Origin of the sequence: Burkholderia sp. SRS-W-2-2016 (assembly GCF_001931485.1) — a bacterium.
Lineage (GTDB): Bacteria > Pseudomonadota > Gammaproteobacteria > Burkholderiales > Burkholderiaceae > Paraburkholderia.
This window is the reverse complement of record NZ_MSDV01000031.1, coordinates 1-55,844: the sequence shown is the minus strand read 5'-3', so window position 1 is coordinate 55,844 and position 55,844 is coordinate 1. Positions and strand designations below refer to the sequence as shown.

Here is a 55,844-nt window from a genome sequence, read left to right as displayed (position 1 = left end):
AGGTCGCGCAAGCTCTCGGCCTGTTCCATCTTCGCGCCGCCGCGCAAATGAATCTGCACCGCGCGGCCGGCGATCCCATCGACCGGTTGCGCGAGCCACAGTTCGATCGCGAGCCCGAGTCCTTCCGGCTGGTTAGCGACGACGGGTTCGATCACGCGCGGCCTGAAACACGCACTGTCTGACATGGCGGCTTACCTCTGGGGCGATGACGGTTCAGCTCATCGTAACCAGTGGCGCGCCCGCGCCCAAGTAAGTATTCCGCGTTTGCTAAGCACGCAATGCGTCAGAAGCAATCCGCGGCCTCTTCGCCGGCTGCCGGCCGCGCTCGCAGCGCGGCGCGCGCGAGCAGCGCCAGATGGTAGTAAAGCCGCGCGCTGAATCCATAGTTGTACGCATAGAGATGCGCGAGCGCGATGCGCAGCCCCGCGCGCGGCCGGCCGTTGCGCGCGTGAATCGACACGACGAGCGGCGCGAGCCGGCGCAGCGCGAGCCGTCGCGAGGGCGCAAGCGGCGCGGGCAAGTCGAGCGATTTGACGAAGCGGTACGCGCTCAGCGGCGCGGCCGCGACCGTGCCGCGCGTGCTGTGCGAGATCGAGGTCGCCGTCTTGCGATACACCGATACGTAGTCGTGCAGATAAAACACCTCGCGCGCGGCAAGGCACAGCAAAGTGCCGAACACGAAATCGCAGCACATGCCGTGCTGGTCCGGATAGCCGATCCGTTTGACGAGTCGCGCATCGGCCATCCAGCCGTTGTTCGGAAACATCTGAATCAGCCCGGTGCGGCCCGCGAGCAGCTGCAGACCCTCGGCTTCGCGAGTCCGCCGGAACGCCGCGTTCAGCCGCGCGCTTGCGGCGTAATCGATCGCGCCCGCATGATTGGCTTCGTACTGGTCGCCGAACGCCGCGTCGAGGTTCGGATGGCGCTGCCATAGCGCGAGCAGTTTTTCGACCGCATCGGTTGTCAGCAGATCGTCGTCGTGGATCAGCAGGATCTTGTCGCCGCGCGCGCGCTCGAACAGGCTCGCGACATTGCGCGCCTGGCCGAGCGGCGGCTGATGATGCGCGTAGCGCACGCGCGCTTCGTTTCCGTAGCGTTCGGCGATCAACTGCCGGGTGACGGTGTCGCGCGAATCGTCGCCGATTACGATTTCCAGTTGCCCGAGGTTTTGCGCGAAGGTCTGCGCGAGGCACGAATCGATGCACTCGACCAGCAGGTCGGGGCGCCCGCAGGTGGGCACGCAGATGGAGACGCGCGGCACCGGCGGCGCGGCGGGAGAGGCAAAAGCTGGCAAACGAGCGGGCAAACGAGCGGGAGATTTCGAGCTGGACTTGAACATTGGCGTCGCCTGTTAACAATCATGAGCGGCAGCCGCACACCGTGCTGCACCCAGCAAGGTAGTCCAATGCAGCGAAAAAAATTCGGTAAAAACCTGGAAGAAATGTTTGCTTACAGAAAGGCGCGCGCGTTCACGCGGGTGGGGCGGCCTGACTGCGACGTGCAGTCAGGCCGAGAGGCCGAGTGCGCAACAGAGAGGACCGGTTAGCCGACCGGCGGCTCGCCTTCGCCGGACTGCTTGCCCGGACGGTCGGCGGGCGACTGCTTGCGGTCGTCGTCGGCGCGCTCGGGCATTTTGCTCTTCGCGTTGTCGCTGTGCACCGCATGGTGCGGGTGCGCCAGATCCTCGGCCGGCTCGCCGCCTGGGCTTTTTGACGCGTTTTTGTCCGGGTTTTTTGCGTCGTTTTTGGCGTTTTCTTTCGATTCGCTCATCGCTGTTCTCCTGGAACGGAATACACAGCGAAGCAGCAGCAAGGGACGGACCTGAGCTATCAGCGCGGCATCGGGTGGAAGGCGATGCGGCCCCGAATTATGCGGCGAACCTCATGTGGCCACCTTCCCGCGGCCACCTTCATGCGGCCACCTTCCCGCAGCTAGTTCACCCCGCGCCATCGCGCGCGGCGCCGCCCGTCAGCGACACGACGAAATCCAGAAACGCCCGCACCTTGGCCGGCGGATGATGGCGCGACGGATACAGCGCATACAGCGGATAGACCTCGTCGCTCCAGTCCGGAAAGAGTTCGATCAGCTTGCCGTTCGCCAGCAGCGACTCCGCGCCGAGCGCGAGAATCTGCGCGATCCCCTGACCGGCGATGCACGCGCTATGCAGCGTGCCGACGTCGTTGACGGTCAGGCGGCCCTGCGGGGTCATCTCGAACTTCTTGCGGCCGCGATGAAATTCCCAGCTGAACGGATAACCGGTCAGCGGATCGCGGAACTTGATGCACACGTGCGAGCCGCCTTCGAGTTCGGCCGGCTGCGCCGGTTGCCCGTGCTTCTTCAGATACGACGGCGCGGCCACCGTCAGGATGCGGGTATCGAGCAGCTTGCGGGCGACCAGGGTGGACAGCGGCGGCTCGCCGAAGCGGATCGCGACGTCGAAGCCATCGGCGACCATATCGCCGAGCTGATCGCGCGTGATCAGTTCGAGCTGCAGATCAGGATGTTTATCGACGAAACCGCCCAGACGCGGGCCCAGCACGAGGCGCGAAAAGAACGGGTCCATGTTCACGCGCAGCCGGCCGCGCACCGCGCTCGCGCCTTCGGCCGCGGACGCCGCGGCTTCTTCGAGGCCACCGAGCAGCGGCACGATCTGTTCGTAGAAGCGCCGGCCTTCGTCGGTCAGCGTGACCGAGCGGGTGGTGCGGTCAAACAGGCGAATACCGAGGCGTGCTTCGAGGCGAGCCACCGACCGGCTCACGCCCGATTGCGACATGTCGAGCGCTTCGCCGGCGGCCGCGAAACTGCCGCAGTCGACGATCGCCGTCAGCACGCCCATGCCGTTCAGCATGCGCTCGTCAAATGGCATCTGGGGTCCCTCGTAGCCGTTGATGCCCGACATGCTAACGCGAAAGTCTGTGCGGATTCACACGCTGACGCGCGAAAGTGACACCCGTTGCACGCGATGGATGAGCCGGTGGCATGAAGCTGGTGGGAGTGATGCTGTCGCGTCAAGCGTGGCGGATGCGCTCAACAACGCGGCGCGGCGCCGCGTGGCGTCGTGTCATGCAGACCGCATTAGAGAGACGTTGCCGGTGCGTTGCCGATGCAGCGCGCGCCACCCGCGACGCACTGCCGTTGAACTCGGAAAAGGTCACGACGTGATGCAGTACGGCGGCCTCCGTTGCAGCCGGGGTGCGTTATCGCGCGCAAGGACGTGTGCAGCACTTCCGCATCCCTAACCGCCACGCATCACACCATCAGCGCCCCGCGCTTTGCGCCGCCTGCCCGCGAATCACCCGCGTGCCGGACGGGTCGTCGAGATGCCGGAAGACCCATGCGGACACCAGCGTGATCACGCCGACGCACACGAACGCGAGCCGGAAGCCCAGTTCGGCCGAGCCCGATTGCGCGTTGAACAGATTCACGAGGCCGCCGCCGATCGACACGCCGAGCCCGATCGCCAGCATCTGCACCATCGAGAACAGGCTGTTGCCGCTGCCCGCGTCTTCGTGCGACAGGTCTTTCAGCGTGACGCTGTTCATCGCCGCGAACTGCATCGAGTTGGCCGCGCCGAACACGGCCAGCACCACGATCTCGACGATCAGCGGCGTGCCGCGCGAAATCAGCGAGAACCCGACGATCGACGAACCGACGATGATCGTATTGACCAGCAGAAACGTGTCGTAGCCGTAGCGGCGCACGAGCGGCGCGATCCAGCGTTTCGCGAGCGTACCGGCGAGCGCGGCCGGCAGCATCATCAGGCCGGAGTGCAGCGGCGAATAGCCGAACTGCAATTGCAGCAGGAGCGGCACGAGGAACGGCACCGCGCTCGAGCCGACCCGGCACACGAGGTTGCCGATCAGCCCGACGCTGAAATTCGGCTCGCCGAACAGCGACAGTTTGAACAGCGGATCGCGGCGGCTCTTTGCATACGGGATGTAGGCGAGCGCGCTCGCGACGGCCAGCGCGAACAGCCCCGCCGACCATGCGGCGCGATGCGTCGGGACCGGCGCGTCGATCGCCAGCGAGAACGCGATCATGCACAGCGACAGCAACCCACAGCCGATGAAATCGAACGGCGGCGGCTCGACGGCGTCGTGCGACGGCAGGAAGCGCTGCACCGCGAAGAGACCCACCGCGCCGATCGGCACGTTGATCAGGAAGATCCAGTGCCAGCTGATCGCCTGCACGAACCAGCCGCCGAGCGTCGGCCCGGCGATCGGCCCGAGCTGGCCCGCGATCGAAACGAATGCGAGCGCCGCCACGTACTGTTCGCCGGACACGCTGCGCAGCACCGCGAGCCGGCCGATCGGCAGCAGCATCGAGCCGCCGATGCCTTGCAGCACGCGCGCGAGCACCAGCTGGCCGAGCGTGTGCGCGCCCGCGCAGCAGATCGAGCCGAGCACGAAAATCAGGATCGAGACGAAATAGACGCGGCGGGTGCCGAAGCGGTCGGCGAGCCAGCCGGAGGCGGGGGTGAGCATCGCCATCGTCAGCGTGTAGGCGACCACCACCGGTTGCATCGCGAGCGGCGCGACGTGCAGGCTATCGGCGATGGAGGGCAGTGCGGTGTTGACGATCGTCGTGTCGAGCGACTGCATGAAGAAGCCGGCGGCGACGATCCACAGTAGCGCGGTGTGGGCGGAATCCTTGGTCATTTTTTCAACGGCGGGCGCGGGGGAGCGGCCTGCAGAGCCGGACGAGCGGAAAGAAGCGGAGCGCCCCCGCGCGGGGGAAGCGGGAATTGCGTCATCTTATTGACATCTCCGTCAATCGGGAACCCCACTAGGATCGTTGACTGTTATCGACTTTGCCGATAAGCAGCGCGACAATGCGACATGCTCAATCCGATCTGGCTCAAAACCTTCGCGACCGTCGCGGCCTGCCATAGCTTCACCGAGGCGGGGCGGCGGCTCTCGCTTACGCAGTCGAGCGTCAGCGAACATATCCGGCGGCTCGAAGAAAGCGTCGGCCGGCGCCTGTTCGTGCGCGACACCCATTCGCTCGCGATGACCCCCGACGGCGAAGCGATGCTCGCGCACGCGAGCGTGATCCTGCAGGCGCTCTCGCGTGCGGAGTCGCAGTTCAAGGCGCCGCGCCTGAAGGGCCGCGTGCGCCTGGGCTCATCCGACGATATCGCGCTCGGCCCGCTGCCGACGGTGCTCGCGGCGTTTCGCAACGCGCATCCGGACGTCGAACTGGAAATCACGATCGGGATGACGGGCCGGCTCTACGAACTGCTCGACGCGGGCGCGATCGATCTGCTGGTCGGCAAGCGCCGGCTGGGCGATAGGCGCGGCGTGCCGCTGTTTACCGGGCGGCTCGAATGGCTCGCGCGCACCGGCACGCTGGTCGATCTGAGTCAGCCGTTGCCGCTGATTCTGGTGGCCGAGCCGAGCGTCACGCGCGCGGTGGTGCTCGACGCGCTCGCGGAGGCCGGCGCGAGCTGGCAGATCGTCTGCACCAGCAGCAGTCACTCGGGTTGTATCGCGGCCGCGCGCGGCGGCCTGGGCATTACCGTGCGGCCGCAGTACCTGGCCGCGCGCGGGCTGGCGCCGCCGTTGAATGCGGCTGCGCTGCCGGGTTTGCCGTCGGTGGAATTCATCGCGCTCGCGGCGAAGCGGCTGAGCCGCCCGGCCGATACGCTGCTGCAATTGCTGCACGACAGCGACCTGCGCGGCTCGTGGGTGGGGGAGTGAAGCGGGAAAGTGAAGCGGGAAAATTAAGCGGGAAAATTAAGCGAAGCAGCAGGAGACGCGTGGCGAGCAGGGGCGCCGCCGCGCGTCTCGGTCAGCGCGCCTGACCGTTACGCCGGCATCTTGCGAAACGCAATCGCCAGCCGGTTCCATGCATTGATCGCCGCGATCAGCAGCGTCAGGTCGACCAGTTCCTCGTCGCTGAAATGCGGGCGCACCGCCTGCCACACCGCGTCGGGCACATGCTCGTGCGACACCAGCGTGACCGCCTCGGTCCACTCCAGCGCCGCGCGTTCGCGGTCGGTGAAAAACGGCGTTTCGCGCCACGCGACGACCGTTGCGAGGCGCCGTTCGGTTTCGCCGCCTTTGCGCGCATCGGTCGTATGCATATCGACGCAGAACGCGCAGCCGTTGATCTGCGATGCGCGCAGCCGCACCAGTTCGGCCAGCGATTTTTCGAGCGCCGATTTGCCGATGCGCTCTTCGACGCCGAGCAGTGCCTTGACGGCGGCGGGGTTGGCTTTGTAGAAGTCGAGACGTTGTTCCATGACAGGCTCCGCAATGTTGGGAAGAAGGGTGAAGCGCTGAACGGGTGCTGCGATCGGTGATACAGACGTGAGCTTAGCCACGCAAATGGAGTTCAGAAATGGCCGCTTTCAGGCAATTTCAGGTGGCCACTTTGAATGCGCCGGCGCGCGCTGCCGAGCATCCTTACCGCCGGCAATGGCATCGTTGCCGCGTGCAAGCCGATTCGGTATGGTGGGCTCATCCACGCCAGCCGCGCGTCGATCCGCCACTCAGGAGAGCTCACCGATGACCACCGCCGCCGACCCGCAAGCCAGCCCGATCCGCACCGATGTCCTGATCGTCGGCGCCGGTCCCGTGGGTCTTTTCGCGGCGTTCGAGGCCGGCGTGATCGGCCTGTCGTGTCAGATCGTCGACGTGCTCGAGCGGATCGGCGGTCAGTGCATCGAGCTGTATCCGGACAAGCCGATCTACGACATTCCGGCAATTCCATCGTGTACCGCGCGCGAACTGGTCGAGCGGCTGCTCGCGCAATGCAAGCCGTTCGACGTGCCGATTCATCTCGAACAGCGCGTCGATACGGTCGAGCAGCGCGACGATGGACGCTGGACCGTGCGCACCGAGCAGGGTCTGGTATTCGATGTCGCGGCGATCCTGCTCGCCGCCGGCAACGGCGCGTTCATGCCGCAAAAGCTCGCGTTGCCCGAGGCGGTGCCGCTCGAAGGTCGTCACGTGCATTACAGCGTGCCGCGGCTCGCCGATTTCGCCGACAAGGTCGTGGTGGTCGCCGGCGGCGGCGATTCCGCGCTCGACTGGGCGCTCGCGCTGCGCCAGGTCGCGCGCCGCGTGACGCTGGTGCATCGGCGGCCCGGTTTCAGCGCGGCGGATTCGAGCGTCGAGCTGATGCGGCGCGCGGTCGACGCGGGCGAGATGGACTTCGTGGTCGGCGCGATCTCCGGGCTGAATCTCGAAGACGGTGCGTTACGTTCGCTGACGCTGCGCAAGCTCGAAGGCGAAGCGCAGCTCGAAGCCGAGCATCTGATCGCGCTGTACGGGCTGGTCGCCGATCTCGGCCCGATCGCGCAGTGGGGGCTCACGAGCCACGGCGGGCGCATCGATGTCGATACGTCGAACTACGAAAGCTCGCGGCCGGGCATCTTCGCGGTCGGCGACCTCGCGAACTATCCGAACAAGCAGAAGCTGATTCTGTCGGGTTTTCACGAAGCGTCGCTGGCGCTGCGCAAGGCGTACACGTACGCGTTCCCCGAGAAGAAACGCGTGCACGTGCATTCGAGTTACGACGCGAAGCTCGCGGAGAAGATTGCCGCGACGGGTTGACGGTGGCCGCGGGCGTCGCGCGTCGCGCAGTTCCGCAGGCTTGGTAACCCGCGCGGCGAGAGTGGGCGGGCGAGCGATGCCGCGATCGACCCACTCACGGCGGCGGCGCGTCGAACGCCGCCGCTTCTACCGGTCGCATCGTTGCGATGCCCGCATTATTTCCCGGCGGGTTCACTCGCGGCGGCCGCAGCGCTCGCTGCCTTCTCCTTATCCTTTTTCTTCGCTTCATGATGGCCGATCGCGCAACCGGCGGCCGCGCCCGCGACCCCGTGATCGCCGGCCACGTGACCGGCGACGCCGCCGACCACCGCGCCCTTGGTGCAGCCTTCGGCCTGCGCGTTGCCATGCATGAAGCCGAGCGCGGCGGCCAACGCGAGCGGCGCGGCGAGGCGGCGGGTGAAAGTCGTGAAGGACTGGTTCATTTGAATCTCCCTGAAATGGCGATCTGAAATGGCGATGTGAAGCGGGCCGCGCGCGGTCACGCTGCGCAGGCCCGGATCTAACGCGGGACCTGCCGCGGGACCTAACGCGGCTAGCAGATGCGGGGCTAGCAAATGCGAGGCCCGGCGTTATAAGCTTCGCGCTTTGCGTACGCAGGAAAGTTCGGTGAACTGCCGAATTGTTCGCCGTCCACCCGCGCACGCCTGGCGAACTCTCCAGCGTCTGTTCGAAACCCGCCAGCCGGCCGGGATCGGGGTTTGCTTCAGATAAAAACTACTTATACGTGCACGCCATGACCCAGTCCGAAGTGAGTTCCTCCAGCGCAACCGACGAGTCCGCCCGCCCTCGGCAACCGGCCGCGGCCGGCGGCGCGCGCGTTCCCGTCAGCGTCGACTATTCGTCGCTGGTGCAGGCGATCTCCGATTACGCGATCTTTCTGCTCGACGCGAAAGGGCACATCGTCAGCTGGAACGCCGGCGCGCAGAAGCTGAAGGGCTACACGGAGAGCGAGATCGTCGGGCAGCACTTTTCGCGCTTCTATACCGAAGAAGCAATCGCGCGCGGCTGGCCGACCTACGAGCTGGAACAGGCGACGCTGACCGGCCGCTTCGAGGACGAAGGCTGGCGGGTGCGCAAGGACGGCACGACGTTCTGGTCGAACGTGGTGATCACCGCGATTCGCAACGCCAGCGGCCAGGTCACCGGCTTCGCGAAGATCACCCGCGATCTGACCGCGCAGCGCGAGTATCTCGAAGCGTTGCGGCAGAGCGAGGAACGCTTCCGGCTGCTGGTCGACAGCGTGAAGGACTACGCGATCTTCATGCTCGATCCGCAAGGCCTCGTGATCAGCTGGAACGCGGGCGCGGCGCGCATCAAGGGCTATACGCACGACGAAATCGTCGGCCGTCATTTCTCGCGCTTCTACGTGCCGGAAGAGGCGGCGGCCGGCAAGCCGGCGCGCGAACTCGCGATCGCGCGGCAGATCGGCACCGTCGAGGACGAAGGCTGGCGCGTGCGTAAAGACGGCACGACCTTCTGGGCCAACGTGATCATCACCGCGGTCTACGACGAGTCGCGCCGGCTGCGCGGCTTCGCGAAGATCACCCGCGATCTGACCGAGCGGCGCCGGCGCGAAGAACTCGAACGGTCGGGCGAGCGCATGCGCGAATTTCTCGCGACGCTCGCGCACGAGCTGCGCAATCCGCTCGCGCCGGTGCGCAACGCGGTCGGGGTGATGCAGCTGGAGTCCGGTCTGAGTCCGGTGCTCGCGCGGGCGCGTGATCTGATCGATCGACAGGTCACGCACCTGACGCGGCTCGTCGACGATCTGCTCGACATCGGCCGGATCATGGCCGACAAGGTCGAGCTGCGGATCTCGCGGGTCGACCTCGCCGAGGTGATCGCGCGCGCGATCGAGGCGGCCCGGCCGTTCACCGATGCGCGCGAGCAGCAGGTGGTCGCGCATGTGCCCGACGAGGCGGTGCAGGTGCGCGGCGACATGACCCGCCTCGTGCAGGTGCTGCAGAACCTGCTGCACAACGCGTCGAAGTTTTCGCCGTCGGGCAGCACGATCGACGTGCACGGCCGGGTCGATTTCCGCATGGCGGTGCTCGAAGTGCGCGATCAGGGGCGCGGCATTCCGGTGCGCTCGCTCGACAAGATCTTCGAGCTGTTCGCGCAGGAAAAGGCGGGCCAGGAGCTCGGCGAGGGCGGTCTTGGGATCGGCCTCACGCTGTGCAAGTCGCTGGTCGAAATGCATGGCGGCAGCATCGTCGCGAGCAGCGAGGGGGCCGGTCTGGGCAGTACCTTCACGCTCAGTCTGCCGCTCGCGTCCGCGCAAGCCGAAGCGGGCGAGGGCGGCGCGGGCGCGGCGGCGGCCGAGATCCAGCCGCTGCGGGTGCTGGTCGTCGACGACAATCGCGATTCCGCCGACAGCCTCGCGATGCTGCTCGAACTGAAGGGCCACGAAGTGCGGCTCGCGTACGACGGCGAGCAGGCACTGCAGATCGCGCCGCGTTTTGCACCGCATCTCGCGCTGATCGATCTCGCGATGCCGAAGCTCGACGGCTATGCAACGCTCGCCGCGCTGCGCGCGATGCCGGAACTGGCCCGCACGATGTACGCGGCGATGACCGGCTTCGGTCATGCGAGCGATCTCGATCGCACGCGCGCGGCGGGTTTTCACGCGCATCTGGTGAAGCCGGTGGAGATGGCGGTGCTCGATGCGTTGCTCGCGCGCGCGGATGCTCGGTTGAGTGGTTGAGCGGTTGAATGACTGTATTGCGTGCGCGCGCAACTGCTTGCTTCGGCCTCGGGTAGCGCGGCAAGCGTTTCACTCTTTCTCAGTGTTCCTCATCTTTTCCTGGTGGGCCGCTCCTGGCGCGCCATGTGCGAGGCCGGCTCACCATGCCGATGGCTTCCCTCCCGCGGCACGCTGCTTGCTGTGACTGAGCATACGTTCCGGCCCGCCGCAGCGCGGCGCGCCGTCCTTCGATCCGGTGCACGGAGGCACGATGCTCGACACGCGCGACCACGCGCCCAGCTTCCCGGCGCAGTCACCGCAACGCTCGCACGAACCCGAAGCGGGGCGAGCGCCGCGCGAGCCCTGCGCAAGCGGCCGTGCCGCGGCGCTGTCACAACCAGCCACGTCGCTCGCTGAGTTTCTGCGCGACGCGCGTTTCGATCCGAACGATCCGTACGCGCTCGGCGCGATGCTCGCGACGCTGATCGCGCACGGCTACGATCGTGAGCCGGGCATGCCGTTGCCGGGCCACGGCCGGACGCTCGCGCGCTGGCGCTCGCTTGCGGCGGTAGCGGCTTGCGATCTGGGGCTCGTCAAACTGTTCGAAGGCCATACGGATGCGCTGGCGATACTCGCCGAACTGGATGGTCCGCCAGCACCTGATGGAAGCCGCTGGGCTGTGTGGGCCGCCGAGCCACCGCAAGCGCGCGTCCAGGCAACGACCCACGTAGCCGATGCCGATCGAACAGGAATCCGAACAATCGACGGCGAACGAGCCGACAGTAAGCGGAGCGGCGGCGAGCACGCCCACGCCGAGCGCCTCAACCGCGGTCACAACCAACTACGTCTGACCGGCACCAAAGCCTGGTGCTCCGGCGCGCAAAGCGTCACGCATGCACTCATCACCGCGTGGCTCGACGACGAACCGGTACTGGCGGCCGTCGCGATGGACCAGCCGTCGATCACGATCGACACGTCGAACTGGCAAGCAGTCGGCATGCAGGCCACCGCCAGCGCCGATGTCCACTTCGACGCCAGCGCGGCGACACTGATCGGCGCATCGCATGCGTACGTGCGTCGCCCTGGCTTCTGGCATGGCGGCGCCGGCATCGCCGCGTGCTGGTACGGCGCGGCCGCGCGGATCGGCGGCAGTCTGCGCGACGCGTGCGCGCAACGCGCCGATCCGCTGCGTCTCGCGCAACTCGGCGCGACCGATGTCGCGTTGCAGTCCGCCGCCGCAGTGCTGCGCGAAACGGCCGCATGGATCGACACACATCCGAACGCCGATGCGCAAACCGCCGCGTTGCGCGCACGACTCGCGGTCGAACAGGCCGCCGACACCGTCATGCATCACGCGACCCGCGCACTCGGCGCCGGCCCGCTGTGCCGCGACGCGCGCTTTGCGCGGGCGCTCGCGGACCTGCCGGTGTTTCTGCGCCAGAGCCATGCGGAGCGCGATCTGGCCGCACTCGGCGAGCAATTGCTGGCGGCGTCGGCGCAGCCCCCGAATCAGCTGTCCTTACCAACGGACACGCAATGGCTGCTATGACGTCCTCCCCAACGAGCATTCGCCAAAGGGTTACTGAGATGAACTCGACGGTGCTGTACTTCGACGAGCTGTATCGCCGCAGCGACGATCCGTGGCGGCTGCGCGAGGGCTGGTACGAACGCCGCAAGCGTTCGCTGACGCTCGCGCTGCTGCCGCGCCCGCGCTATCGCAACGCGTTCGAACCGGGCTGCGCGAACGGCGAACTGACGGCCGAACTCGCAAAGCGCTGCGATGCGCTGCTCGCCGCCGATCTGCATCCGCGCGCGGTCACGCTCGCGCGCGAGCGCGTCGCCGATGCGGCCAACGTGCGGGTCGAGCAGCGCATGGTGCCGCGTCAATGGCCGACCGAGGCCGGGCCGTTCGATCTGATCGTCGTCAGCGAATTCGCGTATTACCTCGATACCGCCGAGCTCGAAACGCTGGCCGCGCGGATCGGCGCGTCGCTGACGACCGACGGCACGCTGCTCGCGTGTCACTGGCGCCGGCCGTTCGCCGAGGCGCGCGAATCCGCCGACCATGCGCACGCGCTGTTCGATGCGCGCTGCAATCTCTCGCGGCTCGCGCATCACGCGGAAGCGGATCTGCTGATCGACGTGTGGTCGCGCGATGCGCGATCGGTCGCGCAACGCGAGGGGCTTCTATGATCGGCGTGATCGTTCCCGCGCATAACGAGGAGGCGCTGATCGCGCGCTGCCTCGCCGCGGTGCTCGAAGCGTCGCGGCACAAAGGACTGGCCGGCGAGGCGGTGCGGGTGGTCGTCGCGCTCGATGCGTGCAGCGATTTTTCCGGCGCGATCGCGCGCGCTTACGGCGTGCAGACGCTGACGCTGAAGGCGCGCAATGTCGGCATCGCCCGCGCGCTCGGCGCGTCGCTGCTGCTCGCGCAAGGCGCGCGCTGGCTCGCGTTTACCGATGCCGACAGCCGCGTGTCGCCGGGCTGGCTGGCCGCGCAACTCGCGCTCGACGCGGATGCCGTGTGCGGCTCGATCGCGGTCGACGACTGGGGCGAGCATCCGCACAGCGTGCGCGAATATTTCCGCAAGACCTACGTGGACGCCGACGGCCACCGCCACGTGCATGGCGCGAATCTCGGCGTCTCGGCGCAGGCATACCGGCGCGCGGGCGGCTTTCCGCCGCTCAAATGCAGCGAGGACGTCGCGCTGGTCGACCGGCTGATCGCGACCGGCGCGCGCATCGCGTGGAGCGCCGCGCCGCGCGTGCTGACTAGCGGGCGCGCGCTGGCCCGCGTGCGCGGCGGCTTCGCCGACACGCTGCTCACGTGGGCGGCCGGCTGAGGCGCCGGTTCTGTACACGCAGGCAGGCCGCGGGGAGGGCGGCAACACGATGAGGGCGAAATCATGATGGACGCGATCTACGTTCTGTTCGGCGAAGGCCGCACGCTCGATCCGTTGCAGATGGGACTGCGCGCGATCGTCATCTTCGTGATCGCCCTGGCGATGATCCGCGTGTCGGGACGGCGCTCGTTCGGGCAGCGCTCGCCGTTCGACTCGGTCGTCGTGATCCTGCTCGGCGCAACGCTGAGCCGGGCGATCGTCGGCGCGTCGCCGTTCATCGCGACGGTGGTCGCGTCGTTTCTGATCGTGCTGTGCCACCGGATGCTCGCGTGGGCCTGCATGCGCTCGCGGCGCTTCGAACTGCTGGTCGGCGGGAGCGAACGCGAGGTCTATCGCGACGGCAAGTTCAACGCGCGCGAGATGCACGCGGCGCTGGTCACGCGCACCGATATCGAGGAAACGGTGCGGCAGAAAACCGGCTCGCGTTCGCTGGACAACGTGGCCGCGGCGATTCTCGAACGCAACGGCGAAGTCAGCGTGATCCGCAAGCGGGCGTGAGCCCGGCCCTTAGCCGCGCCCGCCGCGCGAAATCTCTTCGCCCGCGCCGCGCGGCAGCCGCAGCGTGACCGGGATCGACGCGAACGAGCACAGCCCGACCACCAGAAACGCCGGCCAGAAATCCGACCACATCACGCTCGCATGCCCGTTCAGCGCGCGGGTGATCTGCAGCGCGATCCCGCCGACCGTCACGCCCAGACCGAGCGACATCTGTTGCACGACGCTGCCCAGGCTGGTCGCGCGACCCACGTCGCGGCTCGCGATCTCCGCATAGGTCAGCGAATTGAGGCTGGTGAACTGCAACGCCGGGAAGAAGCCGCCGAGCAGCACGACGACCCAGATGATCCACGTCGGCGTGTGCGGGAAAAACAGCCCGCACGCGGCGATCGCGAGGCCCGACAGCGCCGCGTTGAACACCAGCACCGAGCGGAAGCCGAAGCGGCGCAGCACGCTCGATGCGATCGTGCGCATGAACATCCCGCCGAACGCCGACGCGCAGGTGATCAGCCCCGATTCGAACGCGCTCATCCCGTGGCCTTCCTGCAAGAGCAGCGGCAGCAGGAACGGCAGTGCGCCCAGACCAATGCGGAACAGCGAGCCGCCCAGCACGCTCGCCTGGAAGGTCGGCACCTTGAAGAAGCGCAGATCGAGCAGCGGCAGCGCGACCCGCTGCGCGTACGCGACGTAGATCGCCAGCAGCACCGCGCCGAGCCCGCACATGCCGAACGCGTCGATGGTCGGGATCAGTTCGCCGCCGACCAGCGACAACCCGAGCAGCAGCAACACCGCGCCCGCCGCCGACAGCAGGAAGCCGATCCAGTCGAGCGGACCGGGATCGGGCTCGCGGGTGTTGGCGATATAGCGATTGGTCAGATAGATGCCGAGCAGGCCGATCGGCACGTTGATAAAGAAGATCAGGCGCCAGTGCAGATAGGTGGTGATGAAGCCGCCGAGCAGCGGGCCGGCCGCCGGGCCGAGCATCGCGGGCACGCTCAGATAGTTCATCGCGCGGATGAAGTCGGCCTTTTCGACGACCCGGAAGATGATGATGCGCCCGACCGGCACCATCATCGCGCCACCGACGCCCTGTACGAAGCGCGCGAGCGTGAAGGTTGCGAGCGAACTGGACGCCGCGCACAGCAGCGAGCCGGTCACGAAAATGCCGATGGCGGTGCGAAACACGGTGCGCGCGCCGAATTTGTCGGCGAGCCAGCCGCAGACCGGGATAAATACACCGAGGCCGAGCACGTAGCTCGTCACCGCGATTTTCAGCGTGACCGGATCGCGCCCGAAGTCGCGCGCCATCGCCGGCAGCGCGGTGACGATCACGTTCGCGTCGACGCTCTCCATGAACATCGCGCAGGCGACGATAAGGGGCGCAATCAGAGCTTTCTGGACGACGGTCATGACGGCGGGGGCTGCGGCGAGACGTCGCAGGCAAAGGGGTCATTATTGCACCTGTACGGTGCGGATTGTTAATACGGCTGCGCCCGTTCGTGCCCCTTGAGAATTTTTAACTTCCGCGCGCCGCGGCGGTTGAAATTTGACGCGACAAAGTTAATTTTTTGTTGCAGTGCGCCATCAGAGGACTATAATCGGGTTATTCCTTAGGTAGAAACCCTAGTTTCCCGGAGCCCAATATGAACACTGCATCGACCGCCGTCCGTTCCACTCCCGCCGCCAACACGCTGTTCGGCAAGCTGCGCGCGCTGGCGCTGCATGCGCTGAACCTGCATCTGCAGAACTGCGCGGTGATCGCGGAAGCTTATCGCCGCCCGCAGTAAGCGCGACAGATTCGCCGCCCGGCCTCGCTGCCGCCTCCGATGCCCGCTCCTGTAGCGGGCATCGTGCTTTCTGCCCCGCCATTTTCAATCTCCTTCAGATTCCGGACGCACCTCCCGGCGCGCCTGCGGGCCGCGGCGCCGTTTGCCGCGCCGCGCGCCGCATCGCGCTTCTGGACCTGATTACGGCGAGCGCCTCGAAACCTTGATCCCCCGATTTGCCCGCCCGCGGTGCTCAAGCATTACAATTCCGTCCCTTTTTAGCCCGCAAGCAGGGCCAGATGACAGGGGAATTACCAATCCTGTCAACCTTTTGCACGCTTTGCCGTTATCACTTTGTAATCGCCGCCACAGGCGATCCTCCACGTGACGCTCCGGCGCCGCGACCGCTTTCCCGCAAGGCCCGCAATTGACCATGTTCCGTCGACTTCAACACCGCTTCGCGCAGCCCCGCGCGCTGCTCGGCCATGCCGCGCAAGCGCTGCGCAGCCGGCGACTTCTGTCGCCCGTGCTGGCGCTCGTGATTTGCGGCTTGCTGCTGGTGGTGCTGCAGCATCTGTCGCAGGCGGTCGATTACCGCTCGGTGATCCGCGAGCTGCGCAGCCTGTCGGCGCGCGAGTGGATCGGCGCGCTCGGCGCGACCGCGCTCAGCTATGTCGCGCTGGTCGGCCGTGACGCGGTCGGGCTGCGCTATCTAGGCGCCGGCGTGCCGCGCGCGGCGCTGTGGGTCGGCGCGACCGCCGGCTCGGCGCTCGGCAACGCGACCGGCTTCGGCGCGCTGACCGGCGGGGCGGTGCGCGCGCGGGTCTACGGCGTCGCCGGCATCACGCCCGCGCAGATCGGCCGCATGACGGTGTTCACCAGCGTGTCGCTCGCGCTCGCGCTGGTGCTGATGACCGCGCTCGGGATGGTCTGCCGCGCCGACCAGCTCGCGCCGATGCTGCATCTCACGCCGCCGGTGCTGCGCTGGAGCGGCGCCGCGCTGCTGCTCGCGCTGGCGCTCGCGGCCGCCGCGTGCCGGCGCGAAACCCGGCCGGTGCGCACGCGCTGGCAATGGCTGTCGTTCGATATCCCGGCGCGCCGCGATCTGCTCGAGCAGGTTGCGCTGGCGGTGCTCGACGTGGTCGCCGCCGGCCTCGCGCTGTGGGCGCTGCTGCCGCACGCGAACGTCAGTTTCATCGGTTTCGTCACCGTCTATTCGGCCGCGATGCTGCTCGGCATGATCGGCCATACGCCCGGCGGGGTCGGCGTGTTCGAGGCGGCGATGGTGTTTACGCTGTCCGGCAGCGTGCCGATGCAGCAGATGGTCGCCGCGCTGCTCGCGTACCGGGCGATCTATTTCGGCGTGCCGCTGATCGTGTCGGCGGCGCTGCTGGCGGGCTTCGAAGGCCGTGCGCTGAAGAGCCGTCTGTCGCTGCTGCAGGCCGAGCGGGTGTCCGAACTCGCGCCGCTGTTTCTGAGCCTCGTCACCTTCGTGGTCGGCGGGATGCTGGTGATCTCCAGCGCGACGCCGGCGTTCTGGCAACGCATTCATATCCTGCGCGACCTGGTGCCGCTGTGGGTGCTCGAAAGCTCGCAGATGCTGTGCAGCGTGCTCGGCGTGCTGCTGCTGTTCGTCGCGCGCGGGCTGTTGCGGCGCCTCGACGCCGCGTGGTGGATGACGCTCGCGCTGACGGTGCTGAGCCTCGCGCTGTCGCTGACCAAGGGCCTCGCGTTCGTCGAGGCCGGCGTGCTCGGCACGCTGATCGTGCTGCTGCTGGCCACCCGCAAGCGCTTTAACCGTCATTCGTCGCTGTTCGCCGAGCGCTTTACCGCGGGCTGGCTGGTGTCGGTCGCGATGGTGCTGATGCTGGCCACCTGGGTGATGCTGTTCGCGTTCCGGGACGTGCCGTATTCGCGCGACCTGTGGTGGCAATTCGCGTTCGACGAACGCGCGTCGCGGGCGCTCCGCGCGACGCTGGCCGCGAGCCTGTTCGCCGCGACCTTCTCGTTCTGGCAGTTGCTGCGCCCGGCGCGCGGCCGTTTCGTGAAGCCGGCCCCGGAGGATCTGCACGACGCCGCGCGGATCGTGCGCGCGCAGGAGCGCAGCGATGCCGGTCTCGCGCTGATGGGCGACAAGAGCTTCCTGTTTTCGGAGTCGCGCCAGGCGTTCCTGATGTACGCGAAGAACGGCCGCACGTGGGCCGCGCTGCACGATCCGGTCGGGCCGCGCGAGGAATGGGCCGGGCTGATCAGCAAGTTCGTCGCGCTCGCGCATCAGCACGGCGGCCGCGCGGCGTTCTATCAGGTGCGCGCGAACGCGCTGCCGCTGTATCTCGACGCCGGCCTCACGCTGATGAAACTCGGCGAGGAAGCGCACGTGGTGCTCGACGACTTCGATCTGAAGGGCTCGCATCGCGCGCATCTGCGTTATGCACTCAAGCGCGGCGAGCGCGACGGCTTCACCGTCGAAGTGATCGGCCAGGCCAACGTGCCGGCCTCGCTCGAGACGCTGCGCGAGATTTCCGACGGCTGGCTCGACAGCCGCGACGCGCGCGAGAAAAGCTTCTCGGTGGCCGCGTTCCACGACGAATACCTCGCCGCGCAATCGGTGATGCTGGTGCGCCAGAACGGCGAGCCGGTCGCGTTCGTCACGTTCATGACGACCGACATGAATACCGAGGCGACCGTCGGCGTGATGCGTCACGTCGAAAGCGCGTCGCCGTACGCAATGGAATATCTGTTCACGCAGCTCGCGTTGCATCTGAAACAGGCGGGTTTTCGCTCGCTCAGTCTCGGCATCGCACCGCTTTCGGGCGTGCAACCGACGCCGCTCGCGTCGCGCTGGCATCGGCTGGCCGGCATCGTGTGGCGCTTCGGCGGCCGCTTTTATAACTTCCGCGGCTTGCGTGCTTTCAAGAACAAGTTCCAGCCGCACTGGGAGCCGCGTTATCTCGCGGCCTCCGGTTCGGTCGGCGTGTTCTTCACGCTCGCGGATCTGTCGTTGCTGGCGGGAGGCCGGCGTTCATGACATTGCATCCGTTGTTGCGTCTCGCCGTTGTAGCGAGCGTTCTGAGCTGCGGCGCGCTTGCGCACGCGGCAACTACCACCGTGCCCGGCGGCCGCTACGGCGACGTGCGGGTGACCCGGCCGGAAGGGCCGCTGCGCGGTTTCGTCGTGCTGTATTCGCAGGCGAGCGGCTGGAGCGCGGCCGATCAGCAAAGCGCCGATGCGCTCGCGAAAGCGGGCGCGTTGACCGTTGGCGTGGATACCGCGCGCTACGCTGCGAACCTGAAAGCGAAGCCGGAGGCCTGTCATCAACTGGTCGGCGATGCCGAGGCGCTGAGCCATCAGCTCGAACGGCAGGAGCAGTCGAACCACTATTTCGCGCCGATCGTCGCCGGTACCGGGCAGGGCGCGACGCTGGCGATGCGCGTGCTCGAACAGGCGCCGTCCAATACGATCGCCGGCGCGGTATCGGTCGATCCGGAACCGACGCTCGACGCGCGCTTCAAACCGTGCGCGCCGGACTCGACCGTGATCCGCGACAAGGTGCCGGGCTTCGTCGAGAAGGCCAGCACCGGTAATGCCGATCGCGCGCGTCTGGTTGCACTGGTGAGCCCGCATCTGCAAGCGGTGTCCACCAGCGACGACGACGTGTCCGACCTGCCGCTGATCGAGTTGCCGGCCGCGCATCCGAACGGCCTGATGGCGATCGTGATTTCCGGCGACGGCGGCTGGCGCGATCTCGACAAGACGATCGCGCAGGCGTTGCAGAAGGACGGTGTGTCGGTGATCGGCTGGGACAGCCTGCGGTATTTCTGGAGCGAGAAGCCGCCCGCGCAGACGAGCCGCGATCTCGCGCGCGTGATGCAAACCTACGGCGCGCGTTGGCATGCGCAGCACGTCGCGCTGATCGGCTATTCGTTCGGCGCCGACGTAATGCCGTTCGCGTACAACCGTCTGCCGCCGGAGCAGCGCGCGAAGGTCGCGCTGATCTCGCTGCTCGGCTTCGCGCCCGACGCCGATTTCCAGATTCGCGTCGGCGGCTGGCTCGGCATGCCGGCGAGCGACAAGGCGTTGAAGGTGCGCCCGGAGATGGGCCGTCTGCCGCCCGGGATGGTTCAGTGCTTCTACGGCGCGACTGAAACGGACACGCTGTGTCCGGCACTCGAGAAGAGCGGTGTCGAAGTGATCCGCACCTCGGGCGATCATCACTTTGGTCACGACTACAACGCGCTCGAACGACGCATTCTCGCGGCGTTCAAAAAGCAGAGCGGCGTGCAGGATTAAGCGCCACTGGAACGAGTCGATGCATGGCGGCGGGATTGACAAAGGCCGCCATCTCGACGAAGATCGCCGACATGAACTGCCTCGACATCCGTATTGCGCTGATTATTAGCATCATTCATCGAATGGTGGGTTAGCGCGCGTCGACTTTGCAGTGACCAAGAAACCCGCCAAACGAGGCGGGTTTTTTTATGTCCGCTTTGCTGCCTGCCTCCTGGCGAAACTGCTGCCGATCGCGGCCCTCGGGCTTTCGATCGGAGTCCGATGCTTTCCCGCATCGTCTGTTGCCACGAGGAGCTTGCCTTGCTGTTGACTGAAACCGAACAGGCCGCCGCTGCTGCTGCTGCTGCCGCTGCTGAATGCGTCGCGCCGTCCCACGACTATCTGAAGAAAACGCTCACCGCGCGTGTCTACGACGTCGCGCGCGAGACCGAACTTGAAAGCGCGCCGAATCTGTCCGCGCGGCTGCATAACCCGGTGTATCTGAAGCGCGAGGACAACCAGCCGGTGTTCTCGTTCAAGCTGCGCGGCGCGTACAACAAGATGGCGCATATTCCGGCCGATGCGCTCGCGCGCGGCGTGATTACCGCGTCGGCAGGCAATCATGCGCAGGGGGTCGCGTTGTCGGCGGCGCGGATGGGCGTGAAGGCGATCATCGTCGTGCCGGTGACGACCCCGCAGGTGAAGGTCGACGCGATTCGTACGCACGGCGGGCCGACCGTCGAGGTCGTGCAGTCGGGCGAGTCGTATAGCGATGCGTACACGCACGCGGTGAAATTGCAGGAAGAGCGCGGTTTGACCTTCGTCCATCCGTTCGACGACCCGTATGTGATCGCCGGCCAGGGCACGGTCGCGATGGAAATCCTGAGCCAGCATCAGGGGCCGATTCACGCGATCTTCGTGCCGATCGGCGGTGGTGGACTGGCGGCAGGCGTGGCCGCGTACGTGAAATCCGTGCGTCCCGAGATCAAGGTGATCGGCGTGCAGACCGACGATTCGTGCGCGATGGCTGCATCGCTGAAAGCCGGCGAGCGCGTGACGCTGAACGAAGTGGGCCTGTTCTCCGACGGCACCGCGGTGAAGCTGGTCGGCGAAGAAACCTTCCGCCTGTGCAGCGAATACCTCGACGACGTGCTGATCGTGAATACCGATGCACTATGCGCCGCGATCAAGGACGTGTTCCAGGACACCCGCAGTGTGCTCGAACCGGCGGGTTCTTTGGCCGTGGCCGGTCTGAAGCAATACGCGGAGCGCGAGGGCATCGAGAACCAGACGCTGATCGCGATCACCTCTGGCGCGAACATGAACTTCGACCGGATGCGCTTCGTCGCCGAACGCGCGGAAGTCGGCGAAGCACGCGAGGCGGTCTTCGCGGTGACGATTCCGGAAGAGCGCGGCAGCTTCAAACGCTTCTGCGAACTGGTCGGCACCCGCAACGTGACCGAGTTCAACTACCGGATTGCGGACGCGAATTCCGCGCATATCTTCGTCGGCGTGCAGATCCGCAATCGCAGCGAGTCCGCGCAGATCGCCGGCGCGTTCGAAGCGCACGGTTTCGCGACCGTCGATCTGACCTTCGATGAACTGTCGAAGCAGCACATCCGCTACATGGTCGGCGGCCGTTCGCCGCTCGCGCACGACGAGCGTCTGTTCCGCTTCGAGTTTCCGGAGCGGCCGGGCGCGCTGATGAAGTTCCTGTCGTCGATGGCGCCGAACTGGAATATCAGCCTGTTCCACTACCGTAACCAGGGCGCGGACTACAGCTCGATCCTCGTCGGTATCCAGGTGCCGGAAAGCGAGAACGCGGAGTTCGATCGCTTCCTCGCCACGCTCGGCTATCCGAACTGGGAAGAGAGCAAAAATCCGGTCTACCGGTTGTTTCTTGGCTAATTGACGCGGGCTGAACCCGTATTGAAGCATCGGGGTTTACCTGAAGGGCGAGCGAAGCCGCGACACTAAGCCGCGGCCCGCGCGCATTTTCCGGAAAGCCCCGTCCCGCCTACGTTTGCGGCCGACCGCCGCAAACGAAATTTGACTTCGATCAAACCCTTCTATCTCCCAGCACGATACGGCCTATCCGATTTATCGCGTTGCGGGATACCCGCCGCGATCGTCACACTGAGCGCAAATTTCATCACCGCATTCAGGAGACAATTCATGCGCACTCAAGTCGGCATCATCGGCGCCGGTCCCGCTGGCCTGCTGCTTTCCCATCTGTTGCATCTGCGCGGCATCGACTCGGTCGTGCTCGAAACGCGTACCCGCGAGCAGATCGAATCGACGATTCGCGCCGGCGTGCTCGAACAGGGCACGATGGATCTGTTGACGCAAACCGGCCTCGGCGAGCGCATGAAGGCCGAAGGCGCGCTGCATCACGGCTTCGAACTCGCGTTCGAAGGCAAGCGCCGCCGCATCGATCTGACCGGTCTCACCGGTCACGCGATCACGGTGTACGCGCAGCACGAAGTGATCAAGGACCTCGTCGCCGCGCGCGTTGCGGCCGGCGCGGAACTGCGCTTCGGCGTGTCGGACACGTCGGTGCACGGCATCGATACCGACAAACCGTCGATCCGCTATCGCCACGAAGGCGCGGAGCACGAACTGCAATGCGACTTCGTGATCGGCTGCGACGGCTCGCAAGGCGTCGCGCGCAACGCGATTCCGCAGGCACTGCGCCGCGACTTCGAACGCGTCTATCCGTTCGGTTGGTTCGGGATCCTGTGCGAAGGGCCGCCGTCGTCGGATGAACTGATCTATGCGCGTCACGAGCGCGGCTTCGCGCTGATCAGCACGCGCTCGCCGAACGTGCAGCGGATGTACTTCCAGTGCGATCCGAAAGACTCGGTCGAGAACTGGTCCGACGACCGCATCTGGGCGGAACTGCATGCGCGCGCCGATTCGCACGACGGTCAGCAGATCGTCGACGGCAAGATCTTCCAGAAGAACATTGTCGGGATGCGCAGCTTCGTGTCGACGACGATGCAGCACGGCCGCCTGTTCCTCGCCGGCGACGCCGCGCACATCGTGCCGCCGACCGGCGCGAAGGGGATGAACCTCGCGGTCGCCGACGTGAACGTGCTGAGCAAGGCGCTCGATGCGTTCTACAAGGAAAACCGCACCGATCTGCTCGATCGCTACAGCGAAACCGCGCTCAAGCGCATCTGGCGCGCCGAGCATTTCTCGTACTGGATGACGAGCATGCTGCACCGGATTGATGGCGCGAGCGAATTCGAACAGCAACTGCAGGTGGCCGAGCTCGAATACGTGACGACCTCGCGCACCGCGGCGACCGTGCTGGCGGAGAACTATGTCGGCGTCGCCGGCGCGCAGATGCAGGCCGGGCTGTAAGTCATTCCTGTCACACGCCGACGCTCGGGACCGCTAATTGATCGACAGGTCCCGATGCGCGGCAGCCTGAAATTCCGTCGGCGTGACGCCCGTCTGCTTGCGGAAATAGCGGCTGAAATACGCCGAATCCTCGAAACCGAGCGCATGCGCGATCTGTTTGATGCTCGAGCCCGAGTACACCAGATCGCGCTGCGCCTCGCGTATCAACTGATCATTGACCAGCGACAGCGGCGAATGGCCGAGTTCCTCGCGACAGATGCGCCCCAACTGCGCGGCGGTCACCCCCAGTTTCTCCGCATAGAAATCGATCGGCTGATGCTCGCGCACGTGCGCGGCGATCAGTTCGCGTAGCCGTTTGAGCTGCGCGGCGCGCCGGTCGTTGACGCTCGCGCCGGTGCTCGACGCGGCATCGGTCAGACGCGCGACTTGCACAAAAAGTGCAATCATCAGCGACATGCCGGCGGCGATATGGCCGCGCGCGCTACCGCGAAATTCCTGCTCCAGCAAACCGAATAACGGCATCAGCGTGCTTTCGCCGACCGCCGGGCGCACCGGGATCAGCGCGGGCCGCTGCAGCACCGGCAACAGCCCCGGCGACACCACTTTCGAAATCGACTCCAGCGCCCGCTGCGCGGCGGTGATCACGAGACCGTCGATCTCCGGCGAAAACACGAAGCCATGCACCGTTTGCGCCGGCAGCAGGATCAGGCAGGGCGCGGTGATCGGCAGTTTTTCGCTTTCCACCAGCACGTGGCCGCTGCCGCTGCGGATATAGAGGATCTGCAGCAGCGCGTCGTGGCGGTGCGCGGCGATCTGCCAGTCGTTCGGGCGGCTGCGCTCGACGATCCATTCGAAGTTGAACGCATCGAACCACGGCGGCCGGGCCGACTCGCCGTACAGATCGTAGTTAGGGATTTTCCTCATGCGGTTTTGTCTCCTATGTTCGAATTGTCCTGCGATGCGCTGCCTTTGTCCAATTTTCGGCTGACCCGCGTGGCTATACTTTTTTCCATCAGAGGCGTGGTCGGATAGCGCGGTGGAACATCCCGCGCAGCAGCAGTTACGGCCGCGATAACAGTCACGGAGATTTGGAGGACTAAGCAAATGAATCGGCAAACGGAACAGCACGCAGGCGAGCGCGACGGCCGCCACTGGCTCGGACTCGAAGGCAAGGTGTGTGTGGTCAGCGGCGCGGCCGGCGGGATCGGCAGCGCGATTGCGCAGGTGCTCGGCGCCGCGGGCGCGCGCATCGCGCTGCTCGATCGCGACGAAGACAAGTGCGCGACGCTCGCGCAGGCGCTGAACGCGAGCGGCGTCGAAGCGCTCGCGGTGGGCTGCGATATCGGCGATATCGACAGCGTGCGCGGCGCGGTCGCAAACGTTGAAACGAAACTCGGCGTCGCCGACGTGCTGGTGAACAACGCGGGTCTGCTGCGTCCGGGCGGTATCGAGGAAATCGGTCTCGACGCATGGAACGCGATGCTGCGCGTGAACCTGACCGGCTACATGCTGTGCTCGCAGCAGTTCGGTCAGTCGATGCTCAAGCGCGGCTCGGGCGCGCTCGTGCACGTCGCGTCGATTGCCGCGCGTGTGCCGCAAAGCTATAGCGGCGCGTACAGCGCGGGCAAGGCCGGCGTGCTGCTGCTGTCCAAACAGATCGCGGTCGAGTGGGGCGCGCGCGGCATCCGCAGCAATGCGGTGTGCCCGGGCATGATCCGCACGCCGTTGTCGGCCGCGTTCTACGAGCACGGCGACATCGAAGCGCGCCGCAGCGCGATGACCGCGAGCCGCCGCATCGGCGAGCCGAACGATATCGCCGACGTGGTCGCGTTCCTCGCCAGCGAGCGCGCCGCGTATGTGAACGGCGCGGAGCTGATGGTCGACGGCGGTCTCGAAAGCATGCTGATGGACCTCGTGCCGCGGCCCGGCTTCGAAGCCAGTCAGGCCGCGCAAGCGACCCAGGCCACCCGTTGAGTCCGCACGCAAGGAGACCATCATGAGCAATGCAACCAGCAACACGACGCTCAGCTGCGACGTGCTCGTCATCGGCTCGGGCGCGGGCGGTCTGTCGACCGCGATCACCGCGCGCAAGCACGGGCTCGACGTCGTCGTGATCGAGAAGGAGCCGTTCTTCGGCGGCACCACCGCGTTTTCGGGCGGCGTGCTGTGGATTCCCGGCAACCGTCACGCGAAGAGCAACGGCGTCAGCGACACCCGCGAAGCGGCGCTGACCTATATGCGCAACGAAACCGGCGCGTTTTTCGATGCCGACGGCGTCGACGCGTTTCTCGACACCGGCCCGGAAATGCTCGACTTCTTCGAGCGTGAGACCACCGTCAAATTCGTGCCGACGCTGTATCCGGACTATCACCCGAACGTGGGCGGCGGCGTCGATATCGGCCGCTCGGTGGTGGCCGCGCCGTTCGACGCGCGCGCGCTCGGCAAGGACATCACGCGGCTGCGTCCGCCGCTGAAGACGATCACGTTCATCGGCATGATGTTCAACTCGTCGAACGCGGACCTGAAGCACTTCTTCAATGCGACCCGTTCGCTGAAGTCCGCGCTGTATGTCGCCAAACGCCTCGCGAGCCATCTGAAGGATCTCGCGCTGTACCGGCGCGGCGTGCAGATCACGAGCGGCAACGCGCTGGCCGCGCGGCTCGCGAAATCCGCGCTCGATCTCGGCATTCCGATCCATACCAACACCGGCGCGCGCGAGTTGAGCGTGACCAACGGACGAGTGAGCGGGGCGGTCGTCAACGGGCCGGACGGCGAAATGCGCATCGTCGCGCGACGCGGCGTGGTGCTCGCGTGCGGCGGCTTTTCGCATGACCTCGCGCGCATCAAACGCGCGTATCCGCATCTGCAGCGCGGCGGCGAACACGTGTCGCCGGTGCCGCGCGGCAATACCGGCGACGGGGTCGGCATGGCGGAAAAACTCGGCGCGCGGGTCGCGATCCGTTATCCGCAGCCGGCCGCGTGGATGCCGGTGTCGCGAGTGCCGATGCGCGACGGCAGCGTCGGCGTGTTTCCGCACCTGGTCGACCGCTACAAGCCGGGCGTGATCGGCGTGACGCGCGCGGGCAAGCGCTTCACCAACGAGGCGAATTCGTATCACGACGTCGGCGCCGCGATGATCGAGGCCTGCGCGAACGAGCGCGAAACCGCGATGTGGCTGATCTGCGATCACGCGACGATCCGCAAATACGGGCTCGGTTATGCGAAGCCGGCGCCGGTGCCGCTCGGCCCGCTGCTGCGCAACGGCTATCTGAGCCGTGGCAACACGCTCGCCGAACTCGCGCGGAACGCGGGTCTCGACGGCGCGGCGCTCGAAGCGACCGTGAAGCGCTACAACGCCGACGCGGCGCGCGGCGAAGACCGCGAGTTCGGCCGCGGCACGACCTCGTTCAACCGCTATCTGGCGGATCCGGAGCACAAACCGAATCCGTGCGTCGCGCCGATCGGCAACGGTCCGTATTACGCGCTGAAGGTCGAGATGGGCGACCTCGGCACCTTCGACGGCATCTCGACCGCGGTGACCGGCGAAGTGCTCGACGAAGCGGGCGCGCCGATCGACGGGCTGTACGCGGTCGGCAACGATCGCGCCAGCGTGATGGGCGGCAACTATCCGGGCGCGGGCATCACGCTCGGACCGATCATGACGTTCGGCTACATCACCGGCCGCAACCTGGCCGGCGTGAACGTCAGGAACACGAAGCAATCGCAGCGGGCCGACGCCCGCGCCACCGAAACCGTATTGAGGGCCGCGTCATGAGCCAGGGCAAACCTTTCGTCGACCATCGCATCTACACGATCCGCCCGCGCGGGATGGCCGAATTCATCGACGTGTTCGACCGCCTCGCGATGCCGATCCAGGTCAAGTACCTCGGCGCGCCGGTCGGCTTCTATATGAGCGATATCGGCGCGTTGAACCAGGTCGTGCATCTGTGGGGCTACGAGAGCATCGCCGATTACGACCAGCGCCGCACCGCGCGCGATGCGGACCCGGAATGGCCCGCGTATCTGCAGGCGTCCGCGCATCTGATCGTCGCGCAGGAGAGCCGCATCATCCGGCGCGTCGACTTCAAGACGCTGGCAATGCTGCGCTAACGGCAACCGCGAGCAGGGAGACGGGCATGAACGAATCGACAGCGCGCGTCGCGATCGTCACCGGCGCGGCGAACGGAATCGGCTGGGCCTGCGCGCGGCGTTTCGCGCAGGACGGCTTTAGCGTGGTGCTCGCCGATCTCGATGGCCGGCGGGCCGCTGAACGGGCAGCCGAACTGGCGGACAGCCAGACTGATGCACCCGCCGGCGCGCATCTGGGCATCGGCGCGGACGTGGCCAGCGAAGCGGATGTGCGCGCGTTGATCGACAGCTGCGTCGAGCGCTATGGAAGGCTCGACGTGCTCGTCAACAACGCGGGTAACGCCGATCAGCCGCATCCGACCGTCGAGCAGAACGTCGACGCATTCGACCGCTTGCTCGGCATCCACGTGCGCGGCACTTTTCTCATGTGCCGCGAAGCCGGCCGCGTGATGCTCGCGCAGCGGCGCGGCGCGATCGTCAATCTCGGCTCGATCGCGGGGCTCGCCGGCATTCCGGCGCGCAACGCGTACGGCGCGGCGAAGGCCGGCATCGTCGCGATGACGCGCTCGCTCGCATGCGAATGGGCTCGCGACGGGATTCGCGTGAATGCGGTGGCGCCCGGTTATGTCGCGACCGAACTGGTCGAAACGCTGCAGCGCAACGGCCAGATGAATCTGCAAAAAATCGAACAGCGTACGCCGATGGGCCGTCTCGCGCGGCCCGACGAAATCGCCAACGCGATCGCGTTTCTCGCGTCGGACGCGGCGAGCTACGTCACCGGCAGCGTGCTCAGCGTGGACGGCGGCTGGCACGCGTTCGGCGCGGCGTCCGCATAGACGCCAACGCGTGCTAAAGCGCGACACAGCGCGCCGCAGCGCGCCGCAACGCCGGCCGCCGCGTTTCACGCGGCAAGCAACGCACCGGCCATTTAGATAGCAATCCAAATAATAAAAAAACCTCGTCATTTCATGGAGACATCGCAATGAAGCAGCCTCAACGCGGCGGGGCGTCGACCCCACGCCAACCCGAACGCACGGTCGACGTGCAGGCGTTTATCGACGCCCAGCGCTTTTCACCGTTTCAATGGATGATCCTCGTGCTGTGCTTCCTCGTGGTCGCCGCCGACGGTTTCGACACCGCGGCGATCGGCTTCATTGCGCCGTCGCTGGTGCAGGAGTGGGGCATCGCGCGCAGCGCGCTCGGTCCGGTGATGAGCGCGGCGCTGGTCGGGCTCGGCATCGGCGCGCTCGCGGCCGGACCGTGCGCGGACCGGATCGGACGCAAGACGGTGCTGGTGCTGTCGGTGTTTTTCTTCGGGCTATGGAGTCTCGCGGCGGCGAAGGCCACCACGATCGAATCGCTGACCGTGCTGCGCTTTTTCACCGGTCTCGGGCTCGGCGCGGCGATGCCGAACGCGGTCACGCTGATGTCCGAATACGCGCCGGCACGCATCCGCGCGGTCGCGGTGAACGCGATGTTCTGCGGCTTTTCCGGCGGTCTCGCGCTCGGCGGGATCATGTCCGCGTGGCTGATTCCGCATTTCGGCTGGCATAGCGTGCTGGTGGCGGGCGGCGTCGGGCCGATCGCGCTGACCGTGCTGTTGCTGCTGATGCTGCCGGAATCCGCGCAATTTCTCGCGGTGCGCAAACGCGCCGATCAACGGATCGCGCGCATCCTGCAACGGATCGCCCCGCAAGCCGAGCTCGCCGGCAGCCGCTTCACGTCGACCGACGTGCGTCGCCGGCCGGGCAACACGCGCGGCCAATGGGCGCTCGCGATCATCCTGTCGGGCCGCTACCGCTTCGGCACGCTGATGCTGTGGCTCGCGTATTTCATGGGACTACTGATCTATTACCTGCTGACCAACTGGCTGCCGACGCTGTTCAAGGACACCGGTTTCTCCGGCGAAAAGGCCGCGTTGATGACCTCGCTGTTTCCGCTCGGCGGCATTCTCGGCAATCTGTGCGTCGGCTGGGTGATGGACCGTTTCGCCGGCCATCGGGTGATTGCGTTCACTTATGTGCTGGTCGGCGCGCTGGTGCTGCTGGTCGGGCTCGGCGTCGGCCATCAGGTGTGGCTCGGCACGCTGATCTTCCTGACCGGCACCGTGGTGACCAGCGCGGTCACGTCGATGTCGGCGCTCGCGGCGAGCTTTTACCCGACCCGCGCGCGGGCTACCGGGGTCGCGTGGATGCTCGGGATCGGCCGGGTCGGCGGGGTTGCCGGTGCGCTGGTCGGCGCCGCGTTGATGGGCCTGGGCTGGAAGTTCGGCTCGGTGTTCAGCCTGCTCGCGGTGCCGGCGGTGATCGCGGCGGCGGGCGTGCTGTTGATGATGCGGCGCGTGCCGCTCGGTGAAGACGCGGCGGCGGGCGATGTGGCCGGCGCGGTCGCGATCGATTGAGACTTGCGGTAGCAGTAACGGCGCGCGCTCACAGCGCGCGCAGCAACGCCATCTCGTTGTGCAGCAGCGCGAGCAGATCGTCGTCGCTCGGTCGCGTGCCCCAGTGGCGCGCGCCGGCGACCGACGCGATCGCGATCCACGAATGCGGCGGAAACCATTCGCGCAGCAGCGTGCCGTCCTGACGCAGACACAGTTGGCCGGTCAGTTCGCTGTATTCGGCGCAGATCAGCGCGCCGTCGACGGCCGCCGTCACTTTTCTCGGATCGTTGCGAACCACGTCGTCGCTCCTGTCGAAAGGGTGGCGCGAATGCCGGCGTGGCATGGCGGCGTCGGCGACGCCGCCAGCCATGCATCAACGGTCGTGACCGTGGCCATGCCAGCCGTTGTCATGCCGGTCGCCATGCGGGCCGCGCGCGTCGCGCCAGTCGTCGCCGCGACGGCGTTCCCACTCGTGACGCTCCCAGTCGCGGCGTTCCCAATAGCGATGACCATCGTAGTAGCGATCCTCGTACCAGCCCGGCTGGATCACCACCGCCGGCGGCGGAGGCGCATACACCGGGGCGGGCTGCACGTAGACCGGCGGCGGGGCCGCGATCACCGCGGGCGCGACCGCGATGCCGGGCACGCCGATGTTCACGCCGACGTCGACGTGCGCGAACGCGGCCGACGAGGCGCCGATCGCGAGACCGGCGACCAGCGTCAGCGGGAGCCAGCGGTTGCGTGAATGACTCATGATTGTTCTCTGTATCGTGGTGGAGAGTAGTAGTGACTAGCGACGTGCGCCGCTATCAATAACGGCCGTGGTCGTAATGGCCGCGGTCGTGGTCGTGATAGTGGGGACCCGGGCCGTCCGGAACCACGATGCAGCCGCTCAAGCCACCGCCGAGCGTGGCGGCCAGAATCATCAGTGCAAAAATCTTTTTCATCGATTACTCCCTGTGCCGGTATCACCGGTCATGTTTTGGCGTGTCGTATAAAGCGCTTCGTGCGAACCGCCTTGGTTTGACCCGAACTCTACTGAGCGGCGCGATTACCGGTGTGTTTGTGTGTAACAGGACGTGTCGATACGCGGCGGCGGCAACGCGACGACATGCGCGCGGCGCGCGCATCGGCAAAAGCGCGCACCTGACGTGTCGAAATGACAAACGCGGGTTAACAGGTCCGGCAAACCCTTGAAGCGGTTATGAAAAAAAGCGGCTGTGGGGCGATGCCGTGCGAATGGATCGCGCGAAGTGCCGTTGCATCGAGCGCTGAAAAAAGCGGCAAACGCGCTTTATAGGCGGATGTATCGCGCGGATACATTCGGTTGCAGACTGGGGGCGGAGCGGGCCGCACGCATTCGCGCGCGGCGTCGGAAAGACACGACACGGGTCGCGTCATCAGCTTCTCTTAAGCTGCGCTCCGGTAGCTAAAAAGCGCGGCGCGCGCGGAGCTTACTCGGTGGCCGCCGGTTCGCGCGCGGTCGCTTCGCGATAGCCGAGCCGCGTCGAAATCGCGAGACCCGCCTGTTTGAGCAGCGCGACGTAATGCGATTTCGTATCGGCGCCGCAGCGCATCGTCGGAAACGAAATCGACAGGCCGGCGATCACGCGGCCGAAGCGGTCGAACACCGGCACCGCGATGCATTGCAGACCTTCTTCCTGCTCCTCGTTGTCTTCTCCGTAACCCTGTTCGCGCACGCGCGGCAGAATGCTCAGCACCGCTTCCGCGCAGGTCAGCGTCTTTTGCGTCGAGCGGCGAAATTCGAGGTGCGAGAGCACTTCGCCTGCATCGGCTACGTCCATCCACGCGAGCAGCACCTTGCCGATCGCGGTGCTGTGCAGCGGATTGCGCCGGCCAATGCGCGACTGCATGCGCAGCCCGTAGTCCGCATCGATCTTGTGGATGTAGATGATCGCGTCGTCGTCGAATGCGCCCAGGTGTATCGCTTCGCGCGTCATCTGGCCGATGCGGCGCATTTCGATGTCGGCCTCGCGCACGAGGTCGACGCTCTCCAGCGCTTTCGCGCCGAGTTCGAACAGGCGGATCGTGAGGCGGTAGCGCTCGGTCTCGACTTCCTGGGTCACGTAGCCGAGCGCCTTCAATGTCTGGATCACGCGATGCACGGTGGTCTTCGACATGCCGAGCTGTTGCGACAGCTCGCTGATGCCGATCTGCCCGCGCTCGCCGATCGCGCCGAGAATCGCGAACACCCGCCCGATCGACGACGCCGATTCGCCGCGCTCGCCGCCGTCGGCTTCGAGCGCTGACGATGCGTCGTCCGCAGCCTTGCCGCGCGGTTTGCCGCGAGCGTTGTTTTTCTGTGTTGCCGTTGCCGCCATGTCCGTGATTCCCTGTCTGTGCCCACCCGCGCGGTCGAACGAGAATGCCGGCGCGAGAGCCGAGAGCATAGCGCGTTGGCCGCGATTGTTGGAGCCACGCGAACAACCGCGCGAACAACCGCGCGAGCTAGCGCGCGAGCCAGCCGCCATCCACCGCCAGTGTATGCCCGTGCACGTAGTCCGACGCGGCTGAAGCGAGAAACACCACCGGCCCGGCCAGATCGTCGGGCTCGCCCCAGCGGCCGGCCGGAATGCGGCCGAGAATCTCGTCGTTGCGCTGCGCGTCGTCGCGTAACGCGGCGGTGTTCGCGGTCGCCATATAGCCGGGCGCGATCGCGTTCACGTTGATCCGCTGCGCGGCCCATTCGTTCGCGAGCAGACGCGTCAGACCGAGCACGCCGCTTTTCGATGCGGTGTACGACGCGACCCGGATGCCGCCCTGAAACGACAGCATCGACGCGACGTTGATGATCTTGCCGCCGCGGCCCTGCCGCACGAACTGCCGCGCGACCGCTTGCGACAGGAAGAACAGGCTCTTCAGGTTCACGTCCATCACCGCGTCCCAGTCGGCTTCGCTAAATTCGAGCGCGTCCTCGCGGCGGATGATGCCCGCGTTGTTGACCAGCACGTCGATATGGCCGAACGCTTCGAACGCGGCGCCGACGATGTCGTCGAGCGGCGCGGTGCTCGCCAGATCCGCGCGCACGTCGGCGAAGCGGCGGCCGGCGGCCTTCACGCGCGCGGCGGTGTCGCCCGCGTCCGCGCGGCTCACGCCGACGATGTCGCAACCGGCCGCGGCGAGCGCGACCGCCATGCCGGCGCCGAGCCCGGTGTTGCTGCCGGTGACGATGGCAACCTTGCCGCTCAGATCGAAAGTGTTCACGGTGTTCAAACTCATCGGGTAGTCGGGGGAGGGTTGCAAAGCAGTGCGAACGAGGTGCGCATGGGTGCCAGGCGGCTCAGCGCAGCTCGGCGGTCTTCAGGTGGTCCATGTCGCCGAACACCTGGTTTTCGCCGACCATCCCCCAGATAAACGTGTACGCGCGCGTGCCGACGCCCGAGTGAATCGACCAGCTCGGCGAGATCACCGCCTGCTCGTTGCGCACGACGAGGTGCCGGGTCTCGCGCGGCTCGCCCATCATGTGAAAGACCGCGGCGTCGTCGGCGACGTTGAAGTAGAAATACACCTCCATGCGGCGCTCGTGCGTGTGGCACGGCATCGTGTTCCACAGGCTGCCCGGTTCGAGCCTGGTCATCCCCATCGACAGCTGGCAGGTCGGCAGCACGTCCGGCACGATGAACTTGTAGATCGTGCGGCGGTTGCTGGTGGCCGCATCGCCGAGCGTTTCGGGCGATGCCTGCGCGAGCGTGATCGTGCGGGTCGGATAGCTGGTGTGCGCGGGCGCGCAGTTCAGATAGAACTTCGCCGCGTGAGCGGCATCGGAGCAATCGCTGCCGAACGCAATCGACTGCGCGCCCTTGCCGATATAGATCGCCTCTTCACGGCGCACCGGATAGCGGGTGCCGTCGACATCGACCCAGCCGTCGCCGCCGATATTGATCGCGCCCAGTTCGCGCCGCTCGAGCAGATAGTTGACGCCGATCGACTTGCCGAGCGAGGAGGGCACCTCGACCGCGCGCTCCACCGGCCACACCCCGCCAACGATGATCCGGTCGATATGGCTATAGGTGAGCGTGAGCGCGTCGCGCTCGAAAATCCGCTCGACCAGAAATTCCTTGCGCAGAGCCGTCGTATCGAGGGTCTTCGCGTAGTCGCTGTTGATCGCCTGTCTCACTTCCATGTTGTCGTTCTCCGCCGTGCCGGCACGCGCCGTGTGCCCAGACTGTAACGCAGGAATTCGCATTTCGGAACACCGGTCCGAAAATGTTGCCTGGCAGAATCAATGGCGACAAGGCTTACGGGGAGGTAACGGGTAAACGATAGTCCGAGATGCATCAATAAAACGGAACGACGTTCCTTTTGCGATGCTATATTGCGCCGGACAGGGAGAGCCCGGCGCAGAACGGGACATCACCGCGGGTCAACCACCCGACAACGGGACGTGACAGTCCAAGGAGGAGGCATGAAGATCAAGAAGGCCATCGACCGCATTCCCGGCGGGCTGATGCTGGTGCCGCTATTGCTCGGCGCCTGTGTGCATACGTTCGCGCCCGGCGCGGGCAAGTACTTCGGCTCGTTTACCAACGGGCTGATCAGCGGCACCGTGCCGATCCTCGCGGTGTGGTTCTTCTGCATGGGCGCGACGATCGATCTGCGCGCGACCGGCACCGTGCTGCGCAAGTCGGGCACGCTGCTCGTCACCAAGATGCTGGTCGCGTGGATCGTCACGCTGATCGCCGCGCGCTTCATTCCGGTCGACGGCATCAAGACCGGGCTGTTCGCCGGGCTGTCGATCCTCGCGGTCACGACCTCGATGGACATGACCAACGGCGGCCTGTACGCGGCCGTGATGCAGCAGTACGGCACCAAGGAAGAGGCGGGCGCGTTCGTGTTGATGTCGGTCGAATCGGGGCCGCTGATCAGCATGTTGATTCTCGGCGCGACCGGCGTCGCGTTCTTCGAGCCGCGGCTGTTCGTCGGCGCGGTGCTGCCGTTTCTGGTCGGCTTCACGCTCGGCAATCTGGATAGCGAACTGCGCGAACTGTTCGGCCGCTGCGTGCATCCGCTGATTCCGTTCTTCGGCTTCGCGCTCGGCAACGGCATCGACCTGAACGTGATCGTCACGAGCGGGCTGCCGGGGATTGTGCTGGGGCTCGGCGTGATCGTCGTGACCGGCATTCCGCTGATTCTCGCGGACCGCTGGATTGCCGGCGGCAATGGCGCGGCGGGGCTGGCGGCGTCGTCGACGGCGGGCGCGGCGGTTGCGAATCCGGCGATCATCGCCGACATGATTCCGAGCTTCAAACCGCTGGTGCCGGCCGCGACCGCGATGGTGGCGACCGCCTGCCTCGTGACCGCGATCCTCGTGCCGATCCTGACCGCGTTGTGGGTGCGCCGCCATCATGCGCGCGATGCGCTGAAAGAGGAGTTCGCGACCGCGCAGGCGCCGCTCAACGAGCGGGACGCGCACGTCTGATTGAAGGGTGGGATAGGAGAAGCCGGCTCGCGTTGACGCGCGGGCCGGCTTTGTTTTGTCTGGGCGTTGATGCCGCCGAGCAGCTCGGTCTGCGGCTCAGTACGCTGCTCGGTGTGCTGCTCGGTGTGCTGCTCAGTACGCTGCTTAGTGGCCGCTTAGGGGCCGCTCAGTACGCCGCTCAGTGACCGCTTATGGCCCCGCTCAGCGCGCGGCGAGCTTCGTCTCTAACATCGCCTTCACCGAAGGCCATTCGTCGTCGATGATGCTAAAGCGCACCGAGTTGCGCTTGCGGCCGTCCGGCATGATCCGCTCATGCCGCACCACGCCTTCCTGTATGGCGCCGATACGCAGGATCGCCGCGCGCGATTTTTCGTTCAGTTCGTCGGTGGTGAACTGCACGCGCACGCAATGCAGCACTTCGAACGCGTGACGCAGCAGCAGATACTTCGCTTCGGTATTGACGGCCGAGCGCTGCGCCGACGCGGCGAGCCACGTATGGCCGATTTCGAGCTTGCGATTCGCGCGATCGATTTTCCAGAAGCGCGTGCTGCCGACGATCCGGCCCGTGGAGGCAGTCGCATCACCCGACGCACCACCCGCATCCCGCTCACGCCGTACGATCACGAACGGCATCACGGTGCCGGCCGCGCGACCGGCCAGCGCGCTGGCGATATACGCATCGATAGTCGCGGCGCCGGGCACCACGGTCAGCTTCATATCCCACAGCTGTCCGTCGGCGGCGGCTTCGACGAGCGCGGGCGCGTGCTCTTCACGCAGCGGCTGGAGTTCGACGCTAGTGCCGCTCAGCGTCGGTTGCATCGAGGTAGCGGAAAGATCGTTCATGGCAATAAAAAAGGTCCGCGAGCGATAGGCTCACGGACCTGGCAGATCGATTAACCCAGCGCGAATCGAAGCGTGCGCTGCAACGGCGCGAGCGGCCTTCCAGCAACCGTCGCGCCGTTCGTCAAGCGGCTGCTTAAGCCGACATCACCGTGACCGCCTTGGTCACGAGATACGCTTCCATCGCTTCCGGACCGCCTTCCGAACCGTAGCCCGAATCCTTCACGCCGCCGAACGGCATTTCCGGCGTCGGCGTGGCCGGCTGGTTGATCCACAGCATGCCGACTTCCATCTGCTGCGACAGCATGTGGACGTTGGCGAACGACTTCGTGTAAGCGTAGCCGGCCAGACCGTACGGCAGGCGGTTCGCTTCGGCGATGGCCTCTTCGAGCTTGTCGAAGCCGCGGATCGCGGCGATCGGGCCGAACGGCTCGTTGTTGAACACGTCCGCTTCGAGCGGCACGTCGGTCAGCACGGTCGGCGCGAAGAAGTTGCCGGCCGAACCGACGCGCTCGCCGCCGGTCGCGATCGTCGCGCCGGTCTTGCGGGCATCGTCGATGACCTTGGCCATCGCGCTCAGACGGCGCGCGTTGGCGAGCGGCCCGAGCGTCGTGCCTTCGGCGAGGCCGTCGCCGATCTTCAGGCTTTCAGCGTGCTTGACCAGCGCGTTCGCGAACTCTTCGCGGATGCTGTTGTGCACGAGGAAACGCGTCGGCGAGATGCAGACCTGGCCCGCGTTGCGGAACTTGGCGGCGCCTGCCGCCCTGACCGCGAGCGCGACGTCCGCGTCTTCCGCGACGATCACCGGCGCGTGGCCGCCCAGCTCCATCGTTGCGCGCTTCATGTGCGAGCCGGCCAGCGCGGCCAGCTGCTTGCCGACCGGCGTCGAGCCGGTGAACGTGACCTTGCGGATCACCGGATGCGGGATCAGGTACGCGGAGATTTCAGCCGGATCGCCGAACACGAGGCCGACCGTGCCGGCCGGCACGCCGGCTTCGACGAACGCCTGCAGCAGCGCCGCCGGCGAGGCCGGGGTTTCTTCCGGCGCCTTCACGAGGAACGAGCAGCCGCAGGCGAGCGACGCCGACAGCTTGCGCACCACCTGGTTGACCGGGAAGTTCCACGGCGTGAAGGCGGCGACCGGGCCGATCGGCTCTTTCAGAACCTGCGATTGCGCGGCGAGGTTACGCGACGGCACGATCCGGCCGTACACGCGGCGGCCTTCGTCGGCGAACCATTCGATGATGTCGGCCGCGGCCAGCACTTCGATGCGCGCTTCGGCGAACGGCTTGCCCTGTTCCTGCGTCATCAGGCGGCCGATGTCGGCGGCACGTTCGCGCACCAGCGCGGCGGCCTTGCGCATGATCGTTGCGCGCTCGTTGGCCGGCACTTTGCGCCATGCTTCGAAACCGCGTTGCGCGGCTTCGAGCGCACGGTCCAGATCGGCGATGCCGGCGTGCGCGACCTTGCCGATCGCTTCGCCGGTGGCGGGGTTGATCACGTCGAGGGTCTTGCCGCTGGCGGCGTCGCACCATTCGCCGTTGATCAGAAGTCGGGTATCGGTGTAGCTCGAGATGGCCATGCTGGGTTCCTGTGGATGGGAAAAACAACAGGCCGCGCGGTCGTGAGCCCGAGGGCGACAGACCTGCGCGGCCATCAATGAATGCCGATAACGCTTATCTTATCTGATTAAGGGATAACCTACCGGAGGCCCACCGCGCGCGCGGGCACGGCATGCCGCTTGCTCGTTCACCGGTACCGGTCTGGCTTTTGCGGGTCAGGCCGGGCGCCGCGTCATCGCGCACGCGTCGGACCCGCTGGTCCGGTTCCCTGACTCGAGGCCGGTCAGCGCCGCTGCCGGCCGGTTCGGCGCGTTCGGTTGAACGCGGCGCGCCATCTAATCAACCGCTCAATTTGCGCATCCAGAGGACATCGACATGCCAACCGGAAAAGTGAAATGGTTCAACGACGCGAAAGGCTTCGGTTTCATCACCCCCGATGACGGCGGGGAAGACCTGTTCGCCCATTTTTCGGAGATCCGTAGCGAAGGCTTCAAATCCTTGCAGGAAAACCAGAAGGTCAGCTTCGAAATCAAGCAGGGGCCGAAAGGCAAACAGGCGGCCGATATCAAACCTGTGTGACGCCGTGGGCGCCGCTGCCGCACGCCGGTCGCGGCGCCTGCGATCCGGTTCGCATCGCGACGCCTACCACAGCAAAAAGACAGCAATACGCGACGCAAAACAAAAGCGCGCAACGGTGCCGCTCGCGCCGAGAACGCAGTATGATTCCTCAGGTTTCCTTCAGCTTTGTTTCGTACTATCCGCTTCATCCGCGCCCGCTCGGGCAGCAATGATCCCGAAAGTTTCCGACAAAAACTGAAAGCGCCGATCCGGCTTGCTGGAGTCCTGATGAAAACTCTATTTTTGCAGGCCCCGTCATTCGACGGCTTCGATGGTGGTGCAGGTTCGCGCTACCAGGCAAAACGCGAGGTCAAGTCTTTCTGGTATCCCACCTGGCTAGCACAGCCGGCCGCATTGATCCCCGACAGCCGTGTGTTCGATGCCACCGCGAATGGCGCGTCGGTCGAAGCGACGCTCGAACTCGCGCAGCAGTACGAACTTGTCATCATCCACACCAGTACTCCTTCGTTTCCCACCGACGCGCTGTTCGCGCAGCATCTGAAAGAGCGCAAGCCGTCTATTCTGATCGGCATGGTCGGCGCCAAGGTTGCGGTCGACCCGCATAACTCGCTGACCGCGACCGATGCGATCGACTTCGTCGGCCGCGAAGAATTCGATTACACCTGCAAGGAAGTCGCCGAGGGCGTGCCGTTCGCGCAGATCAAGGGCTTGAGCTATCGCGCGCCGGACGGCTCGATCGAGCACAACGAAGCGCGGCCGATCCTCGAGAACATGGACGAGCTGCCGTTCGTCGCGCCGATCTACAAGCGCGACCTGACGATCCCCAACTACTTCAACGGCTATCTGAAGCATCCGTACGTGTCGCTGTACACCGGCCGCGGCTGCCGTTCGAGGTGCACGTTCTGCCTGTGGCCGCACACGGTGGGCGGCCATCGCTACCGCGTGCGTTCGGTCGAGCACGTGCTCGAAGAGGTGAAGTGGATTCGCGACAACATGCCCGAAGTCAAGGAGATCATGTTCGACGACGACACCTTCACCGACTTCCGGCCGCGCGCCGAAGAAATCGCGCGCGGGATGGGCAAGCTCGGCGTCACGTGGTCGTGCAACGCGAAGGCGAACGTCCCGTATTCGACGCTGAAGATCATGAGGGAGAACGGCCTGCGTCTGCTGCTGGTCGGCTACGAATCCGGCGACGACCAGATCCTGCTGAACGTGAAGAAGGGGCTGCGCACGGATATCGCGCGGCGCTTCGCGAAAGACTGCCGCTCGCTCGGCATCAAGGTGCACGGCACCTTTATTCTGGGCTTGCCCGGCGAGACCCAGGAGACGATCCGCAAGACCATCGAGTACGCGAAAGAGGTCAATCCGCTGACCATCCAGGTGTCGCTCGCGGCGCCGTATCCGGGCACCCGGCTCTATAACGAGGCGGTCGAAAACGGCTGGCTCGCGGAGAACAAGGTGATCAATCTGGTCAGCAAGGAGGGCGTGCAGCTCGCCGCGATCGGCTACCCGCATCTGTCGCGCGAAGAGATGTATCACCAGCTCGAAAACTTCTACAAGCGCTTCTATTTCCGGCCGTCGAAGATCTGGGAAATCCTGCGCGAAATGTTCACCAGCTGGGACATGATGAAACGGCGTCTGCGCGAAGGCGTCGAATTTTTCCGCTTCCTGCGCGCACACGAGGCGTGAACGCCGCACATCTGGCCGCCGTCACGCTCGCTTGCGCGTGCGCGGCGGCGGCTGTGATCGGCATCGGCTACAGCGTGCTCGCGAGCACGTTAATAGGACGTTTCTTCGCGAAACGCGTGGACGAGCCCGCGAGCTATCCGCCCGTCACCATCGTCAAACCGCTGCACGGCACCGAGTGGACGCTGCTCGACAATCTGTCGAGCTTTTGCGCGCAGGACTATCCCGGGCCGGTGCAGTACCTGTTCGGCGTGCACGATTCGGCCGATCCCGCGTTGCAGGCGGTCGAGCAATTACGCGCGTTGTATCCGCGCGCCGATATCACGGTGGTCGCCGATGCGCGTCTGTACGGCCCCAACCGCAAGATCAGCAATATCCTCAACATGCTGCCGCAGGCGCGCCACGACGTGCTGGTGTTCGCCGATAGCGACGTGAGCGTCGCGCCCGACTATCTGCGTTGCGTGGTCGGCGCGTTGCAGAAGCCCGGCGTCGGGCTCGTCACCTGCGCGTATCGCGGCCAGCCCGATCCGGGTTTCTGGCCGCGACTCTCGGCAATCGCCACTAACTACCAGTTCCTGCCGGGCGTCGTGATCGGACTCGCGTTCGGCCTCGCGCGGCCGTGCTTCGGCCAGACCATCGTGATGCGGCGCGACACCTATGAACGGATCGGCGGCTTCAGGCCGTTCGCGCACCATCTCGCCGAGGACTACGCGATCGGCAAAGCGGTGCGCGCGCTCGGCGAGGAGGTCGAGATTCCGCCGTTCGCGATTGCCCATGCGTGTGTCGAAACGCGCGCGACGCAGCTGGTCGCGCACGAGTTGCGCTGGAGCCGCACGATTCGCCGGATCAATCCGCTCGGCCACTTCGGCACCGCGCTCGTGCATCCGCTGCCGTTCGCGCTGCTTGCGCTCGCGCTGTCGGGCGGCGCGATGTGGACATGGCCGCTGCCGCTGGTTGCGCTCGTCGCGCGGCTCGCGCTGAAATGGCGCACCGATCGAGCGCTGCGCCAGCCGTGCCGCGACCTGTGGCTGCTGCCGGTCTGGGACCTCGTCGCGTTTGCGATTTTCGTCGCCAGTTTCCGCTCGTCGCGGGTGATCTGGCGCGGCTTCAGCTTCAAGGTCGACGGCGACGGGATGCTGTCGGCGGCACGGGACGACTAACGATGAAGCATTTCGGTCGCGCCGCCGCGCTGGTGGGTTTGCTGCTATCGCTGTGGCTCGTATGGCGCGAGGATCCGGGCGCGGTGTTCAATGCGTTGCGCGCGGCCGGCGCCGGGCTCGTGATCGCCGCGCTCGCGCACGTGCTGCCGATGATCGCCAACGCGTGCGACTGGCGCTCGCTGATTCGCGGCGCGAACCGGCCGGGTCTGGGCAAGATGCTGCATCTGGTGTGGGTGCGCGAATCGGTCAACAGCATGCTGCCGGTCGCGCGGATCGGCGGCGAACTCGTGTCGTACCGGATGCTGCGGCGCTGGGGCGTGAAGCCGTCGACGGCGGTCGGCAGTCTGATCGTCGATATGCAGCTCACTGTGATCAGTCAGCTGATGTTCACGCTGATCGGCATCGGCTTTCTGTTCGCGCATGCGCAATCGGGCGCGCTGCGGCTCGCCGGCCAGCTCGCGTGGGGCGTGGTCGCGCTGACGCCGGTGCTGCTGCTGTTCGGGCTCGTCCAGCATGCGAATCCGTTCGAGCGCATCACGCGCGTGCTGAACCGGATGACGAGCGGTAAGCTCGCGGCGCTGGTCGGCCAGTCGGTACAGATCGATCAGGCGATCAAGGTGATCTGGCGGCGGCGCGCGGTTGTGCTGCGCTATCTGTTCTTCTGGCAGCCGCTGCAATGTCTGCTGACCTCGCTCGAAATCTGGCTCGCGCTGTATTTCCTCGGCGCGCGCGTGACCTTCGTCGAGGCGGTCGTGATCGAGTCGCTGATCCAGGCGATCAGCAGCGCGGCGTTCTTCGTGCCGGGCGGGCTCGGTGTGCAGGAGGGCGCGTTCATTCTGATCGGTGGCGCGCTCGGGATCGATCCCGCCACCTCGCTCGCGCTCGCGGCCGCGCGACGGATTCGCGATCTGCTGATGTTCGTGCCGGGGCTGATCGCGTGGCAGTTCTCGGAGTCGTCCGGCGGCGGGGCCGCAACGCGGGCGGTGCGCGCGGAACTGGCCCCGCAGCGCTCCGCTCGCGGTCACGCCGAGCGGCAACGCGAGCGGCGCTGACGGCGGTAATGGCGGTAATGGCGGTAATGGCGGTAATGGCGGTAATGGCGGTAATGGCGCAGGCAAGAGTATTTGTTTCATCCCACCGTTAATGCGTGTGCCGATAAGCAGGAAACGACACGCTGACCGCGAGCCCACGTTCGCCGATCCCCGCGCCGAGCTGCACGCTCGCGCCGAAATGCCCGGCGATCCGTTCGACGATCGACAGCCCCAGTCCGCTGCCGGTCGCCTGAGTGCCGGTCGCGCGAAAAAATCGATCAGTGAGCCGCTGCAGATCGTCCGGCGCGACGCCGGGACCGTCGTCGCGCACGCTCACCACGACGCGTCCTTCGGCCTGCCGCACCGCAACCTCGACGGTGCCGTCCGCGCGCCCGTACTTGATCGCGTTATCGAGCAGATTGTCGAGCAGGATGCCGATCAGCACCGGCTCCGCATCGATCTCGGCGAGCGGGTCGCCGCTCAGCATCACGTTGATGTTTTTGCGCTGTGCATTGCGCTGGTTCGCCAGCAGCGTGTCCTGCGCGATCGCGGCCGGCTTTAGCGCCGCGGTCGGCAGCTTCTCCTGCGCATCGAGCCGCGCGAGCAGCAGCAATTGTTCGGCGAGCCGCGCACTGCGATCGACGCCTTGCACCACGCGTTCCATTGCGAGCCGCTGCAACGCGACGTCCGGTTCGGCCAGCGCGACCTGGGCCTGCACCTTGATCGCCGCGAGCGGGGTTTTCAGTTCGTGGGCGGCGTCCGCGGTAAACGCGCGCTCGCGTTCGAGCGAATGAGCGAGGCGCGCGAGCAACTGGTTCAGCGCATCGACGAGCGGGCGCACTTCGAGCGGCGCGCGCGCGATCCCGACCGGTTCCAGCCGGTTCGCGTCGCGCGCACGGATCGCCGCCGACAGCACCTGCAACGGCGCGAGCGACCAGCCGATGCCGAGCCACACCAGCAGCGCGAGCACCGGCAGCGCGAGCAGCGTCGGCCGGGCCAGCCGGCTGGCGACGCCGCTGACCAGATCGCTGCGCGTATTGGCCGGCTCGAACACTCTCACGCTATGGCCGGACGCGCTGTCGCGCAGCGTGAACGAGTGATACATCTGGCCGCCGAGCGTGAGGTCCCGCGCGCCGCTCGCGGCCGGCAGCGGCAGATCCCATGCGTTCAGCGCGCGTAGTTCCGGGCTGCCGGCCAGAATCTCGCCGTTGGCTGCGCGCGCCTGGAAAAGGGCGTCGCGCGGCAGCGTGTCATCGTCGTCGAGATCGTTTGCGCCCGGGTCGCCGCCTTTTTCTTCTTCGCGCACGTCGATACGCGCATTCGCGAGCGTGGTCAGGTTGCTCTTGTCGAGCAGCGCGAGCATCTGCGCGAGTTCGGCGAGCCGCGCCTGTTCCCACGCATCGACTTCGTGGCTCGCCTGCCGGTAGCTGCTGACGAGCGCGACGCCCCACACCGCGACGATGCTCGCCAGCACGAGCAGCGACAGGCGCCGGCGAATCGACGGACCCATCACTCTTTCTCCATCACGTAGCCGATATTGCGCACGGTCCTGATCAGCCCGGCGCCGAGCTTCTTGCGCAGATTCGATACGTGGACCTCGATCGCATTGCTTTCGATTTCTTCCTGCCAGCCGTACAGCGTTTCCTCGAGTCGCGAACGCGATTGCGGAATGCCGAGGTGGGTCAGCAGCTGCAACAGGATCGCCCATTCGCGCGAGGTCAGCGCGACGCGAATCGCGTCGAGTTCCACCGTCTGCGCGGCGGGGTTCACTGTCAGATTCTGGTAACGGATCAGATCGATACTGCGACCTTGTGCGCGGCGCAGCAGCGCGTGGCAACGCGCGATCAGTTCGGTCAGATCGAATGGTTTGCCCAGGTAATCGTCGGCGCCCGCGGCGAGACCGCCGACCCGCTCGACCACCGTGCCTTTCGCGGTCAGCACCAGCACCGGCACGTGGCGGCCGGCATCGCGCCAGCGTTTGAGCAGCTCGAGCCCGCTCACCAGCGGCAGGCCGAGATCGAGGACCACCAACGCGTATTGCGTAGTGTCGAGCGCGAGGGCGGCCTGCTGACCGTCGCGAGCCCAGTCGACTGTGAAGCCGGCCTGACGCAGGCCCGCCTCGACACCGCAGCCGATCAGCTCGTCGTCTTCCACGAGGAGTACACGCATGGGATGAACATTCCGTTGATTGTTTGATCGCGTCACCGCAGCCGCGGCGATGCGCGCTGCAAGTGTGGTCACGCCGTTCGTTAGCTCGTTTATACCGCGCGTTTGCTTAAGGTTTCCTTCAGATCGAATCGATACTATCGTCAAGCAGTCGACGGGTGTCGCCCGCGCCGCGCGCATGCACCCATGCAGCGTCAGCGCATCGCAATCAGATAGTAAGGACTTCGATGGATTGGCGGAGCCGTCACGCATCCGTCACGTCACGAGACCACGCTTGAGGCACGTTATGAAGCCAGTCACCGTCGACATGTTGCGAGCCCATCTGCTGGTCGCTTCGCTTACCGCCGCGCTTGCCGAACTGTTGCTGTGCGTCGCGCTGCCGCTGCTGCCGGTCTCCGAGAATTTTTTCGCTTCGATGCCGTTCCGGCTGGGCGCGCTTGCGTTGATCGTCGGCGGCGTGTTCGCCGCGCGCGAATTCGCGCAGCTTGCATTCGACTTCGCGGTGCGGCGCGCGTATGCGGAGCCGGCCGCGCCGGCAGAGCGGGGCGCGAGCACGAGCACGGTCGCGCTCGCGGCCGATTGCCCGCAACGTTGGCTGGTGGTGCTGCATCTGCGTCTGACCGGGCAGGCGTTCGTGCTGGCCGGCCGTTGACGGACCGGCGCGATGGTGGCGCACGCATTGACGATCGGTGAATGGGTGCTGCTGGCCGGATGCGCGAGCGCATCGATTTACACGCTGGCCGCCGCGCTGGCGATGCCGTTTTTCACCGCGCGGCATCGCTCGATGCATCATGGCGGCCGCTACGCCGATTGCTTTCTCAATCCTTCGTTCAATCCAGGCGCGAATGCCGCGGGTTTCGCGCAACCGTTCGCGCCGCTCGCCGATCCCGCGGTCGGCGTCGTCACCTGTCTGTATGTGGTGCGTGGGGTCGGCGGCTTCTGGCCGCGGGTCGGCGCGGCGCGGCCGGCCCGTCACCGAAAACAGCCACAAAACAGGCACAATCGTGCAGCGAAGCGGCGCCGGTCCGCGGCGTAAGCCGCCGTAAGCCGGCGTTAAGCCGCGCGCCGGGATAATGCGGCGCAATACTGCACGAAGGAGAGGCCATGCGCCTGCTACTGGTCGAAGACGACGAGATGATCGCCGAATCGGTGCTCGGCGCGATGCGCCGCGCCGGCTATGCGATCGACTGGGCCGAGGATGGCCGCGCGGCGGAACTGTCGCTGGATAACGACGTGTACGACCTCGTGCTGCTCGACTTGGGTCTACCAAAGAAAGACGGCATCGACGTGCTGAACGCATACCGCCGCAACGGCGGCGCCGCGCCGGTCATCATCCTGACCGCGCGCGACGCGATCGACGAACGGATTCGCGGCCTCGACGCCGGCGCCGACGACTACCTCGTCAAGCCGTTCGATCTCGACGAACTGGCCGCGCGGATTCGCGCGCTGCTGCGCCGGCGCACCGGCCAGAAGCAGCCGGTCTACACGCACGGCGAACTGGCGCTCGATCCGGCCGCCCACGAAGTCACGCAGAACGGCGCGCCGGTTGCACTGGTGCCGCGCGAATTCGCGCTGCTGCAGGCGCTGATCGAGGAGCCCACGCGGGTGTTCACGAAGACCGAACTCGAAGAGAAGCTGTATGGCTGGGGCGAGGAAGTCGGCAGCAATACGATCGAAGTGCATGTGCACAGCCTGCGCCGCAAGATCGGCGCGGAGCAGGTCGTGACGGTGCGCGGCGTCGGCTACCGGCTCAAGAGGTGCGGATGACGTCGATTCGCCGCTGGCTGCTCGGCTGGCTGATTTTCGGCACGGCCGTGGCCTCGGCGATCGCGGCGTACGCGATTTTTCATACCGCGCGGCTCGAAGCGAGCGAACTGTTCGACTACGAGTTGCGCACCGTCGCGCTGTCGCTGCCGGCGAATCTGAGCGGCACGGGCGACGGCGAAGCGCCCAGCCCCGATCTCGGCGATCTCGCCGACGACCGCATCCTGATCCAGATCTGGGACCGCGCGGGCAAGCCGATCTATCACTCCGGGCAGGCGCCGGTGTTCGACCGGCTCGCGCCGGGTTTCAACACGGTGCGCAACGCCGACTCGCACTGGCGCACCTTCGGCGTCGCGCACGCGGACCGCTACGTGCAGGTCGCGCAGCCGGTGTCGGTGCGCGAGGACCTCGCGCTGCATCTGGCGTTGCATACGCTGTGGCCGCTCGGCGTGCTGCTGCCGGTGACGATCGTGCTGGTGCTGCTGGTGGTCGCGCGCGGGCTCGCGCCGATCGGCGGACTGTCGCGCGCGCTCGCCACGCGCACGATCGATTCGCTCGAACCGCTGCGGCTCGACGGCAGCGTGCCGGTCGAAATCCGGCCGCTGGTCGAGGCGCTGAACGATCTGCTGCAACGCCTGCATACCGCGTCGCAGGCGCAGCGCACCTTTATCGCCGATGCCGCGCACGAACTGCGCTCGCCGCTCGCGGCGCTGAAGCTGCAACTGCAGGCGGCCTCGCGCGACGGTTCGCTGAAGGGCGAAGGCCAGACGCTCGAACGGGTCGAGCAGCGCGTCAATCGCATCATCCATCTGGTGCAGCAACTGCTGACGCTCGCGCGCGAAGACGCGCAGCCGGTCACGTCGATGGTGCCGGTCAGCCTGCGCCGGATCGGTGAGCAGGCGGTCAGCGATCTGTCGCTGCTGGCGGAGCTGCGCGAAATCGATCTGGGCCTCGAATGCGAACAGGCGCGCGCGCCGTCCGATGCGTACACGGTGCTCGCCGAACCGCATGCGCTCAGCGTGCTATTAGGAAACCTGATCAACAACGCGATCCGGCATACGCCAGCGGGCGGGCGCGTCGACGTGGTGCTCACGCGCAGCGGCGAGCGCGTTGGAATCGACGTGGTCGATAGCGGTTCGGGGATCGCGGAAGCGGAACTCGAACGGGTGTTCGACCGCTTCTATCGCGGCGACGGCGCGAAGGGCGAGGGCAGCGGACTGGGTCTGGCGATCGTCGCGCGGATCGCCGAGCGCCATCAGCTCGCGCTGTCGCTGCGCAATAACGCCGGCGCGCCCGGTTTGCGGGTCAGCGTGAGCGGACTGCGCGAGCCGGCGGCGCACGCGCCGGTGGCCGCCGCCGGCTAGGCGGGCTTACTTTATTTAGCTATGGGTTGTCACGAGCGGATTGGCGCACGCTGCTACAATCGCGTCTTTACGAATCGACAGATTGGTTGTGCACTATGGGTTTCGAACAACTCGCTGAACTGAAGAAGCAACTGGCCGCCGCGCGTGCCGCCGCCGAATCCGGTGGTAAGTCCGAGCGCAAATCGGGCGGACGGCCGGCTTCGAAGTCCGCTGGCAAGCCGGCCGCCCAGGCTGGCTCGAATCCTGCTGCCAACGCCGCCGCGAAGTCCGGTGAGCGTGCCGCCGCAAAGCCGGCCGGCAAGCCGGCCGCGAAAACCGGCGGCCGTCCGGACGGCAAGCCGGGCGCGCGCCCGGCGCATCGGCAGCAACAGCGCGGCGCGGCAAACGCGGCGCCGGCGGCCGATGCGAAACCGGTCGATCCGGTGGTGCGCTCGATCGGCCGTCTGCAAAAGCGTTTCCCGGTGGCTTTCCCGAAGAATCCGGCGCCGAAGCTGCCGCTGAAGATCGGCATCTTCGAAGATATCGTCGCGCATGCGAAGGAGTTGTCGCTTAGCGAAGCCGAGCTGCGTGACGCGATCAAGACGTGGTGCCGGGGCGGCCGTTACTGGAAGAGCCTTGTCGAAGGCGCGGCGCGCGTCGATCTGAACGGTGTCGAAGCCGGCAAGGTCACCGCGCAGGAAGCGGCGGGCGCGCAGCGTCTGCTCGCGCATCGCGCGGCGAAGGGCGCGCAGAAGGCTGCTGAGGCGGCGCCTGGCGCTACCGCTGCGCCGGCTGCCGGCGATGCGGCTGCGCAGGACGCAGTGGCGGCTGGTGACGCACAAGCGGAACCGCAAGCCGATGCAACCGCGGCAGCCGCCGAACCGGCGAGCCCGCAGGCTGACGCCGCGCAGGCCGCGCCGCAATCCGCTAACGACGCAACCAGCGGCGACACGGACAACGCCGCCAACACGCCGGCTCATCCGCAGTCCGGCGCCGCGGCCAACGCGTCCGCATCCACGCCCTCCCAGGCCTGAGTTCCCAGGCCTGATTACCCAGGCCTGAATCATCCCCGCGCCTGACCCCGCGCGGCCTCTACTACGAGGCCGCGACGGGCCGCGCAGCCGACAGCCGGTTGCGCACGAATCCCACATGTTCGCGCAACACATAGAACGCATCCGCGTAGGCAAGCGGCATCCGTAACCGGTTCAGCGCCAGTTCGATCTCGTCGAGCCGCGCGAGCAGGTCGGTGCGCTCGTCGTCGGTCGCGCCGGCCAGCGCGTGGCGTTCGATCGCGATCAGCGAGCCGTAATAGCGGTAGATCCGCGAACGCACCCGCCACCGATACAGCGCCGGAATCACCCGCATCGCCGGCACCAGCAGCACGGCGACCGGCAGCAACAGCACGAGCGTGCGGTCGCCGATACTGGCGAGCCAGAACGGCAGCGTCCGGTACAGAAAACTCTTGCCGGTCCGGTAGTAGCGCTGCGCGTCCTCGCTGATCTGGTATTCGTGCGCGACCGGATTCGGAAACTGGCCGGCGCGCTGCAACAGCCCGGCAGTGCCGTGCACCTCCTGGGCCGCCTCGATCAGCAGATCGGAGATCGCCGGATGCAGCGTGCGGCGCGCGACCAGTTCGACGGTCGGGCTGATCAGATGCACGGTGTCGGGCGGAATGCGCCGCTTCAGATCGAGCACGCCGGGCGGCAGGTCGATCTGGTCGAGAAATGGAAAGAGGCGCGTATACGCGCTCGCTTCGTCGAAATTCATCACGCCGATGCCGGGCACGCGCAGCAGCCGCAGCATCAGGTCGCGCGTGGTCGAGTCGCCGCTCAGGATCGCCGCGTCGACTTCGCCGGCCACCAGCTGGGTGGCCGCCTGCAGGCCGTCGGTCGGCACCAGCGTGGTGGCGTCGCCCGGTTCGATGCCGTTGGCCGCCAGCAGTTGCAGCGCGAGCAGGCGGGTGCCGCTGCCTTCGCGGCCGACCGCGATCCGTTTGCCTTCGAGTTGACCCAGCTGGGTGAGCTCGCTGCCGCGAAAGAACACCACGACCGGCACATAGAACACGCTGCCGAGCGACATCAGCGACGACGTATCGAGCCCCGCCGCGACCCCGCCTTGCACCAGCGCGATATCGACCTTCTGTTTGGGGTCGAGCAGCCGCTGCAGGTTCTGCACCGAGCCGTCGGATTCGAGCACGTTCAGATGGATGCCGTGGCGCGCGAGGATCTTTCGATACTGCTGCGCGGCGGCCGCGAACGAGCTGTCGCGCGGACCCGCGCTGATCGTCAGCGTGCGCGGCGGCGCCGGATTGACGACCCACACGATCAGCACGACGACCAGCGCGATCAGCAGCGCGGTGACGAAATAGGGCAGCACGTGGTCGCGCCATTCGGCGCGCGTATGCTCGCCGGCAAAGTGCGGAGGACGTGGGCGCTGCGCGTTCATGGAGACTCCGTGGCGAAAGCCGGGTTGCGGCATTGTCGCCTGCGCGCGGCGGCTTTGCCGTCGGCAGTTTGCTCTATTGACCGGCGCTCGCGCGAGGTTTCTATCGCGGCCGGCGGAGTCTGCGCCGCTTCAGGCCGTCCACTTCGGCCGCCCGATCGCGAACATCGACGCCGCCGCGAACAGCGCCGGAAGCGCGATCACGGTGAACATGGTCGGGCTGCTCCAGCCCCACGCGAGCATCCAGCCGCCGACCATCGAGCCGAAGATCGCGCCGATCCGGCCGACCCCCGACGCCCAGCTCACGCCGGTCGCGCGGCAGTGGGTCGGGTAGAAACCGGTGGCCATCACGCTGATGCAGACCTGCGAGCCGCTGACCCCGCAGCCGGCGAGGAACACCGCGAGACCCTGCACGAGCGGCGACTGGGCATGGCCGAACGTGAAAATCGCCACCGCGCCCAGGCAATACGCGGCCGCGACCACCCGGCTCGGATTGAGCCGGTCCATCAGATAGCCCATTCCCAGCGCGCCGGCGAAGCCGCCGGTTTGCAGCAGCGCGGCGATCAACGCGGCCTGTTCGAGCGGCAGTCCGCGTGCGCGCAGCACTACCGGCAGCCAGCTTTGCAACAGGAAGATCATCAGGAGTCCCATGAAGAAGGTGCTCCACAGCAGCAGCGTGCCGCGCAGATTGCCCTGTCTGAACAGATCGACGACCGACACTCCCGCATGCGCGGGCGCCTGGCGCACCGTGAAGGCCTTGCCGTCGTCGAGCGACACGCCCGGCGCGAGACGGGCGATCACCCGCGCGATCTTCGCGCGCGGCGCGCCTTTCTGCACCAGATAGCGCGGCGATTCGGGCAGCCACAGCAGCAGCGGGATCACCAGCGCGAGCGGCATCAAGCCGCCGGTCACCAGCACGCCGCGCCAGCCGTAGCGCTGCATCAGCAGCGCCGCGACGCCGCCGCCCAGCGCGCCGCCGAGCGCGAAGCCGCAGAACATCAGCGTGAGCAGCGTCGAGCGGCGCCGTGCCGGACAGTATTCGGCGGTCAGCGTGACCGCGTTCGGCCATGCGCCGCCAAGTCCCAGACCGGTGACGAAGCGCAGCGCGACCAGCACCTCGAACGACGGCGCGAACGCGGACGCGAGGCACGCGAGCCCGAACCACGCGACCGTCGTGATCAGGATCGTACGGCGTCCGAAGCGATCCGATAGCGGCCCGAACAGGAACGCGCCGAGCATCAGGCCGAGCAGGCTCGCGCCGAACACGGGCGCCAGCGCGGTCGGCGCGAGCGCCCACTGGTCGCGGATGCCGGGTGCGATGAAACCGATCGACGAGGTATCGAAGCCGTCGAGCGCGACCACGAGGAAGCACAGCGCGACGATGCGCAATTGGTACAGCGACACCGGGCAGGCGTCGATGAATTCGCGGATGTCGCGGGTAGCCGCCGGATCGGCGGGGGTAGCTTGCTGCATCGGTTGTCTCCTGATTATTCGTGGCGTTCTGGCGGGTGGGCTCAGGCGATCGCGGTCGGATACGGACTCGTGTCGCTGAGCGCGAGCATCGTGCGGCCCAGCCGTTCCATTGCCTCCGCCTTGTGCTGCGCGTAGGCGGGCTCGGACCAGAGATTGCGCAGCTCGTGCGGGTCTTCGGCGAGGTCGTACAGCTCGCCCCAGGTCTGGCCGTCGTACAGGCTGAGCCTGAAGCGGCCGGTTTGCAGCGTGCGCACGCGCGGGCGCGCCGCGAAGCCGAACAGCTGGCGCTGCGCTTCTTCCTCGATCAGCACCGCGTCGCGCCAGTTGTCGGGCGCGGCGCCCGCCGGCTCGTGGGCGGCGTCGATCAGCGGCAGCAGCGACGCGCCCTGAATGCCGTTGAACGGCGCGACGCCCGCGCGTTCGAGCACGGTCGGCGCGAGATCGGCCGACGAGCACAGCGCCTGGCTGCGCGCACCATCGCCGCCGGCTTGCGGGTCGTGCCACAGGAACGGCACGCGGATGATGCTCTGGTAGTGGATCGGCCCTTTCCACAGCAACTGGTGATCGCCCATGTAGTCGCCGTGATCGCTGCTGAACACCACCACGGTGTTGTCGGCGAGACCCAGCGTTTGCAGATGCGCGAGCACCTTGCCGATCATCGCGTCGATGAAGCTGATCGAGCCGTAGTTCAGCGCGATCGCTTCGCGCGCCTCGCGCTCGGTGCACGCGAACAGCGCGGGCGTGTGCTTGACGGCCGCGCCGCGCTCGCGCTCAGCGTGCAGCCACGCGACATGCGGCGGCAGCGCGCGGCCGGCGACATCGAACGATGCGGGCAGCCGCACGTCTTCCGGCGCATACATGTCCCAGTAGCGGCCGGGCGGCGTGAACGGATGATGCGGGTCCGGAAACGAGCACTGCAGGAAAAACGGCTTGTCGCCGCGCGCATAGCCGTCGAGCATGCGCATCGTCTGATCGGCGATCCACGCGCTCGGGTGGCACTCTTCGGGCGCCTGCGTGCGCCACGCCTGGCCCGCGTCGGCGAGCACGTAGCCGGGGCTCGGCAGCGCGTGCTCGCGGCCCACCCGCGCGGCGACGCCCGGATGCTCGCGTTCGAGCCAGCGCCGGTAGTGGCCGCCGGCGGTGTCGCCGTGGTCGATCGCGAGCGCGACGTCGTCGAAGCCGTAGTAGGGCAGCGCCATCTCGTGCGCGGCCGACGCCTGCCACGCCGGCGCCCATTCCTGGTCGTAGCGGCCGGCGTCCTCGCGCATGGCCGCCGGGCGAAAGGCCGGCGCGCCGGCTGCGGGCCAGACCGCCGCTTTGCCGGTCATGTTCTGCAGATGACCCTTGCCGGCCAGCGCGGTGCGGTAGCCGGCGTCGCGCAGCTGATCGAGGAAGGTACGGGTGCGCAGCGACAGCGCGATGCCGTTGTGGCGCACGCCGTGCGCGGACGGCCAGCGGCCGGTCAGCAGCGTCGCGCGATTCGGCATGCAGACCGGCGACGCGACGTAGCAGCGCTCGGCCAGCCAGCTCCGCGCCGCGAGGCGATCGAGATGCGGGGTGCGCACTTCGCGGTTGCCATAGGCGCCGAGATGGTCGGCGCGGTGTTGATCGGTGATGAAGAACAGGAAGTTGGGCTGGGCGTTCATGTCGGACGGGATCGGTTCGGGTGTGCGGCGCGGGTCGGCAACGCAGGTTGACGTGAGGCCCAGTATAGGTTGCGATTCATTTTCAATTCTTGAATAATAAATTCCGATCTATATCGATTTTGCAATGAAAAATCTGAACGAAATCCTGCTGCGCCGGCTTCGTATGCGCGACCTCGAAATCCTCGCGGTGATCGGCCGCACGCGCAGTCTGAGCCGCACCGGCGAGCGCATGGCGATGACCCAGCCGGCGCTGTCCAAATGGCTGCGCGAGCTCGAGGAAGTGGTCGGCTTCGCACTGTTCGAGCGCACCACGCGGCGCATCGCGCCCACACGCGGCGGCGAGATCGTGTTGCAGCACGCGCAGCGGATGCTCGGCGATCTGCAACGCGTGAGCGCGGATCTGAGCGCGCTGCAGGCGGGGCTCGGCGGCGTGGTGCGGGTCGGCGCGCCGTCCGCGATCGCCGCGGTGCTGCTGCCGGCCGCGGCCGGGCAGTTGATCGACGCCGAGCCGCGCCTGCAGATCCAGTTGCACGAGGGCACCGTCGATGCGTTGCTGCGGATGCTGCAACTACGTGAACTCGATCTGGTGATCGGTCGTCTGGATGCCGAAGCATTGAATGCCGGTTGCCATCACGAGCATCTGTACGACGGCCGCGTGTGCGTCGCCGCGCGGGTACGGCATCCGTTGCAGCGCCGTCGGCGGCTCGGCTGGAAGGACACGCTCGGCTTTCCGTGGATCGTGCCGCCCGCGTCCTCGCCGATGCACGCGAGTCTCGAAGCGGCGTTCGCGCAGGCCGGGCTCGGCATGCCGGCGGCGTTCATGTCGTCGGCGTCGATCCTGATCAACAAGGCGCTCGCGCAGCAGAGCGACTGTCTGTTCGTCGCGTCGCTGCACGTGTTGCAGGAACTGGAGCGGGCCGAGCCGGACGCGGTGCGCCATTTGCCGTTGTTCGTCCCCGGCGTCGCGCCGGGCGTCGGCATGCTGTGGGCCGACGACGCGACGCCGGGTGTCGCGGTATTGATGGATGCGTTGAGGAATGCCGCGCGGCAATTGGCGGGATAATGCGCATGCCGGACTAAAACGAGTCTGAAGCGGATTTAGAGCGGGGCCTTAAAAAATCGAGCGAATACGGAAATTAGCCTGATTTAATTGGAATAATCAAAAGCAATCAGACAAGGCTTATTTTATTAAATCGTTGCCGATGCGCATCGGATTTTGCAAAGCGTGACAGTTAATCGGCTCTGATTCGGCTATGGTTGAGCCCGGTATTGATCCGCGGCGCCACACGCAAGCCACTTATTTGCACCCGCCCGACGCACGAGTCACGGCTCGCGCCCGTGCCGCTCGTGTCTGCGCGCGTCCCCGCGGGAATACTCGAAGCGCGGTTCGATCTATTCGCAACTAATGCGGTCCGATCGAAAAGCTATCTAAATTCCGATTTTTCGTGGGATTTCTCCGTTGAAAACATCTAACAGATCAAGCGTGCTGGTGCTGGCCATTATTGCCGGCGCATTGAGCGGTTGCGCGACCGAATCGTCGCAGACTTTGCCGGTGCCGGTAGTCGCTAGTGCGCACACCCCTTATGCGGGCAAGCCGGTGCCTATCGCACTCGGCAAATTCGATAATCGCTCGAGCTATATGCGCGGGCTGTTTTCCGACAATGTCGACCGTCTCGGCAGCCAGGCGAAAACGATCCTCGTCACGCGTTTGCAGCAGAGTCAGCGCTTTAACGTGCTCGACCGCGACAACCTCGCCGAGATCAGGCAGGAAGCCGCGCTGCTGAACCAGCCGCAGAACCTGAAGGGCGCGCGCTTCGTCGTGACCGGCGACGTCACCGAGTTCGGCCGCAAGGAAGTCGGCGACCAGCAGCTGTTCGGCATCCTCGGGCGCGGCAAGAACCAGATCGCGTACGCGAAGGTGAGCCTGAACATCGTCGATACGACCACCTCCCAGGTGGTGCTGTCGAGCCAGGGCGCGGGCGAGTTCAGCCTGTCGAATCGCGAGGTGATCGGCTTCGGCGGTACTGCGAGCTACGACTCCACGCTCAACGGCAAGGTGCTCGATCTGGCGATCCAGGAAGCGGTCAACCATCTGGTCGAGCAGGTCGACGCGGGCGCGTTGAACGCGGCGCGCTAAACGCGCGGCATCCGCTTGACGCGATCGATCCACACGCGCTGCCACGCCGCAGCGGATAAAAAACCACTCACGTTTTTGCCAATGAAAATCACCCTCACGAATCGCGCGTGGCTGCCGCTCGTCGCGCTCGCCGCATTGCTCGGCGGCTGCGCGGCGCAAAAGCCCGTGTCGCTTTATCAATGGGACGGCTATCAGCCGCAGGTCTACGAATACTTCAAGGGAAAGTCGAGTCCCGAACAGCAGATCGACGCGCTCGAAAAAGCGCTGCAAACGATCGGCGCGAAGGGCGCGACGCCGCCTCCAGGTTTTCATGCGCATCTGGGCATGCTGTACGCGAGCGTCGGCAAGGGCCAGGAGGCCGAGCAGCAGTTTGTCGCCGAGCGGCAGCTGTTTCCGGAGTCGTCGACTTACATGGACTTCCTGCTGAAGAAGAAGTCCGCCCGACCCTGAGAGCCACGCCATGCTGAAACTGATTTCCCTGAAGCTCGTCGCGGCGCTGTCGATTCTCGGCCTGTTCGCCGCGTGCGCGACGCAGCCGCGTCACGTCGATTACACCGCGTTCAAACAGGCGCAGCCGCGCTCCATTCTGGTGTTGCCGCCGGTCAACGACACCACCGACGTGAAGGCGTCGGAGGGCATGCTGTCGCAAATGACCCAGCCGCTCGCCGAAGCCGGTTACTACGTGATTCCAGTCGCGCTGATGGAGGAGACCTTCAAGCAGAACGGGCTGACCGCGCCGGCCGATATCGAACAGGTGTCGCCGGCCAAGCTGCGCGAGATTTTCGGCGCGGACGCGGTGCTGTTTTCGAAGATCACGCAGTACGGTTCGGTCTATCGCGTGATCGACTCGACCACGGTGGTATCCGCGTCGGCGAAGCTGGTCGATCTGAAAAGCGGCGACGTGCTGTGGCAGAAAATCGCCACCGCCAGCGGCAACGAGCTCGGCGGCATGTCGGTCAATGCGGGCGGCATGATCGGCGCGCTGGTTCAGGCGGCGGTCAAGCAGGTTGCGCATTCGCTGTCGGACGAGAGCCATGCGGTCGCCGGCCTGACCAGCGGCCGGTT

At 66.4% G+C, this 55,844-nt stretch carries 53 protein-coding genes (1 of these 53 running past the window's edge); 31 read left to right on the top strand and 22 right to left on the bottom strand.

The window, feature by feature from the left end:
* From BTH42_RS15265 to BTH42_RS15245, 5 genes are all read right to left on the bottom strand, one after another.
* Positions 1 to 185, bottom strand: the 5' portion of a protein-coding gene (locus BTH42_RS15265; RefSeq protein ID WP_075300779.1) for a hypothetical protein. 37 nt of this gene lie to the left of the window's left edge; only the first 185 of its 222 coding nucleotides appear in the window; its start codon is at positions 183 to 185; the stop codon falls past the left edge of the window.
* 98 nt (positions 186 to 283) lie between these two features.
* Positions 284 to 1,261: a glycosyltransferase family 2 protein gene (locus tag BTH42_RS15260; protein ID WP_075300777.1), complete on the bottom strand. Its 978-nt coding sequence runs from the start codon at positions 1,259 to 1,261 to the stop codon at positions 284 to 286.
* Positions 1,262 to 1,542: 281 nt separating this feature from the next.
* Positions 1,543 to 1,770 (bottom strand): hypothetical protein, encoded by a 228-nt coding sequence (locus BTH42_RS15255; RefSeq protein ID WP_075300769.1) that lies wholly within the window; start codon positions 1,768 to 1,770, stop codon positions 1,543 to 1,545.
* 166 nt (positions 1,771 to 1,936) lie between these two features.
* Positions 1,937 to 2,866 (bottom strand): LysR family transcriptional regulator, encoded by a 930-nt coding sequence (locus BTH42_RS15250; protein WP_075300789.1) that lies wholly within the window; start codon positions 2,864 to 2,866, stop codon positions 1,937 to 1,939.
* 391 nt (positions 2,867 to 3,257) lie between these two features.
* A complete protein-coding gene (locus BTH42_RS15245; protein WP_256702043.1) occupies positions 3,258 to 4,745 on the bottom strand; it encodes a DHA2 family efflux MFS transporter permease subunit in 1,488 nt (495 codons plus the stop codon).
* Between the two features lie 93 nt (positions 4,746 to 4,838).
* Between BTH42_RS15245 and BTH42_RS15240 the strand changes: the two genes are divergently transcribed.
* Positions 4,839 to 5,699 (top strand): LysR family transcriptional regulator, encoded by an 861-nt coding sequence (locus BTH42_RS15240; protein WP_075300768.1) that lies wholly within the window; start codon positions 4,839 to 4,841, stop codon positions 5,697 to 5,699.
* 107 nt (positions 5,700 to 5,806) lie between these two features.
* On the opposite strand, the gene BTH42_RS15235 is transcribed toward BTH42_RS15240, so the two are convergent.
* Positions 5,807 to 6,244 (bottom strand): carboxymuconolactone decarboxylase family protein, encoded by a 438-nt coding sequence (locus BTH42_RS15235; protein WP_075300767.1) that lies wholly within the window; start codon positions 6,242 to 6,244, stop codon positions 5,807 to 5,809.
* Between the two features lie 265 nt (positions 6,245 to 6,509).
* On the opposite strand from BTH42_RS15235, the gene BTH42_RS15230 reads away from it, so the two are divergent.
* Positions 6,510 to 7,559, top strand: coding sequence for an NAD(P)/FAD-dependent oxidoreductase (locus BTH42_RS15230; protein ID WP_075300766.1), 1,050 nt, complete (start codon positions 6,510 to 6,512; stop codon positions 7,557 to 7,559).
* A gap of 155 nt (positions 7,560 to 7,714) precedes the next feature.
* On the opposite strand, the gene BTH42_RS15225 is transcribed toward BTH42_RS15230, so the two are convergent.
* Positions 7,715 to 7,981 (bottom strand): hypothetical protein, encoded by a 267-nt coding sequence (locus BTH42_RS15225; RefSeq protein ID WP_075300765.1) that lies wholly within the window; start codon positions 7,979 to 7,981, stop codon positions 7,715 to 7,717.
* Positions 7,982 to 8,292: 311 nt separating this feature from the next.
* Here BTH42_RS15225 and BTH42_RS15220 point away from each other — a divergent pair, with 311 nt between their 5' ends.
* From BTH42_RS15220 to BTH42_RS15200, 5 genes are all read left to right on the top strand, one after another.
* Positions 8,293 to 10,263: a PAS domain S-box protein gene (locus tag BTH42_RS15220; RefSeq protein ID WP_075300764.1), complete on the top strand. Its 1,971-nt coding sequence runs from the start codon at positions 8,293 to 8,295 to the stop codon at positions 10,261 to 10,263.
* A 250-nt stretch (positions 10,264 to 10,513) separates the two neighbouring features.
* Positions 10,514 to 11,791, top strand: a complete 1,278-nt coding sequence (locus BTH42_RS15215) for an acyl-CoA/acyl-ACP dehydrogenase (RefSeq protein ID WP_075300763.1) — start codon at positions 10,514 to 10,516, stop codon at positions 11,789 to 11,791.
* Between the two features lie 38 nt (positions 11,792 to 11,829).
* On the top strand, positions 11,830 to 12,435 hold the full coding sequence (locus BTH42_RS15210) for an SAM-dependent methyltransferase (protein ID WP_075300762.1): 606 nt from the start codon (positions 11,830 to 11,832) through the stop codon (positions 12,433 to 12,435).
* Complete coding sequence (locus BTH42_RS15205; RefSeq protein WP_075300760.1) at positions 12,432 to 13,085, top strand: glycosyltransferase family 2 protein; 654 nt, start codon at positions 12,432 to 12,434, stop codon at positions 13,083 to 13,085. Before BTH42_RS15210 ends, BTH42_RS15205 begins: the two co-directional genes overlap by 4 nt.
* Before the next feature lie 63 nt (positions 13,086 to 13,148).
* On the top strand, positions 13,149 to 13,643 hold the full coding sequence (locus tag BTH42_RS15200; RefSeq protein ID WP_075300758.1) for a DUF421 domain-containing protein: 495 nt from the start codon (positions 13,149 to 13,151) through the stop codon (positions 13,641 to 13,643).
* Between the two features lie 9 nt (positions 13,644 to 13,652).
* Here BTH42_RS15200 and BTH42_RS15195 read toward each other — a convergent pair whose 3' ends face one another.
* Positions 13,653 to 15,050, bottom strand: coding sequence for an MFS transporter (locus BTH42_RS15195; RefSeq protein WP_075300749.1), 1,398 nt, complete (start codon positions 15,048 to 15,050; stop codon positions 13,653 to 13,655).
* Between the two features lie 233 nt (positions 15,051 to 15,283).
* Here BTH42_RS15195 and BTH42_RS35465 point away from each other — a divergent pair, with 233 nt between their 5' ends.
* From BTH42_RS35465 to BTH42_RS15175, 5 genes are all read left to right on the top strand, one after another.
* Positions 15,284 to 15,427 carry a hypothetical protein gene (locus BTH42_RS35465; RefSeq protein ID WP_178392174.1) on the top strand — a complete coding sequence of 48 codons (144 nt, stop codon included), beginning with the start codon at positions 15,284 to 15,286 and terminating at the stop codon, positions 15,425 to 15,427.
* Between the two features lie 412 nt (positions 15,428 to 15,839).
* Positions 15,840 to 18,434 carry a bifunctional lysylphosphatidylglycerol flippase/synthetase MprF gene (gene mprF, locus BTH42_RS15190; protein WP_075300747.1) on the top strand — a complete coding sequence of 865 codons (2,595 nt, stop codon included), beginning with the start codon at positions 15,840 to 15,842 and terminating at the stop codon, positions 18,432 to 18,434.
* Positions 18,431 to 19,696 (top strand): virulence factor family protein, encoded by a 1,266-nt coding sequence (locus tag BTH42_RS15185; protein WP_075300745.1) that lies wholly within the window; start codon positions 18,431 to 18,433, stop codon positions 19,694 to 19,696. Before mprF ends, BTH42_RS15185 begins: the two co-directional genes overlap by 4 nt.
* Positions 19,697 to 19,957: 261 nt before the next feature.
* Positions 19,958 to 21,583, top strand: coding sequence for a threonine ammonia-lyase, biosynthetic (gene ilvA, locus BTH42_RS15180; RefSeq protein WP_372237266.1), 1,626 nt, complete (start codon positions 19,958 to 19,960; stop codon positions 21,581 to 21,583).
* Between the two features lie 267 nt (positions 21,584 to 21,850).
* Positions 21,851 to 23,041 (top strand): 4-hydroxybenzoate 3-monooxygenase, encoded by a 1,191-nt coding sequence (locus BTH42_RS15175; protein ID WP_075300741.1) that lies wholly within the window; start codon positions 21,851 to 21,853, stop codon positions 23,039 to 23,041.
* Positions 23,042 to 23,074: 33 nt separating this feature from the next.
* Here BTH42_RS15175 and BTH42_RS15170 read toward each other — a convergent pair whose 3' ends face one another.
* Positions 23,075 to 23,965 carry a helix-turn-helix domain-containing protein gene (locus BTH42_RS15170; RefSeq protein WP_075300739.1) on the bottom strand — a complete coding sequence of 297 codons (891 nt, stop codon included), beginning with the start codon at positions 23,963 to 23,965 and terminating at the stop codon, positions 23,075 to 23,077.
* Between the two features lie 180 nt (positions 23,966 to 24,145).
* Here BTH42_RS15170 and BTH42_RS15165 point away from each other — a divergent pair, with 180 nt between their 5' ends.
* The 5 genes from BTH42_RS15165 (at position 24,146) to BTH42_RS15145 (ending at position 29,531) form a co-directional block, all read left to right on the top strand.
* Entirely contained in the window at positions 24,146 to 25,015 is an 870-nt protein-coding gene (locus tag BTH42_RS15165; RefSeq protein WP_075300737.1) for an SDR family NAD(P)-dependent oxidoreductase, read from the top strand.
* A 22-nt stretch (positions 25,016 to 25,037) separates the two neighbouring features.
* Positions 25,038 to 26,816, top strand: a complete 1,779-nt coding sequence (locus BTH42_RS15160) for an FAD-dependent oxidoreductase (RefSeq protein ID WP_083654817.1) — start codon at positions 25,038 to 25,040, stop codon at positions 26,814 to 26,816.
* Complete coding sequence (locus BTH42_RS15155) at positions 26,813 to 27,151, top strand: NIPSNAP family protein (RefSeq protein WP_075300733.1); 339 nt, start codon at positions 26,813 to 26,815, stop codon at positions 27,149 to 27,151. Before BTH42_RS15160 ends, BTH42_RS15155 begins: the two co-directional genes overlap by 4 nt.
* A gap of 26 nt (positions 27,152 to 27,177) precedes the next feature.
* On the top strand, positions 27,178 to 27,966 hold the full coding sequence (locus BTH42_RS15150; RefSeq protein ID WP_075300726.1) for an SDR family NAD(P)-dependent oxidoreductase: 789 nt from the start codon (positions 27,178 to 27,180) through the stop codon (positions 27,964 to 27,966).
* A 146-nt stretch (positions 27,967 to 28,112) separates the two neighbouring features.
* The gene (locus BTH42_RS15145) at positions 28,113 to 29,531 is read left to right on the top strand and encodes an aromatic acid/H+ symport family MFS transporter (protein WP_075300724.1); all 1,419 of its coding nucleotides are present in this window, start codon (positions 28,113 to 28,115) and stop codon (positions 29,529 to 29,531) included.
* Positions 29,532 to 29,559: 28 nt separating this feature from the next.
* Here BTH42_RS15145 and BTH42_RS15140 read toward each other — a convergent pair whose 3' ends face one another.
* The 6 genes from BTH42_RS15140 to kduI all read right to left on the bottom strand — a co-directional run bounded on the left by BTH42_RS15140 (position 29,560) and on the right by kduI (position 33,654).
* Positions 29,560 to 29,808, bottom strand: coding sequence for a hypothetical protein (locus BTH42_RS15140; protein WP_075300787.1), 249 nt, complete (start codon positions 29,806 to 29,808; stop codon positions 29,560 to 29,562).
* Positions 29,809 to 29,883: 75 nt separating this feature from the next.
* Positions 29,884 to 30,264 carry a hypothetical protein gene (locus BTH42_RS15135; RefSeq protein ID WP_075300722.1) on the bottom strand — a complete coding sequence of 127 codons (381 nt, stop codon included), beginning with the start codon at positions 30,262 to 30,264 and terminating at the stop codon, positions 29,884 to 29,886.
* A 55-nt stretch (positions 30,265 to 30,319) separates the two neighbouring features.
* Positions 30,320 to 30,457, bottom strand: a complete 138-nt coding sequence (locus tag BTH42_RS35460; RefSeq protein ID WP_178392173.1) for a hypothetical protein — start codon at positions 30,455 to 30,457, stop codon at positions 30,320 to 30,322.
* 507 nt (positions 30,458 to 30,964) lie between these two features.
* Positions 30,965 to 31,852 (bottom strand): DNA-binding transcriptional regulator KdgR, encoded by an 888-nt coding sequence (gene kdgR / locus BTH42_RS15130; protein ID WP_075300720.1) that lies wholly within the window; start codon positions 31,850 to 31,852, stop codon positions 30,965 to 30,967.
* A gap of 127 nt (positions 31,853 to 31,979) precedes the next feature.
* The gene (kduD, locus tag BTH42_RS15125; RefSeq protein ID WP_075300718.1) at positions 31,980 to 32,750 is read right to left on the bottom strand and encodes a 2-dehydro-3-deoxy-D-gluconate 5-dehydrogenase KduD; all 771 of its coding nucleotides are present in this window, start codon (positions 32,748 to 32,750) and stop codon (positions 31,980 to 31,982) included.
* Between the two features lie 61 nt (positions 32,751 to 32,811).
* A complete protein-coding gene (kduI, locus tag BTH42_RS15120; RefSeq protein ID WP_075300716.1) occupies positions 32,812 to 33,654 on the bottom strand; it encodes a 5-dehydro-4-deoxy-D-glucuronate isomerase in 843 nt (280 codons plus the stop codon).
* Between the two features lie 282 nt (positions 33,655 to 33,936).
* Here kduI and kdgT point away from each other — a divergent pair, with 282 nt between their 5' ends.
* Positions 33,937 to 34,950, top strand: a complete 1,014-nt coding sequence (gene kdgT / locus BTH42_RS15115; RefSeq protein ID WP_075300714.1) for a 2-keto-3-deoxygluconate transporter — start codon at positions 33,937 to 33,939, stop codon at positions 34,948 to 34,950.
* Positions 34,951 to 35,151: 201 nt separating this feature from the next.
* Here kdgT and BTH42_RS15110 read toward each other — a convergent pair whose 3' ends face one another.
* Both BTH42_RS15110 and BTH42_RS15105 read right to left on the bottom strand, forming a co-directional pair.
* Entirely contained in the window at positions 35,152 to 35,793 is a 642-nt protein-coding gene (locus tag BTH42_RS15110) for a GNAT family N-acetyltransferase (RefSeq protein WP_075300712.1), read from the bottom strand.
* A 133-nt stretch (positions 35,794 to 35,926) separates the two neighbouring features.
* Positions 35,927 to 37,372 (bottom strand): NAD-dependent succinate-semialdehyde dehydrogenase, encoded by a 1,446-nt coding sequence (locus tag BTH42_RS15105; RefSeq protein ID WP_075300710.1) that lies wholly within the window; start codon positions 37,370 to 37,372, stop codon positions 35,927 to 35,929.
* 355 nt (positions 37,373 to 37,727) lie between these two features.
* Here BTH42_RS15105 and BTH42_RS15100 point away from each other — a divergent pair, with 355 nt between their 5' ends.
* From BTH42_RS15100 to BTH42_RS15085, 4 genes are all read left to right on the top strand, one after another.
* Positions 37,728 to 37,931, top strand: a complete 204-nt coding sequence (locus BTH42_RS15100; RefSeq protein WP_075300708.1) for a cold-shock protein — start codon at positions 37,728 to 37,730, stop codon at positions 37,929 to 37,931.
* Positions 37,932 to 38,198: 267 nt separating this feature from the next.
* On the top strand, positions 38,199 to 39,620 hold the full coding sequence (gene hpnJ / locus BTH42_RS15095) for a hopanoid biosynthesis associated radical SAM protein HpnJ (protein ID WP_075300706.1): 1,422 nt from the start codon (positions 38,199 to 38,201) through the stop codon (positions 39,618 to 39,620).
* Positions 39,617 to 40,777: a bacteriohopanetetrol glucosamine biosynthesis glycosyltransferase HpnI gene (hpnI, locus tag BTH42_RS15090; RefSeq protein WP_075300704.1), complete on the top strand. Its 1,161-nt coding sequence runs from the start codon at positions 39,617 to 39,619 to the stop codon at positions 40,775 to 40,777. The genes hpnJ and hpnI overlap by 4 nt, the downstream gene beginning before the upstream one ends.
* 2 nt (positions 40,778 to 40,779) lie before the next feature.
* Positions 40,780 to 41,829, top strand: a complete 1,050-nt coding sequence (locus BTH42_RS15085; protein WP_075300702.1) for a lysylphosphatidylglycerol synthase domain-containing protein — start codon at positions 40,780 to 40,782, stop codon at positions 41,827 to 41,829.
* A gap of 88 nt (positions 41,830 to 41,917) precedes the next feature.
* Here the strand turns inward: BTH42_RS15085 and BTH42_RS15080 are convergent, their stop codons facing one another.
* Positions 41,918 to 43,321, bottom strand: coding sequence for an ATP-binding protein (locus BTH42_RS15080; protein WP_075300700.1), 1,404 nt, complete (start codon positions 43,319 to 43,321; stop codon positions 41,918 to 41,920).
* Complete coding sequence (locus tag BTH42_RS15075) at positions 43,318 to 43,977, bottom strand: response regulator (protein ID WP_075300698.1); 660 nt, start codon at positions 43,975 to 43,977, stop codon at positions 43,318 to 43,320. The genes BTH42_RS15080 and BTH42_RS15075 overlap by 4 nt, the downstream gene beginning before the upstream one ends.
* A 283-nt stretch (positions 43,978 to 44,260) precedes the next feature.
* Here BTH42_RS15075 and BTH42_RS15070 point away from each other — a divergent pair, with 283 nt between their 5' ends.
* The 5 genes from BTH42_RS15070 to BTH42_RS15050 all read left to right on the top strand — a co-directional run bounded on the left by BTH42_RS15070 (position 44,261) and on the right by BTH42_RS15050 (position 48,115).
* Positions 44,261 to 44,626, top strand: a complete 366-nt coding sequence (locus tag BTH42_RS15070; RefSeq protein WP_075300696.1) for a hypothetical protein — start codon at positions 44,261 to 44,263, stop codon at positions 44,624 to 44,626.
* Positions 44,627 to 44,638: 12 nt separating this feature from the next.
* On the top strand, positions 44,639 to 45,010 hold the full coding sequence (locus BTH42_RS15065) for a hypothetical protein (RefSeq protein WP_075300694.1): 372 nt from the start codon (positions 44,639 to 44,641) through the stop codon (positions 45,008 to 45,010).
* A 68-nt stretch (positions 45,011 to 45,078) separates the two neighbouring features.
* A complete protein-coding gene (locus tag BTH42_RS15060) occupies positions 45,079 to 45,741 on the top strand; it encodes a response regulator (protein ID WP_075300692.1) in 663 nt (220 codons plus the stop codon).
* The gene (locus BTH42_RS15055; protein ID WP_075300690.1) at positions 45,738 to 47,102 is read left to right on the top strand and encodes an ATP-binding protein; all 1,365 of its coding nucleotides are present in this window, start codon (positions 45,738 to 45,740) and stop codon (positions 47,100 to 47,102) included. Before BTH42_RS15060 ends, BTH42_RS15055 begins: the two co-directional genes overlap by 4 nt.
* A gap of 95 nt (positions 47,103 to 47,197) precedes the next feature.
* Positions 47,198 to 48,115, top strand: coding sequence for a ProQ/FinO family protein (locus tag BTH42_RS15050; RefSeq protein ID WP_075300688.1), 918 nt, complete (start codon positions 47,198 to 47,200; stop codon positions 48,113 to 48,115).
* Positions 48,116 to 48,176: 61 nt separating this feature from the next.
* Here the strand turns inward: BTH42_RS15050 and BTH42_RS15045 are convergent, their stop codons facing one another.
* The 3 genes from BTH42_RS15045 to BTH42_RS15035 form a co-directional block, all read right to left on the bottom strand.
* Positions 48,177 to 49,526 (bottom strand): TAXI family TRAP transporter solute-binding subunit, encoded by a 1,350-nt coding sequence (locus tag BTH42_RS15045; protein ID WP_075300686.1) that lies wholly within the window; start codon positions 49,524 to 49,526, stop codon positions 48,177 to 48,179.
* A 129-nt stretch (positions 49,527 to 49,655) separates the two neighbouring features.
* Positions 49,656 to 50,996: an aromatic acid/H+ symport family MFS transporter gene (locus BTH42_RS15040; RefSeq protein ID WP_075300684.1), complete on the bottom strand. Its 1,341-nt coding sequence runs from the start codon at positions 50,994 to 50,996 to the stop codon at positions 49,656 to 49,658.
* A 41-nt stretch (positions 50,997 to 51,037) separates the two neighbouring features.
* Positions 51,038 to 52,642: a sulfatase-like hydrolase/transferase gene (locus BTH42_RS15035; RefSeq protein ID WP_075300682.1), complete on the bottom strand. Its 1,605-nt coding sequence runs from the start codon at positions 52,640 to 52,642 to the stop codon at positions 51,038 to 51,040.
* Between the two features lie 124 nt (positions 52,643 to 52,766).
* On the opposite strand from BTH42_RS15035, the gene BTH42_RS15030 reads away from it, so the two are divergent.
* The 4 genes from BTH42_RS15030 to BTH42_RS15015 form a co-directional block, all read left to right on the top strand.
* Complete coding sequence (locus tag BTH42_RS15030; RefSeq protein WP_075300680.1) at positions 52,767 to 53,705, top strand: LysR family transcriptional regulator; 939 nt, start codon at positions 52,767 to 52,769, stop codon at positions 53,703 to 53,705.
* A gap of 396 nt (positions 53,706 to 54,101) precedes the next feature.
* Positions 54,102 to 54,779, top strand: coding sequence for a CsgG/HfaB family protein (locus BTH42_RS15025; RefSeq protein ID WP_083654816.1), 678 nt, complete (start codon positions 54,102 to 54,104; stop codon positions 54,777 to 54,779).
* An 81-nt stretch (positions 54,780 to 54,860) separates the two neighbouring features.
* Positions 54,861 to 55,229, top strand: coding sequence for a DUF4810 domain-containing protein (locus BTH42_RS15020; protein WP_075300676.1), 369 nt, complete (start codon positions 54,861 to 54,863; stop codon positions 55,227 to 55,229).
* A gap of 10 nt (positions 55,230 to 55,239) precedes the next feature.
* On the top strand, positions 55,240 to 55,844 hold a 605-nt coding region (locus BTH42_RS15015), incomplete at its 3' end, for a DUF799 domain-containing protein (protein WP_075300674.1).

What these genes read in the sequence shown, in the direction of transcription:
- BTH42_RS15255 (WP_075300769.1), bottom strand. Translation starts at nt 1,770, where the DNA reads ATGAGCGAATCGAAAGAAAACGCCAAAAACGACGCAAAAAACCCGGAC.
- BTH42_RS15250 (WP_075300789.1), bottom strand. Translation starts at nt 2,866, where the DNA reads ATGCCATTTGACGAGCGCATGCTGAACGGCATGGGCGTGCTGACGGCG.
- BTH42_RS15240 (WP_075300768.1), top strand. Translation starts at nt 4,839, where the DNA reads ATGCTCAATCCGATCTGGCTCAAAACCTTCGCGACCGTCGCGGCCTGC.
- BTH42_RS15235 (WP_075300767.1), bottom strand. Translation starts at nt 6,244, where the DNA reads ATGGAACAACGTCTCGACTTCTACAAAGCCAACCCCGCCGCCGTCAAG.
- BTH42_RS15230 (WP_075300766.1), top strand. Translation starts at nt 6,510, where the DNA reads ATGACCACCGCCGCCGACCCGCAAGCCAGCCCGATCCGCACCGATGTC.
- BTH42_RS15225 (WP_075300765.1), bottom strand. Translation starts at nt 7,981, where the DNA reads ATGAACCAGTCCTTCACGACTTTCACCCGCCGCCTCGCCGCGCCGCTC.
- BTH42_RS15220 (WP_075300764.1), top strand. Translation starts at nt 8,293, where the DNA reads ATGACCCAGTCCGAAGTGAGTTCCTCCAGCGCAACCGACGAGTCCGCC.
- BTH42_RS15215 (WP_075300763.1), top strand. Translation starts at nt 10,514, where the DNA reads ATGCTCGACACGCGCGACCACGCGCCCAGCTTCCCGGCGCAGTCACCG.
- BTH42_RS15210 (WP_075300762.1), top strand. Translation starts at nt 11,830, where the DNA reads ATGAACTCGACGGTGCTGTACTTCGACGAGCTGTATCGCCGCAGCGAC.
- BTH42_RS15205 (WP_075300760.1), top strand. Translation starts at nt 12,432, where the DNA reads ATGATCGGCGTGATCGTTCCCGCGCATAACGAGGAGGCGCTGATCGCG.
- BTH42_RS15200 (WP_075300758.1), top strand. Translation starts at nt 13,149, where the DNA reads ATGATGGACGCGATCTACGTTCTGTTCGGCGAAGGCCGCACGCTCGAT.
- BTH42_RS15195 (WP_075300749.1), bottom strand. Translation starts at nt 15,050, where the DNA reads ATGACCGTCGTCCAGAAAGCTCTGATTGCGCCCCTTATCGTCGCCTGC.
- BTH42_RS35465 (WP_178392174.1), top strand. Translation starts at nt 15,284, where the DNA reads ATGAACACTGCATCGACCGCCGTCCGTTCCACTCCCGCCGCCAACACG.
- mprF (WP_075300747.1), top strand. Translation starts at nt 15,840, where the DNA reads ATGTTCCGTCGACTTCAACACCGCTTCGCGCAGCCCCGCGCGCTGCTC.
- BTH42_RS15185 (WP_075300745.1), top strand. Translation starts at nt 18,431, where the DNA reads ATGACATTGCATCCGTTGTTGCGTCTCGCCGTTGTAGCGAGCGTTCTG.
- ilvA (WP_372237266.1), top strand. Translation starts at nt 19,958, where the DNA reads ATGCTTTCCCGCATCGTCTGTTGCCACGAGGAGCTTGCCTTGCTGTTG.
- BTH42_RS15175 (WP_075300741.1), top strand. Translation starts at nt 21,851, where the DNA reads ATGCGCACTCAAGTCGGCATCATCGGCGCCGGTCCCGCTGGCCTGCTG.
- BTH42_RS15170 (WP_075300739.1), bottom strand. Translation starts at nt 23,965, where the DNA reads ATGAGGAAAATCCCTAACTACGATCTGTACGGCGAGTCGGCCCGGCCG.
- BTH42_RS15165 (WP_075300737.1), top strand. Translation starts at nt 24,146, where the DNA reads ATGAATCGGCAAACGGAACAGCACGCAGGCGAGCGCGACGGCCGCCAC.
- BTH42_RS15160 (WP_083654817.1), top strand. Translation starts at nt 25,038, where the DNA reads ATGAGCAATGCAACCAGCAACACGACGCTCAGCTGCGACGTGCTCGTC.
- BTH42_RS15155 (WP_075300733.1), top strand. Translation starts at nt 26,813, where the DNA reads ATGAGCCAGGGCAAACCTTTCGTCGACCATCGCATCTACACGATCCGC.
- BTH42_RS15150 (WP_075300726.1), top strand. Translation starts at nt 27,178, where the DNA reads ATGAACGAATCGACAGCGCGCGTCGCGATCGTCACCGGCGCGGCGAAC.
- BTH42_RS15145 (WP_075300724.1), top strand. Translation starts at nt 28,113, where the DNA reads ATGAAGCAGCCTCAACGCGGCGGGGCGTCGACCCCACGCCAACCCGAA.
- BTH42_RS15135 (WP_075300722.1), bottom strand. Translation starts at nt 30,264, where the DNA reads ATGAGTCATTCACGCAACCGCTGGCTCCCGCTGACGCTGGTCGCCGGT.
- BTH42_RS35460 (WP_178392173.1), bottom strand. Translation starts at nt 30,457, where the DNA reads ATGAAAAAGATTTTTGCACTGATGATTCTGGCCGCCACGCTCGGCGGT.
- kdgR (WP_075300720.1), bottom strand. Translation starts at nt 31,852, where the DNA reads ATGGCGGCAACGGCAACACAGAAAAACAACGCTCGCGGCAAACCGCGC.
- kduD (WP_075300718.1), bottom strand. Translation starts at nt 32,750, where the DNA reads ATGAGTTTGAACACCGTGAACACTTTCGATCTGAGCGGCAAGGTTGCC.
- kduI (WP_075300716.1), bottom strand. Translation starts at nt 33,654, where the DNA reads ATGGAAGTGAGACAGGCGATCAACAGCGACTACGCGAAGACCCTCGAT.
- kdgT (WP_075300714.1), top strand. Translation starts at nt 33,937, where the DNA reads ATGAAGATCAAGAAGGCCATCGACCGCATTCCCGGCGGGCTGATGCTG.
- BTH42_RS15110 (WP_075300712.1), bottom strand. Translation starts at nt 35,793, where the DNA reads ATGAACGATCTTTCCGCTACCTCGATGCAACCGACGCTGAGCGGCACT.
- BTH42_RS15105 (WP_075300710.1), bottom strand. Translation starts at nt 37,372, where the DNA reads ATGGCCATCTCGAGCTACACCGATACCCGACTTCTGATCAACGGCGAA.
- BTH42_RS15100 (WP_075300708.1), top strand. Translation starts at nt 37,728, where the DNA reads ATGCCAACCGGAAAAGTGAAATGGTTCAACGACGCGAAAGGCTTCGGT.
- hpnJ (WP_075300706.1), top strand. Translation starts at nt 38,199, where the DNA reads ATGAAAACTCTATTTTTGCAGGCCCCGTCATTCGACGGCTTCGATGGT.
- BTH42_RS15085 (WP_075300702.1), top strand. Translation starts at nt 40,780, where the DNA reads ATGAAGCATTTCGGTCGCGCCGCCGCGCTGGTGGGTTTGCTGCTATCG.
- BTH42_RS15075 (WP_075300698.1), bottom strand. Translation starts at nt 43,977, where the DNA reads ATGCGTGTACTCCTCGTGGAAGACGACGAGCTGATCGGCTGCGGTGTC.
- BTH42_RS15070 (WP_075300696.1), top strand. Translation starts at nt 44,261, where the DNA reads ATGAAGCCAGTCACCGTCGACATGTTGCGAGCCCATCTGCTGGTCGCT.
- BTH42_RS15065 (WP_075300694.1), top strand. Translation starts at nt 44,639, where the DNA reads ATGGTGGCGCACGCATTGACGATCGGTGAATGGGTGCTGCTGGCCGGA.
- BTH42_RS15060 (WP_075300692.1), top strand. Translation starts at nt 45,079, where the DNA reads ATGCGCCTGCTACTGGTCGAAGACGACGAGATGATCGCCGAATCGGTG.
- BTH42_RS15055 (WP_075300690.1), top strand. Translation starts at nt 45,738, where the DNA reads ATGACGTCGATTCGCCGCTGGCTGCTCGGCTGGCTGATTTTCGGCACG.
- BTH42_RS15050 (WP_075300688.1), top strand. Translation starts at nt 47,198, where the DNA reads ATGGGTTTCGAACAACTCGCTGAACTGAAGAAGCAACTGGCCGCCGCG.
- BTH42_RS15045 (WP_075300686.1), bottom strand. Translation starts at nt 49,526, where the DNA reads ATGAACGCGCAGCGCCCACGTCCTCCGCACTTTGCCGGCGAGCATACG.
- BTH42_RS15040 (WP_075300684.1), bottom strand. Translation starts at nt 50,996, where the DNA reads ATGCAGCAAGCTACCCCCGCCGATCCGGCGGCTACCCGCGACATCCGC.
- BTH42_RS15035 (WP_075300682.1), bottom strand. Translation starts at nt 52,642, where the DNA reads ATGAACGCCCAGCCCAACTTCCTGTTCTTCATCACCGATCAACACCGC.
- BTH42_RS15030 (WP_075300680.1), top strand. Translation starts at nt 52,767, where the DNA reads ATGAAAAATCTGAACGAAATCCTGCTGCGCCGGCTTCGTATGCGCGAC.
- BTH42_RS15020 (WP_075300676.1), top strand. Translation starts at nt 54,861, where the DNA reads ATGAAAATCACCCTCACGAATCGCGCGTGGCTGCCGCTCGTCGCGCTC.